This window comes from Microbacterium sp. MDV22-iso44 (assembly GCF_058629135.1).
On record NZ_JBZVWS010000003.1, the window covers coordinates 443,050 to 500,177 of the forward strand.

General features: G+C 68.5%; 49 protein-coding genes (2 of these 49 only partly in view). 26 read left to right on the top strand and 23 right to left on the bottom strand.

Translation table 11 applies throughout. The annotated features are described in order from the left end of the window. The 8 genes from map to rplQ form a co-directional block, all read left to right on the top strand. Window positions 1-550: the 3' portion of a type I methionyl aminopeptidase gene (map, locus tag AC4NN1_RS12365; protein WP_116227483.1), read on the top strand. Its footprint begins 284 nt before the window's first position; the window shows 550 of its 834 coding nt (coding positions 285-834); the start codon falls outside the window, past its left edge; the stop codon is at window positions 548-550. A gap of 12 nt (window positions 551-562) precedes the next feature. Beyond that, entirely contained in the window at window positions 563-1,240 is a 678-nt protein-coding gene (locus tag AC4NN1_RS12370) for a DsbA family protein (RefSeq protein WP_336124743.1), read from the top strand. 149 nt (window positions 1,241-1,389) lie between these two features. Then, complete coding sequence (gene infA / locus AC4NN1_RS12375) at window positions 1,390-1,611, top strand: translation initiation factor IF-1 (RefSeq protein WP_017201569.1); 222 nt, start codon at window positions 1,390-1,392, stop codon at window positions 1,609-1,611. Between the two features lie 63 nt (window positions 1,612-1,674). After that, window positions 1,675-1,791, top strand: a complete 117-nt coding sequence (rpmJ, locus tag AC4NN1_RS12380; RefSeq protein ID WP_005050492.1) for a 50S ribosomal protein L36 — start codon at window positions 1,675-1,677, stop codon at window positions 1,789-1,791. A gap of 146 nt (window positions 1,792-1,937) precedes the next feature. Continuing rightward, entirely contained in the window at window positions 1,938-2,312 is a 375-nt protein-coding gene (rpsM, locus tag AC4NN1_RS12385; RefSeq protein ID WP_018187329.1) for a 30S ribosomal protein S13, read from the top strand. Between the two features lie 34 nt (window positions 2,313-2,346). Next, complete coding sequence (rpsK, locus tag AC4NN1_RS12390) at window positions 2,347-2,745, top strand: 30S ribosomal protein S11 (protein ID WP_018171470.1); 399 nt, start codon at window positions 2,347-2,349, stop codon at window positions 2,743-2,745. A gap of 117 nt (window positions 2,746-2,862) precedes the next feature. Beyond that, complete coding sequence (locus AC4NN1_RS12395) at window positions 2,863-3,852, top strand: DNA-directed RNA polymerase subunit alpha (RefSeq protein WP_018187328.1); 990 nt, start codon at window positions 2,863-2,865, stop codon at window positions 3,850-3,852. A gap of 57 nt (window positions 3,853-3,909) precedes the next feature. Beyond that, complete coding sequence (rplQ, locus tag AC4NN1_RS12400) at window positions 3,910-4,479, top strand: 50S ribosomal protein L17 (RefSeq protein ID WP_020098650.1); 570 nt, start codon at window positions 3,910-3,912, stop codon at window positions 4,477-4,479. Window positions 4,480-4,609: 130 nt separating this feature from the next. Here the strand turns inward: rplQ and AC4NN1_RS12405 are convergent, their stop codons facing one another. Next, window positions 4,610-6,553: an acyltransferase family protein gene (locus tag AC4NN1_RS12405; RefSeq protein WP_491955474.1), complete on the bottom strand. Its 1,944-nt coding sequence runs from the start codon at window positions 6,551-6,553 to the stop codon at window positions 4,610-4,612. 201 nt (window positions 6,554-6,754) lie between these two features. Between AC4NN1_RS12405 and AC4NN1_RS12410 the strand changes: the two genes are divergently transcribed. Genes AC4NN1_RS12410 through truA form a run of 3 tightly spaced genes read left to right on the top strand, consistent with a single transcriptional unit; the run spans window position 6,755 to window position 9,402 of the window. Then, complete coding sequence (locus AC4NN1_RS12410; RefSeq protein ID WP_491955475.1) at window positions 6,755-7,597, top strand: universal stress protein; 843 nt, start codon at window positions 6,755-6,757, stop codon at window positions 7,595-7,597. 34 nt (window positions 7,598-7,631) lie between these two features. Further along, window positions 7,632-8,537, top strand: coding sequence for a PfkB family carbohydrate kinase (locus AC4NN1_RS12415; protein ID WP_491955476.1), 906 nt, complete (start codon window positions 7,632-7,634; stop codon window positions 8,535-8,537). A 22-nt stretch (window positions 8,538-8,559) separates the two neighbouring features. Further along, complete coding sequence (truA, locus tag AC4NN1_RS12420) at window positions 8,560-9,402, top strand: tRNA pseudouridine(38-40) synthase TruA (RefSeq protein WP_491955477.1); 843 nt, start codon at window positions 8,560-8,562, stop codon at window positions 9,400-9,402. Between the two features lie 80 nt (window positions 9,403-9,482). On the opposite strand, the gene AC4NN1_RS12425 is transcribed toward truA, so the two are convergent. Further along, complete coding sequence (locus AC4NN1_RS12425) at window positions 9,483-10,040, bottom strand: hypothetical protein (RefSeq protein WP_363454834.1); 558 nt, start codon at window positions 10,038-10,040, stop codon at window positions 9,483-9,485. A 230-nt stretch (window positions 10,041-10,270) separates the two neighbouring features. Here AC4NN1_RS12425 and AC4NN1_RS12430 point away from each other — a divergent pair, with 230 nt between their 5' ends. The 3 genes from AC4NN1_RS12430 to AC4NN1_RS12440 all read left to right on the top strand — a co-directional run bounded on the left by AC4NN1_RS12430 (window position 10,271) and on the right by AC4NN1_RS12440 (window position 13,691). Next, window positions 10,271-10,897: a hypothetical protein gene (locus AC4NN1_RS12430; protein WP_231370975.1), complete on the top strand. Its 627-nt coding sequence runs from the start codon at window positions 10,271-10,273 to the stop codon at window positions 10,895-10,897. A 194-nt stretch (window positions 10,898-11,091) separates the two neighbouring features. Further along, on the top strand, window positions 11,092-11,928 hold the full coding sequence (locus tag AC4NN1_RS12435; RefSeq protein ID WP_018187320.1) for a hypothetical protein: 837 nt from the start codon (window positions 11,092-11,094) through the stop codon (window positions 11,926-11,928). A 20-nt stretch (window positions 11,929-11,948) separates the two neighbouring features. Continuing rightward, window positions 11,949-13,691 (top strand): glycosyltransferase family 2 protein, encoded by a 1,743-nt coding sequence (locus AC4NN1_RS12440; RefSeq protein WP_491955478.1) that lies wholly within the window; start codon window positions 11,949-11,951, stop codon window positions 13,689-13,691. A gap of 448 nt (window positions 13,692-14,139) precedes the next feature. Here the strand turns inward: AC4NN1_RS12440 and AC4NN1_RS12445 are convergent, their stop codons facing one another. After that, a complete protein-coding gene (locus tag AC4NN1_RS12445) occupies window positions 14,140-15,171 on the bottom strand; it encodes a response regulator transcription factor (protein WP_018187318.1) in 1,032 nt (343 codons plus the stop codon). A 90-nt stretch (window positions 15,172-15,261) separates the two neighbouring features. Next, window positions 15,262-16,269: a glycoside hydrolase family 6 protein gene (locus AC4NN1_RS12450; RefSeq protein ID WP_491955479.1), complete on the bottom strand. Its 1,008-nt coding sequence runs from the start codon at window positions 16,267-16,269 to the stop codon at window positions 15,262-15,264. A gap of 30 nt (window positions 16,270-16,299) precedes the next feature. On the opposite strand from AC4NN1_RS12450, the gene AC4NN1_RS12455 reads away from it, so the two are divergent. After that, window positions 16,300-16,995 carry an endonuclease/exonuclease/phosphatase family protein gene (locus tag AC4NN1_RS12455; protein ID WP_491955480.1) on the top strand — a complete coding sequence of 232 codons (696 nt, stop codon included), beginning with the start codon at window positions 16,300-16,302 and terminating at the stop codon, window positions 16,993-16,995. 1 nt (window position 16,996) lies between these two features. Here the strand turns inward: AC4NN1_RS12455 and AC4NN1_RS12460 are convergent, their stop codons facing one another. The 6 genes from AC4NN1_RS12460 to AC4NN1_RS12485 form a co-directional block, all read right to left on the bottom strand. Then, window positions 16,997-17,554 carry a cell wall protein gene (locus AC4NN1_RS12460; protein WP_491955481.1) on the bottom strand — a complete coding sequence of 186 codons (558 nt, stop codon included), beginning with the start codon at window positions 17,552-17,554 and terminating at the stop codon, window positions 16,997-16,999. Between the two features lie 93 nt (window positions 17,555-17,647). After that, window positions 17,648-19,447 (bottom strand): DUF4012 domain-containing protein, encoded by a 1,800-nt coding sequence (locus AC4NN1_RS12465; RefSeq protein ID WP_491955482.1) that lies wholly within the window; start codon window positions 19,445-19,447, stop codon window positions 17,648-17,650. Between the two features lie 51 nt (window positions 19,448-19,498). Further along, the gene (locus AC4NN1_RS12470; RefSeq protein WP_491955483.1) at window positions 19,499-20,629 is read right to left on the bottom strand and encodes a hypothetical protein; all 1,131 of its coding nucleotides are present in this window, start codon (window positions 20,627-20,629) and stop codon (window positions 19,499-19,501) included. Then, entirely contained in the window at window positions 20,626-22,263 is a 1,638-nt protein-coding gene (locus AC4NN1_RS12475) for a sensor histidine kinase (RefSeq protein WP_491955484.1), read from the bottom strand. The genes AC4NN1_RS12470 and AC4NN1_RS12475 overlap by 4 nt, the downstream gene beginning before the upstream one ends. A 41-nt stretch (window positions 22,264-22,304) precedes the next feature. After that, window positions 22,305-23,816: a sugar transferase gene (locus AC4NN1_RS12480; RefSeq protein ID WP_491955485.1), complete on the bottom strand. Its 1,512-nt coding sequence runs from the start codon at window positions 23,814-23,816 to the stop codon at window positions 22,305-22,307. 82 nt (window positions 23,817-23,898) lie between these two features. After that, window positions 23,899-25,545: a sensor histidine kinase gene (locus AC4NN1_RS12485; RefSeq protein ID WP_491955486.1), complete on the bottom strand. Its 1,647-nt coding sequence runs from the start codon at window positions 25,543-25,545 to the stop codon at window positions 23,899-23,901. Window positions 25,546-25,652: 107 nt separating this feature from the next. Here AC4NN1_RS12485 and AC4NN1_RS12490 point away from each other — a divergent pair, with 107 nt between their 5' ends. Further along, entirely contained in the window at window positions 25,653-26,003 is a 351-nt protein-coding gene (locus AC4NN1_RS12490; protein ID WP_020665451.1) for a response regulator transcription factor, read from the top strand. Between the two features lies 1 nt (window position 26,004). Here the strand turns inward: AC4NN1_RS12490 and AC4NN1_RS12495 are convergent, their stop codons facing one another. From AC4NN1_RS12495 to AC4NN1_RS12530, 8 genes are all read right to left on the bottom strand, one after another. After that, the gene (locus AC4NN1_RS12495; RefSeq protein ID WP_491955487.1) at window positions 26,005-27,702 is read right to left on the bottom strand and encodes a hypothetical protein; all 1,698 of its coding nucleotides are present in this window, start codon (window positions 27,700-27,702) and stop codon (window positions 26,005-26,007) included. Continuing rightward, on the bottom strand, window positions 27,702-28,583 hold the full coding sequence (locus AC4NN1_RS12500) for a hypothetical protein (RefSeq protein WP_491955488.1): 882 nt from the start codon (window positions 28,581-28,583) through the stop codon (window positions 27,702-27,704). Before AC4NN1_RS12500 ends, AC4NN1_RS12495 begins: the two co-directional genes overlap by 1 nt. Before the next feature lie 3 nt (window positions 28,584-28,586). Beyond that, the gene (locus AC4NN1_RS12505) at window positions 28,587-30,095 is read right to left on the bottom strand and encodes a tyrosine-protein kinase domain-containing protein (protein ID WP_491955489.1); all 1,509 of its coding nucleotides are present in this window, start codon (window positions 30,093-30,095) and stop codon (window positions 28,587-28,589) included. A 122-nt stretch (window positions 30,096-30,217) separates the two neighbouring features. Continuing rightward, complete coding sequence (locus AC4NN1_RS12510) at window positions 30,218-31,432, bottom strand: hypothetical protein (RefSeq protein ID WP_491955490.1); 1,215 nt, start codon at window positions 31,430-31,432, stop codon at window positions 30,218-30,220. Between the two features lie 97 nt (window positions 31,433-31,529). Next, on the bottom strand, window positions 31,530-31,814 hold the full coding sequence (locus AC4NN1_RS12515) for a Dabb family protein (protein ID WP_311870802.1): 285 nt from the start codon (window positions 31,812-31,814) through the stop codon (window positions 31,530-31,532). Window positions 31,815-31,818: 4 nt separating this feature from the next. Further along, on the bottom strand, window positions 31,819-32,814 hold the full coding sequence (locus AC4NN1_RS12520) for a GDP-L-fucose synthase family protein (RefSeq protein ID WP_491955491.1): 996 nt from the start codon (window positions 32,812-32,814) through the stop codon (window positions 31,819-31,821). After that, window positions 32,799-33,827 carry a GDP-mannose 4,6-dehydratase gene (gene gmd / locus AC4NN1_RS12525; protein WP_336124687.1) on the bottom strand — a complete coding sequence of 343 codons (1,029 nt, stop codon included), beginning with the start codon at window positions 33,825-33,827 and terminating at the stop codon, window positions 32,799-32,801. The genes AC4NN1_RS12520 and gmd overlap by 16 nt, the downstream gene beginning before the upstream one ends. A 31-nt stretch (window positions 33,828-33,858) precedes the next feature. Next, window positions 33,859-35,130: a glycosyltransferase gene (locus AC4NN1_RS12530; RefSeq protein WP_491955492.1), complete on the bottom strand. Its 1,272-nt coding sequence runs from the start codon at window positions 35,128-35,130 to the stop codon at window positions 33,859-33,861. Window positions 35,131-35,182: 52 nt separating this feature from the next. On the opposite strand from AC4NN1_RS12530, the gene AC4NN1_RS12535 reads away from it, so the two are divergent. The 6 genes from AC4NN1_RS12535 to glmM all read left to right on the top strand — a co-directional run bounded on the left by AC4NN1_RS12535 (window position 35,183) and on the right by glmM (window position 42,787). Beyond that, window positions 35,183-35,755, top strand: coding sequence for an LbetaH domain-containing protein (locus AC4NN1_RS12535; RefSeq protein WP_491955493.1), 573 nt, complete (start codon window positions 35,183-35,185; stop codon window positions 35,753-35,755). Continuing rightward, complete coding sequence (locus AC4NN1_RS12540; protein WP_491955494.1) at window positions 35,752-37,659, top strand: glycosyltransferase; 1,908 nt, start codon at window positions 35,752-35,754, stop codon at window positions 37,657-37,659. Before AC4NN1_RS12535 ends, AC4NN1_RS12540 begins: the two co-directional genes overlap by 4 nt. Then, window positions 37,656-38,720, top strand: coding sequence for a glycosyltransferase (locus AC4NN1_RS12545; protein WP_491955495.1), 1,065 nt, complete (start codon window positions 37,656-37,658; stop codon window positions 38,718-38,720). The genes AC4NN1_RS12540 and AC4NN1_RS12545 overlap by 4 nt, the downstream gene beginning before the upstream one ends. A gap of 1,754 nt (window positions 38,721-40,474) precedes the next feature. Then, entirely contained in the window at window positions 40,475-40,921 is a 447-nt protein-coding gene (gene rplM, locus AC4NN1_RS12550) for a 50S ribosomal protein L13 (RefSeq protein ID WP_018187296.1), read from the top strand. A gap of 29 nt (window positions 40,922-40,950) precedes the next feature. After that, window positions 40,951-41,436 (top strand): 30S ribosomal protein S9, encoded by a 486-nt coding sequence (gene rpsI, locus AC4NN1_RS12555; RefSeq protein ID WP_491955496.1) that lies wholly within the window; start codon window positions 40,951-40,953, stop codon window positions 41,434-41,436. Window positions 41,437-41,443: 7 nt separating this feature from the next. After that, a complete protein-coding gene (glmM, locus tag AC4NN1_RS12560; protein ID WP_491955497.1) occupies window positions 41,444-42,787 on the top strand; it encodes a phosphoglucosamine mutase in 1,344 nt (447 codons plus the stop codon). Window positions 42,788-43,186: 399 nt separating this feature from the next. Here glmM and AC4NN1_RS12565 read toward each other — a convergent pair whose 3' ends face one another. Both AC4NN1_RS12565 and AC4NN1_RS12570 read right to left on the bottom strand, forming a co-directional pair. Continuing rightward, complete coding sequence (locus AC4NN1_RS12565; RefSeq protein WP_491955498.1) at window positions 43,187-44,413, bottom strand: hypothetical protein; 1,227 nt, start codon at window positions 44,411-44,413, stop codon at window positions 43,187-43,189. A gap of 422 nt (window positions 44,414-44,835) precedes the next feature. Next, window positions 44,836-46,299, bottom strand: a complete 1,464-nt coding sequence (locus AC4NN1_RS12570; protein ID WP_491955499.1) for a glutamate-cysteine ligase family protein — start codon at window positions 46,297-46,299, stop codon at window positions 44,836-44,838. Between the two features lie 190 nt (window positions 46,300-46,489). Here AC4NN1_RS12570 and AC4NN1_RS12575 point away from each other — a divergent pair, with 190 nt between their 5' ends. The 3 genes from AC4NN1_RS12575 (at window position 46,490) to AC4NN1_RS12585 (ending at window position 49,861) form a co-directional block, all read left to right on the top strand. After that, window positions 46,490-46,660, top strand: a complete 171-nt coding sequence (locus AC4NN1_RS12575) for a CsbD family protein (protein ID WP_018187284.1) — start codon at window positions 46,490-46,492, stop codon at window positions 46,658-46,660. A gap of 160 nt (window positions 46,661-46,820) precedes the next feature. Further along, the gene (locus AC4NN1_RS12580; RefSeq protein WP_491955500.1) at window positions 46,821-47,972 is read left to right on the top strand and encodes an acyltransferase family protein; all 1,152 of its coding nucleotides are present in this window, start codon (window positions 46,821-46,823) and stop codon (window positions 47,970-47,972) included. Between the two features lie 50 nt (window positions 47,973-48,022). Next, entirely contained in the window at window positions 48,023-49,861 is a 1,839-nt protein-coding gene (locus AC4NN1_RS12585) for a hypothetical protein (RefSeq protein WP_491955501.1), read from the top strand. A 21-nt stretch (window positions 49,862-49,882) separates the two neighbouring features. On the opposite strand, the gene AC4NN1_RS12590 is transcribed toward AC4NN1_RS12585, so the two are convergent. Then, the gene (locus tag AC4NN1_RS12590) at window positions 49,883-50,026 is read right to left on the bottom strand and encodes a hypothetical protein (RefSeq protein WP_020098677.1); all 144 of its coding nucleotides are present in this window, start codon (window positions 50,024-50,026) and stop codon (window positions 49,883-49,885) included. Between the two features lie 214 nt (window positions 50,027-50,240). Between AC4NN1_RS12590 and AC4NN1_RS12595 the strand changes: the two genes are divergently transcribed. Then, window positions 50,241-54,422: a carboxypeptidase regulatory-like domain-containing protein gene (locus AC4NN1_RS12595; RefSeq protein WP_491955502.1), complete on the top strand. Its 4,182-nt coding sequence runs from the start codon at window positions 50,241-50,243 to the stop codon at window positions 54,420-54,422. Between the two features lie 19 nt (window positions 54,423-54,441). Here AC4NN1_RS12595 and AC4NN1_RS12600 read toward each other — a convergent pair whose 3' ends face one another. Beyond that, window positions 54,442-55,992, bottom strand: coding sequence for a GMC family oxidoreductase (locus AC4NN1_RS12600; RefSeq protein WP_491955503.1), 1,551 nt, complete (start codon window positions 55,990-55,992; stop codon window positions 54,442-54,444). A 17-nt stretch (window positions 55,993-56,009) separates the two neighbouring features. Continuing rightward, a protein-coding gene (locus AC4NN1_RS12605) for an alpha/beta fold hydrolase (RefSeq protein WP_491955504.1) crosses the window boundary here: on the bottom strand, window positions 56,010-57,128 show its 3' portion. It continues 258 nt past the right edge of the window; the window shows 1,119 of its 1,377 coding nt (coding positions 259-1,377); its start codon lies beyond the right edge, outside the window — the gene reads right to left on this strand; the stop codon is at window positions 56,010-56,012.

The following is a 57,128-nucleotide window of genomic DNA, read 5'->3' on the forward strand; positions in this document are numbered from 1 at the left end:
CTCGATCGACTGCGGTGCGCAGTTCGAGGGGTGGAACGGCGACTCGGCCATCACGATCGTCGTCCCGGATCCGGAGCGGCCTGAGCTCGTCGCGCGTCGGCAGCGACTGTCCGATGTGACCGAGGGGTCGCTGTGGGCCGGCATCGCCGCGTTGGCCTCGGCGTCACGCGTCGGTGAGATCGGCGACGCCGTGCAGACCTACGTCGAGTCGTCAGGGGAGGGCTACGGCATCCTTCGCGACTACGTCGGACACGGGATCGGCCGCAAGATGCACGAGGGGCCGACCGTCTTCAACTACCGCGTCGAAGACCTCGGGCCCGAGGTGCGGCCCGGTCTGTGCGTCGCCATCGAGCCGATGATCGTCGGCGGAGACGAGGCGACCCTGGTCGAGGACGACGACTGGACCGTCAGCACCGTCGACGGTGAGGACGGCTCCCATTGGGAACATAGCGTCGCGGTGCACGATGGAGGCATCTGGGTGCTGACGGCACCCGACGGCGGTGCCGCGGGTCTCGCCGCTTTCGGTGTCACCCCGACCCCCATCTCCTGAGAGGACACGCTCATGGCCACCGCCACGCGCAAGACCAACTGGTTCGCGATCTGGATCAGCGTGGGGGTGGTGGTCGTCCTCGTGGGCCTCGTCGCCGTCGTCGCCGTGTTGAACTCCCGCGCGACCGACCCGGGTCCGGTGCCCGCGGCCAGCGGCATCAACCGGGAGACCGGTGCGATCACCTTCGGCAAGGGGCCCGACAAGGTGTCGACGTACGTCGACTTCATGTGCCCTTACTGCGGTCAGTTCGAAGAGGCAGAGGGTAAGACCATCTCGGGCCTGGTCGACGACGGCAGCATCACCCTCGAGGTCCACCCCGTCACGATCCTCGACCGTCTCTCGCAGGGCACCGAGTACTCGAGCCGTGCGGCATCCGCCATGTACGCCGTCGCCGAGGCCGACCCGGGCAACGCCTACGCGTTCTTCCGGGCTCTGTACGACAACCAGCCCAAGGAGCAGACCCCGGGCCTGACCGACGACGAGCTGATCTCGCTCGCCAAGGACTCCGGCGTGAAGATGACCGCGAAGCTCGAGAAGGCGATCAAGGACCACGAGTACAAGAGCTTCGCGCAGTCGCAGGAGCTCCCCGAAGGCGCCACCGGCACGCCGACGCTCCTGGTCAACGACCAGATCGTGCCGGTCACCTACGACGCTCAGAAGGACATCGTCGCCAACCTCACGTCGCGCTGACCGGTAGCCCCCGGCGCGTGACGCGCCCGAGTGGCGGGGTGGTCCGATATCACGTACACTAAATCTTTGGTGCGTTGCGCCTGTTTCGGCGTGTCACCACAATCCCCACTCACCGCAGACCGACCGGTCTGCCAACTGTAAGCGAGCGTATGGCCAAGAAAGACGGTGTCATCGAGATCGAGGGCGTGATCTCCGAGGCTTTGCCGAACGCGATGTTCCGCGTCGAGCTCAGCAACGGTCACAAGGTCCTGGCCACGATCTCCGGCAAGATGCGGCAGAACTACATCCGCATCATCCCCGAAGACCGCGTGGTCGTGGAGCTGTCGCCCTACGACCTGACCCGCGGCCGCATCGTCTACCGCTACCGCTAGACCGGTCGAGAAGTAACGCCGCGCTCGTCAGAGCGTCGGCGAAGACAGCGAATCAGGAACATCATGAAGGTCAACCCCTCCGTCAAGCCCATCTGCGACCACTGCAAGGTCATCCGCCGCCACGGCCGCGTCATGGTCATCTGCAAGTCGAACCCGCGTCACAAGCAGCGCCAGGGCTGATGGGATGCCGCGCCTCGCGCGGCCCGCAGGCTCACAACTGAATACATCTCGGCAGGATCAGAACCCGCTCAGCGGGGGACACCTCGGGTCGGAGGCCCGGGCACCGATCCTGCTCCACACCTCCACCGACTCCTAGGAGACATCGCATGGCACGTCTTGCCGGCGTTGACATCCCGCGCGACAAGCGCGTGGTGATCGCCCTCACCTACATCTACGGCATCGGCCGTACCCGCTCCGTCGAGATCCTCACCTCGACCGGTATCGACGAGTCGATCCGCGTCAAGGACCTCAGCGACGAGCAGCTGGTCGCTCTCCGCGACCACATCGAAGGCACCTACAAGGTGGAAGGTGACCTCCGCCGCGAGGTCGCCGCTGACATCCGCCGCAAGGTCGAGATCGGCTCGTACGAGGGCATCCGCCACCGTCGCGGCCTGCCTGTGCGCGGCCAGCGCACGAAGACCAACGCGCGTACCCGCAAGGGTCCCAAGCGCACCGTCGCCGGCAAGAAGAAGGCGCGCTAAAGCGCCGCCGCCACAGGTTTAGGAGAACACTCACATGGCACAGGCCAAGTCCGCAGCGCGCAAGCCGCGCCGCAAGGAGAAGAAGAACATCGCGTTGGGCCAGGCCCACATCAAGTCGACGTTCAACAACACGATCGTTTCGATCACCGACCCCTCGGGTGCGGTCATCAGCTGGGCCTCCTCGGGTGGCGTCGGCTTCAAGGGTTCGCGCAAGTCGACCCCGTACGCCGCCGGCATGGCCGCCGAGTCCGCTGCGCGTCAGGCGCAGGAGCACGGCGTCAAGAAGGTCGACGTCTTCGTCAAGGGTCCCGGCTCGGGCCGCGAGACCGCGATCCGTTCGCTGACCGCTGCCGGCCTCGAGGTCGGTTCGATCCAGGACGTCACGCCCCAGGCCCACAACGGCTGCCGTCCCCCGAAGCGCCGCCGCGTCTGATCCTCGACGGATGCCGGGGGTGGCGACGCGAGTCGCGCCCCGGCATCCCGGACACAACTCAACACTTCACCAATTGCACGTGTCATATAGCGGTCACGTGATTGAAAGGAACACATAGTGCTCATTGCACAGCGTCCCACTCTGACCGAGGAGAAGGTCGGCGACTTCCGTAGTCGATTCGTCATCGAGCCCCTGGAGCCCGGCTTCGGCTACACGATCGGCAACGCGCTGCGTCGCAGCCTGCTGTCGTCGATCCCCGGTGCCGCGGTCACCAGCATCCGCATCGACGGCGTGCTGCACGAGTTCAGCACGGTCCCGGGTGTGAAGGAAGATGTCACCGAGATCATCCTGAACATCAAGCAGCTCGTGGTGTCGAGCGAGCGCGACGAGCCCATCACGGCGTACCTGCGCAAGACGGGTGCCGGCGAGGTCACGGCCGCAGACATCTCCGCTCCGGCGGGTGTCGAGGTCCACAACCCCGACCTGGTCATCGCGACGCTCAACGACTCGGCGAAGTTCGAGCTCGAGCTGACGATCGAGCGTGGCCGCGGCTACGTCTCGGCCACGCAGAACCGCAACGAGTACGCCGAGGCCGGTCAGATCCCGATCGACTCGATCTACTCGCCCGTCCTCAAGGTCAGCTACCGCGTCGACGCCACCCGTGCCGGTGAGCGCACCGACTTCGACAAGCTCGTCCTGGACGTCGAGACCAAGTCGTCGATCAGCCCCCGCGACGCCGTCGCATCGGCCGGTCGCACGCTGGTCGAGCTGTTCGGTCTCGCCCGCGAGCTGAACGTCGAGGCCGAGGGCATCGAGATCGGCCCCGCGCCGGTCGCCGAGGTCCTGACCAACGAGCTCTCGATGCCGATCGAGGACCTCGACCTGTCGGTCCGGTCGTACAACTGCCTCAAGCGCGAAGGCATCAACACGGTGTCCGAGCTCGTCGCCCTCTCGGAGACGCAGCTCATGAACATCCGCAACTTCGGTCAGAAGTCGGTCGACGAGGTCAAGGACAAGCTTGTCTCGCTCGGTCTGTCGCTGAAGGACTCGGTCCCCGGGTTCGACGGCTCGCACTTCTACGGCGGCTACGACGACGAGACCGTCTGATCGGATCTCGGTTCGCCGGGTCCTTTTGACTGACTTTCATTCCCAGGAGTAATTGACATGCCCAAGCCCACGAAGGGTGCCCGCCTCGGAGGCGGCCCCGCACACGAGCGTCTGATGCTGGCGAACCTCGCCGCTTCGCTGTTCACGCACAAGTCGATCACGACGACCGAGACCAAGGCCAAGCGCCTGCGTCCGTTCGCCGAGCGTCTCGTGACGTTCGCCAAGCGCGGCGACCTGCACGCCCGCCGCCGCGTCCTCGCGGTCATCGGCGACAAGAGCGTCGTGCACGAGCTGTTCGCCGAGATCGCCCCGCTGGTGGCCGAGCGTGAGGGTGGCTACACCCGTATCACGAAGGTCGGCAACCGCAAGGGTGACAACGCCCCCATGGCCGTGATCGAGCTCGTCCTCGAGCCCGTCACCCCGAAGGCGAAGTCCACCAAGAAGGCTGCTCCGGCCGCTGCCGCTCCGGCTGCTGCCGAGGAGCCCGCGGTCGAGGAGACCGAGGTCGAGACGCCCGCTGAGGACGCCGCTGCCGGTGCCGAGTCGCCCGAGGAGGGCGCTGCTGCCGAAGCCACCGCCGAGGACGCCGTCGCGTCTGAGGACGAGAAGGCCGACGAGGCCAAGTAAGGCTCCCTCTTCGGAGGGAATCCGAGGGCCCGCCCCCGTTTCGGGGCGGGCCCTTTCTCGTACCCTGCGCCGTGCACGTGTCATGGCAGGGCGAGCGGATGCCGTGGCTGCGGCGCCAGCGCGGGTGCGGTCAGCGCGCGCGGTGGAAGGTGTCGCCGACGGCCCACTGGGCGAGCTCGAGCCGGTACTGCAGTTGTGCGCGGCCGTTCTCGACACCGTCGATGGTGGAGGCGACCGCGGCGGCGTAGCGCGCACCTCCGGTGGCGCCGGGGTGGATGCCGTCGCCCGCCAGCAGGTCTTCGTGGCCGCTGATCGCGCCCGACCAGTCGGCGACGGCGACGCCCGGCGTCCGGGCGGCGAAGTCCCGCAGCTCGTCGTTGACGCCGGGGATCCAGTCCCGCGGCGCATGCGCCGTGACGAGGACGAGCGTGCGGTCGGCGCCGACATCCTTCTTCAGCCGCGCCAGGTCATCGGGGTCGACCGGCCCGTTGGTGCCGAGTCCCACGACGACGAAGTCGCGCAACTCGCCACGGGCGGCGAGACGGTCGACGATGGCGACGCCGGCGCTCATCGACCGTGAGACCTTGGCGTCGATGGCGACACCCGGCATCTGCTCGATCAGTCCTCGGGCAGAGGCGAGCATGACGGAGTCGCCGACGGCGGTGACGCGGGTTCCGGCGACGCGGGCGGGCGCCGGGGGAGCGGGGCGGCCGTCGGGGGCGACGCAGAATCCGTCGTCGTCGGCGAGGTGCGCCGAGGGGCATTCGGGGCGGAGCATCGGATCGTCGGTCAGGATCGCGGCGCCGGGGAGGGTCGCGTGCTGCGGGCCCGCGGAGTCCGCGTCGAGCGCCGCCTGACCGTCTTGCACGACCACCTCGCTCGAGGCCATGGGCGGAGCGTCGGCGACGGCGGCGGTCGTCCCCGCCGCCACGAGCAGGCCTGCAGCGACCGCGGTGGTCGCGGCGAGGCGCCGGATCGGTCCGCCGCGGAACGCTCGGGTCAGCGACCGCAGCGCGGCTCGCAAGCCGAGGCGACGGACGGGCTGCTCGACGAAGCGGTACGACACCTCGGCCGCGAGCACCGTCAGGGCGAGGGTAAGGAGTGCGACCTCGACCGGCACCGCGACGTCGGGGGAGGTACGGGTCGTCGCGACGGTGAGGAGGACGACGAGCGGCCAGTGCCACAGATAGATCCCGAACGAGCGCTCCCCGATCCACCGCAGCGGCGGGGTGTCGAGCAGTCGCCCCAGCGTCGAGGCGGAACGCACCGCCGCCGCGATGGCCACTGCCGTCAGAACGGATGCCGCCACGAGAAGCCCGGGGAATGTCTCCACGCCCGTTCCGGGCGTCACGAAGGCGAGCCCGACGACCCCGACGACTGCCGCCCCGCCCACGACGCCGGGGACGCCGCGGGAGCGCTCGGAGGGGCGCAGGAACGCGAGGGCCACGCCGAGGAGCAGCCCGAAGGCGTGCGTGTCGGTGCCGTAGTAGACCCGCGTGGCGTCGCTGCTCGCAAGGGCGACGGCTGTCAGAGCGGATGCCGCGGCCAGAGCGATCGCGATCGCGACCCGGCCCCGCCGCAGCAGCAGGACGAACGGCAGGACGAGCGGCCAGAGCAGGTAGAACTGCTCCTCCACGGCGAGGGACCAGAGGTTCCGCAGCAGTTCGGGGGTGGAGGCATCGAATCCGCCGCCGAAGTAGGAGGACCCGGCAGCCACCGCGACCCAGTTGTAGGCGAAGGTCGCTGCACCCGCGAGCTGTCCGCCGAGCCCGACGAGGACGTCGCCGCCGACCATCCAGGCGAGGGAGGCGCAGACGAGGACCATGACCCCGATCGCGGGGAGCAGGCGCCGAGCCCGGCGGCGCCAGAAGTCCCACAGGCGGAGCCGGCCGTGCTCCTCGTGCTCGCGGACGAGGAGGGTGGTGATGAGGAATCCGGAGATCACGAAGAAGACGTCGACGCCGAGGAACCCCGCCGGGAGCGCGGGGAAGAGGTGGTAGACGACGACGAGCAGGACGGCGACGGCGCGGAGTCCGTCGAGTCCTGACAGGCGCGCGGAAGGGGTTCGGTTCATGTCGGGGGCAGACATCGGGGGAGGGCGATCACGGGCCGGGGGCGAAGGGCGGCATCCAGTCTAAAGAGCCACGCTGAGGACCGAGAGTCTCTTCCGGCGCGGCGCCTTCGCGGATAGGTTGGCAGCACCGAGACACGGACGAGCGCCGCAGACGTCACCGCGATCCGGCTGGCGCCTCGTTCCCAGGAAGGGACGGCCATCATGGCGGGGAACATCATCGTCGGAGTCACGGGCGCGGCGGTGTCGCGTCGGGCAGTGGACTGGGCGATCGAACGGGCGGCGCGGCGACGGCAGTCCATCGAGCTCCTCGCGGTCGTCGGGGGAGCCATTGGCGCCATCGGCGAGGCGGAGGTCCTCGGGGCGGCGCAGACCGCGACGCAGCAGCTGCTCGATGCAGAGGCGCGGCGGGTGACGGATGCCGGTGTCCCGGTGTCCACGCGGGTGGAGTCCGGCAACCCCGTCACGAAGCTCGTCGAGGCGTCGTCGGGAGCGGCGATGCTCGTGATCGGCAGCGACTACCGCGGCCCCGGCACCGGCCCGGCGCGCGGGGTCCATGGCATCCGGATCGCAGCCGGCGCGGCGTGCCCCGTCGTCGTGATCCCCGACCGGGACCTCGGCGAGGGGATGGGCGTGGTGGTCGGCGTCGACGGGTCGGACGTGTCGGAGCACGCGATCGAGTTCGCGGCATCCGAGGCCGACCGTCTCGGCGAGCCCCTCATCACGGTCAGCGTCTGGACTCCGGTGCACACACCGCGGAACGCGATGGAGGTCTACCCCGACCTCTACCTCGCGAACATGCAGTCCACGACCGAGGAGGTCCTGGCGTTGTCGCTCGCGGGGCTCTCGGCGCGCTACCCGGACCTGCGCATCATCCGCCGGGTGGAGCGGGGACACCCGTCCCACGTGCTCGCCGGTATCGCGGCGGATGCGCGCATGGTCGTCGTCGGCACTCACGGTCGGGGCGCTTTCGCTCGCTTCCTGCTCGGTTCGATCAGCCAGGAGCTGCTCTCGCACCTTCCGACGGTGACCGCCGTCGTCCGGTGACGCGCGGCGGCGGGGGACGTGCGAAAGTGAGGGCATGACCCACGCGACCTCCGTCCTCGTCATCGGCGAGGCCCTGATCGACATCGTCGAGCGCGACGGCGGCGACGTCGAGTTCGTCGGCGGCAGCCCCGCCAACGTCGCCGTCGGCATCGCGCGACAGGGGGTGGCCGCGAGCCTCCTGACGCGCCTCGGGCGCGACGACCGCGGCCGCCGCATCGCCGCGCAGGTGACGGCGTCGGGCGCGGCGATCGAAGAGGCGTCGTGGACGGATGCCCCGACCTCCACCGCGAAGGCGCGACTGCGCCCTGACGGGTCGGCGGAGTACGAGTTCGACATCGTCTGGGCCCTCGATGCCGAGGCGGCTGAGGCGGCGGCAGAGGCGGCATCCGTCGTACATGCGGGGTCGATCGCGCTGTTCCTCCAGCCCGGGGGAGAGGTCGCGCTCGCGACCCTCGAGGCCGCGCGACGTGACGGCAGGATCGTGACGGTCGACCCGAACGTCCGCCCCGCGCTCGTGGGCGACGACCCGCGGCCGATCGCCGAGCGCGCGTTCGCGGCCGCGAGCCTCGTGAAGCTCAGCGACGAGGATGCCGAGGCGCTCTACCCCGGCATGCCCGCCGACCGGGTGCTGCAGACGATCGCGGCTCTCGGCCCGGGCGTCGTCGTGATGACCCGCGGCGGGGCGGGGGCCCTCGCCCTCGGTCCGTCGGGGTCGTCGAAGGTCCCTCCGATGGCGGTCGAGGTGGCCGACACGATCGGGGCCGGGGACGCGTTCATGGCGAGCCTCATCACGAGCCTCGTCGACGACCCGGACCTGCTGGCCGGAGACCCCGCAGCACTCGACCTGGCGCTCCGCCGCGCCGCCCTCACGGCGGGCATCACGGTGTCGCGCGAGGGCGCGAACCCGCCCACGCGGGCCGAGGTCGACGCGGAGCTCTGACGGCCGCGGATAGGCTGGCAGCGTGCGCCTGCGGATCGACCTCGCCTACGACGGCACCGACTTCCGGGGTTGGGCGCGCCAGCCGAACCTCCGCACCGTGCAGGGCACCCTCGAGGCCGCGATCGCGCGCATCCTCGGCGGCGATCCCCGCCTGGTCGTCGCAGGACGAACGGATGCCGGGGTGCACGCGTCGGCGCAGGTCGCCCATCTCGACCTCACCGAGGGGCAGGAGCGACGGCTGCTGTCGGGACGGCGTCCCGAGCCGGCCGCCCTGGCGGGCCGCATCAACGGCGTGCTGGGGCCGTACCCCGACGTCGCGGTCCACCGCGTCGATGTCGCGCCCGAGGGGTTCGACGCGCGGTTCTCCGCCGTCTGGCGCCGATACGCCTACCGCGTCGCCGACCGCGTCACGGGCTACGATCCGCTCGAACGGGGCCGCACGACGTGGGTCGCGGCCGAGCTCGACGTCGACGCGATGGATGCCGCGGCCCGCAGCCTCCGCGGACTCCACGACTTCGCCGCCTACTGCAAGCCGCGCGAGGAGGCCACGACGATCCGGACGCTCCTCGAGTACGGGTGGCACCGCGACGCATCAGGCATCCTGATCGCCTCGGTGAAAGCCGACGCGTTCTGCCACAGCATGGTGCGCGCGCTCGTGGGGGCCTGCGTCGCCGTCGGCGAGGGGCGGATCGAGATCGGCCGGGTCGCGGAGATCCGCGACGAACTCGAGCGCACGAACGAGGTCAAGGTGCTCGCCGCGCGCGGGCTGACCCTGACGGAGGTCGGGTATCCGTCGCACGATCTGCTCGCTGCGCGGGCCGAGCAGACGCGGGCGCGTCGAGAGCTCGGATCGCCTGACGCGTGATCGTCGCCTCTTGGGCAAAAAGGAACTCCCCTCGGGCCGTGACCCGGGGGGAGTTCCTTTTGCGTTGGTTCGCGAGAGCCTTATGCCCGACGAGCGCGGCGCACCGACGTGGCGACCGCGATGCTCGCGCCGGCGAGGACGAGCACGCCGCCGCCGACCCAGAGGCCGAGGAGAGCGTCACCGTCGAAGCCGGTGTTCTGGAGGACACCGCCACCGCCTTCGCCACCTGCACCGCTACCGGTCGCCGCGACGGAGATGGTCGTCGACGCAACGGTTCCACTCTCCTGACCGGTTCCGGTCAGTTCGTAGGAGCCGCTTGCGTTGGAGGGGAGGGTGACCTCGACCGAGGCGTTGCCTTCCGCATCGGCCGCCTTCGTGACGGACGTCGAGTCCACGACGAAGGCGACGAAGGCGAGCGAGCCGCCGGAGGCGTTCTCGCCCCGGAGGGTGAACGTCACATCCTCGTTGGCGGCGAAGTCCGTGAACGACACCGTGCCAGGAGTGCCCGGAACCAGGGCGCCGGGCGCGGAGACGACCACGGGGTCGGAAGTGTAGGCGCTCGCGACGGCCGGTGCCGCGAAGACCGCCGCGACGGCGATGGCGAGAGCCGCCGATGCCTTGCTGATCTTGTTCTTCATGGTGACTGCTTTCGGTCGTCGAGAGTTCGAGGCTCGGACGGCAAGAAAAAATCCAACCGACCGCCCCTCGTTGGTTGGACATAGCCAGTATCCAGGAACCACTCAGAATCAGCAAGGTAATCGGGTTTCGGTCTGGTAAACAGTGCCTCACTTCGTCACATCCCCCGCGGCGGTGAATCCGGCGATGCGCGCATAGACTGACGGGACCGCGGGGAGGGGTCATGATGCGGATGAGAACCATGCGTCTGGCCGCAGCCACCGCGATCGTCGGTGCCGCCGTCGCCCTGTCCGGCTGCGGACCGTCGCCCTGGGCCCTGCAGAGCCCGACCCCGTCCGCGCCCGCGCCGTCGTCCTCGGCTCCCGTCGTCGTCGCCCCGCCCGTCGAGAACGACCTCTCGAGCGGCTCGACGCAACGCGACCTCACGGCCGGCGCCGTGAAGGCAGCCGTCAACTACTGGTCCGATCTGCGGATGGACCGGTGGACGCCGAACGCCGTCAAGCCGGTCAGTCTGTCTCTCGTGACGACCATCACGCCGAACGACGGCCAGAAGGTCTACCTGCAGAAGGCGACCATGCTCGCCGTCCCCGCCAACGCCACGGAGACGTTCCCGGCGCTCGACCCGCAGACCGACGAGGCGACCGTCAAGAACGGCTACCTGGTGCTCAAGCCCTACAGCTATTCGCAGACGTTCAACGTCGGTCAGGTCCCCGAGAGTGCGACCTACGTGACCCTGCAGTTCACGTTCGACTTCCTCGTGCAGACCAAGCCGAAGTCCGACGAGTACGCCAAGCAGACGGCCACCGACACGGTGACGGTCGCGATCGCAGCACAGGCGGCATCCGGAACCGACGGCTGAGCCGGCGGATGCCGGGGCCAGCCCGGCCCCGCAACCTCAAGAACCTCAAGATCAGGTAAAGGCCGCCGCGAGGCTTCGCGAAGTCCGCTGTCCGCGGGCTGCCGCGCCCGTACGGTGAAGACGTGGCACTGGCGGCGGTGACCCGAACCCCGCCGCCGGTGCCCTCCATCCCTTCACTCGAACGAGGTTCGCGCATGCCCATCCGTCCCCACGCCCGCCGCCGGCTGGCCGTCGTCGTGCTGGCTGCTGCGGTAGCGGCCTCGCTCTCGGGCTGCGCTCAGATCGTCGAGGCGTTCAACTCCGTCTCGGGTTCCAGCGGTGATGCGGCGGCCACGCCCGCACCGAACGCGACGCCCGCGGTCGGAACGACCGACATGCCGTTCGACTCGCAGTTCAGCTACGACGGCTCGGTGCAGATGACGTACGAGGTCGCGGACGGCCTGCAGATCGTCCTCGATTTCTGGGCCGTCGATTCCAAGCGCACCCAGGAGTGGCATCCCGACAACCCGAAGACGTTCGGCTTCGCCGTCAACGTCAAGGACACCCGGGTCGATGAGAAGGCCGTCCTCAAGCAGAAGCGTCGCGTCTTCCTGTCGAACGTCACGATCAGCTCGCAGACGGCGCAGACGTCCAATCAGGTGAGCTCGCCGTTCCAGTTCAGTGCGGACCCTCGCACGCTCGTGCCGACCGACACGCTCCGCTCCGCGCGCGGCCTGCTCATCAACAGCTACCAGGGCGGTCTGCTCGTCCCCCAGACGACGATCAACCAGCTGCCGCAGGACACCTACGGGATCACGCTGCAGTTCGCGCTCGACATCTGGGTCGAGGGCACCGCCAACGACGACAAGTCGTTCGCGCAGCAGACGGTCTACCCGGTCATCCCCATTGCGATCTATCCTCGTGAGACAGGAACCGACGGATCCACGGGGGGATCGTCCGACGGAACGTCGTCGAACGACACCACTCAGGGAACCACGGGTACCGACGGTTGGACTTCGACCGGCGGCACCGGCGGTCCCACCACTCCGTGAATCCAGTTCGAGGAACCGACGTGACCAGTCCGTACATCCCCGGCCCTCAGGGCTGGCAGCCCGCGCAGCCGCCTGTCGGCGCGTGGCCCGGTCAGAACGCTCCGGAGGGGTCCCCGTGGCAGCAGCAGGCGTGGCCCGCCGCACAGGGGCAGCAGCAGCCCGCAGCGCCGCAGCAGCCCGCCGCGCAGCAGCAGCCCGCCGTCCAGCAGTGGCAGCCGGCTCAGCAGTGGCCGCAGCCGGCTGAGCAGCAGTGGCAGCAGCCTGCGGGAGCGTGGCAGGATGCCGCGGCGCAGGGCTCGTGGCAGGCTGCTCCCGAGCACGCCGGCTTCGGGGGTGCTCCGAGCGGTCCGGGCGAGATCGTCCCCGTCGACGAGTTCGCCGACGACTTCTCCTCCGTGCTCGAGAACTCCTCGGTTCACCGCTCGACGATCGGATGCATCGTCCCGGCCTACAACGAGGCCGAGTCGATCGCCGACGTCATCCGCTCCCTCCTCGAGCAGAGCCGCGTGCCCGACGTCATCCACATCGTCGTCAACAACACCTCGGACGACACCGTGAAGATCGCGTCCGAGTTCTCGGGACCGCACGAGGTCGAGACCGAGCTCGGACTGCAGTTCACCGAGGTGTTCGTCCACGACATCGGCAAGAACCCCGACAAGAAGGTCGGCGCGCTCAACTACGGCTACGCGCTCGTCGAGGGCTACGACTACCTGCTCGGTGTCGACGGCGACACGACCGCCGACCGCCGCGCCGTCGAGTACCTCGAGAACGAGGCCGTGGCCGACTCCCGCATCGGCGGGATCTCCGCGATCTACACGATCGACGACCGGCCCATCAAGGGATTCATCGCCAAGTGGCTGATCGCCGGTCAGCGCACGCAGTTCGCCGCCTTCAACATGCAGAACCTGCTGCGCGGTCGCAACATGGCCGTGCTCGGCGGACAGTTCTCGATCTTCTCGACCACCGCGCTCCGCGACATCATGAAGGAGAACCACCAGAACTCCCCGTGGGTGAAGGACTCCGAGGTCGAGGACTCGCTGCTCTCGCTGCAGATCAAGTCGGCCGGCTACCTCACGAAGATCAGCCCGTTCGCCCGGGCGGATGTCGGCGGCATGACCACGCTCAAGGGCTACGACGCCCAGCAGGTCAAGTGGACCTACGGCGCGATCGAGCTCATGTGGCCCGGCCAGCGCGGTGACACGAAGGGTCAGCCCTTCCACCCGAACCTGCGCCTGCGCTGGTTCGAGCAGTTCTCGATGCTGACGAACTTCTTCGTGCGCGTCGCGTTCATCACGCTGCTCATCGCGTCGTTGTCGATCAACGCCTTCGTCTTCTCGCCGTGGTGGTTGCTCCCGCCCCTCGTGGCCGCAGGGCTGAACTTCCGCATGGCCCGGTCGATGCAGAAGGCCAACGGACGCGACATCGCGTTCGCGGTGCTGCTGTTCCCGGCCGAGATCTTCATGTGGATCCGCATCAGCCACTTCATCCGATCGTGGACCCGCTTCCTCTCGAAGAAGAAGGTCGACAACTGGGCCCTGCAGGCGCGAGCCGAGAAGGGCGGCGTGAGCTTCGGCCACTGGACGCCGTTCATCATCTTCGGCATCGTCGCGATCGCGATCGCCGTCATCTGGAACCTGCTCGACCCGGTGACGCAGTCAGCGATCCTGTGGGTCGGCTGGCCGATCGTCGGTGTCGTCACCGTCCTGCAGACCCTCACCATGGCGATCAAGCTGTTCCAGCGTCACCAGGGCTTCAAGGTCTGACCCCTCGCCTGCGGGTGTGCGCGGATGCAATGGTTTCGCCGCGGCACGCCGGTGACTGAGGCGGGGATGCCGGGTGTCGCCCGGCATCCATTGCATCCGCGAACAGCGCGCAGGGGCTTGAGTGGAGCCGTCGCGCTCGCGGCATCCGCCCGCCCGGCGGGTGGTGACCCGGCGCGTGGCCCAGAGGCTCGCGCCGGGGTGTTCACGGATGCAAGGGATCTGCGGCGACACGCCGGGGGTGGGCCCGCGGATGCGGGGTGTCGGGCGGGATCTCTTGCATCCGCGCACGCGCCGCGCGGTGCGCCGGCGGTGAGGTGCGCGGTCTCGCGCGCGCCGGGTGTTCGAGGATGCAAGGGATCGGCGGCGACACGCCGGGGATGGGCCTGAGGATGCCGGGTGTCGTGCCGGATCTATTGCATCCGCCTACGCGCACCCACGCGCGTCCGGGTCAGGCGCTGGCGACGGTTTCGGAGGTGAGGCGGTAGCCGACCCCGCGGACGGTCTCGATGTAGCGGGGGTTGTTCGGGTTGTCGCCGAGCTTGCGGCGCAGGTTGGTCATGTGCGCCTCGATCGCGCGCTTGTCGGCCTCGCCGACGAAGTAGCTCGTGACGTAGGACTCCCCGCGCAGCACGAGGGTCAGGTCGGCCTTGCTGCGGACGCGACGCTTGGATTCCATGAGGGTCGACAGCAGGTCGAACTCGGTGCGCGTGAGGGTGAGCTCCCGGCCGGCGACGAGGACCATGCGATGCTCGGCGTGGACGGCCAGGTCGCGGTGCACGGTCCATCCCGGCCCTCCCACAGGAGGGGTGGCGGATGCCGGGGCCACCGCGGTGCCCGGGTGACCGCCCTGCGGCGGCATGCCCTGCGGCGGCATCCCCTGCTGCGGGGCGCCGTACGGGGGCGCACCGTACTGGGGGCCGTTCGTCTGCGGGACGACGACGGCGGCACCCGGCTGGGGCTGCTGCGGGTCGGTGTAGACGGGCGTCATGATGCGCTCGTCGAAGACGGGCGAGGTCGGGGCGGCGTCGAACTGCGGCTGCGCGGCGGGGCGTGCTCCGGGGAAGGAGGGGCCGGCGGCATCCTGTCGGGGAGCGGCGGCAGCCGACGAGCCGGTCGCACGGGGGCGTCGCAGCAGCGACTCGACGCGGGCGCGCAGCTCGCGAGGACGGAAGGGCTTCACGACGTACTCGTCGGCGCCGGCGCCGAGACCGAGGACGACGTCGGCCTCTTCTTCGAGGCCGGTGATCATGATGATGTAGGTGTCGCTTTGCGCACGGATGCGGCGGGCCGCCTCGAACCCGTCGATGCCGGGCATGTTCACGTCGAGCGTCGTGATGAGCGGCTGATACGACAGCACGGCGCGCACGCCGTCGATGCCGTTGCCGACCGAGACGGTCGAGAAACCGGCGGCTTCGAGCACCTCCACGATGAGGTGTCGGATGTCGGGGTCGTCCTCGACGATGACCGCTGTCTTATGCATAGACATCGAATCGCTCATCGTTCTCTGCCCCCCGTCCCGGTGTGAAAGTCGGTCCTCATGCTACACAGGGCGCGGACCCGCGTTCGGGACTCACCGCACGGCGTCGGTCAGCTCGACGCCCGCCTGCGGCCAGTACACGCCGGCGGCGGGCCCGCCGTTGCACTCGCCGTCGCTCTCGCCGGCCGGCTTGATCCAGAGGTTCGTGTCGACCACGCCGTCATGGAACGTGCCGCCCGGTTCGCCGACCCGCTGGCCCGGCGGGTTGCACCATTCGCCGTCCGACGTCGCCTCGCCGTTGCGCGAGGTGTCGACGATCGCGTGCGCGCCGCCGAGGAGGGCCGACAGCGATCCGGCGTAGGCGAATTCGTCAGCGGATGCCTGATAGTTCGACACGTTCGTCGCGAACCCGCGCACCCGGTCGATCACGCCTGTCTGGCGGATCAGGTCGGCCATCTCCTGCGGCGGAAGCCAGTTGCTGTGCCCGCCGTCGATGTAGATCCAGGTGCCCGCCGAGGTGATCTCGTCGACAGCAATGCTCAGCTGGCGGGCGCGTTCGGCAATGTTGCCGCACTCCTCCGCAAGGGCGATGCTGTCAGGTTCGAGCACAACGATCTTCTGCACCTCGGGAGCCGTGTCGAGCGCCGCGCCGATCTCCCGCAGCCACACCGGGTAGTCCTGTTCCGACAGTCCGCCGGCGGAGTGGTTGCCGCAGTCACGGCCGGGCAGGCCGTAGACCACCAGGGCGACGGAGCGACCCTGGTCGCGTGCCTGCGAGATGAGGTCGAGCACGGTGCCGCCGGCGGTGCCGATCGGGTCCTGCTCGGGGGTCAGCCAGTAGGCGGTGGGCTGCGCGGCCAGGTAGTCGGCGGCATCCTTCTCGTCACCGGCGAGGTCGCGCGCGGCCGCGGCGGCTTTCGCCTGCGACGGCGCGATGACGGTCGTCCCCAGGTGGGGAGGTTGAGCGGTGAGGGCGTGGATGCCGCGGGTCACCGCGCCTCCGATCACTCCGATGAGCACCAGAACCAAGACGAGGACCACGATGATCGCCACGGGGACGAGTACGCGGGCCGGCGGCATCCGCAGCTTCCTGGGAGCCACTCTTGAACTCTAGTCATAGGCTGAACATCGATGATCACCGTCGTCTCTTACAACCTGCGCAAGCACGCCGCCGCGGGCGAACTCACCGAGCTGGTGGGCCGCTACGACGTCGACGTGCTGTGCCTGCAGGAGGTGGACACGACCGACATGCCCGAGCGCATCGGCGGTCTCGTCCTCGCCGACGCCACGAGGTCGAATCGACTGGGCTTGGCGATCTACTACCGCGAGAACGGCTTCCGCGCGGGTGCGAGCAAGACCTTCTCGCTGAAGAAGTCGCTGCACGACATCGTCTTGAAGCCGGCGGACGAGCGGATGCTGGGGCTCAACCTGCACGACATCGATTCCGGCACCGACTTCATCGTCTCGTCGTTCCACGCGGCTCCGCTGACGGCGCTGAACTCGCTGCGCCGGCATCAGATCCGCGCGGCGCTGAAGGAGCTGTCGACGCTCGGCAAGGGCGCGCCGATCCTCATGGTCGGGGATTTCAACTACCCCGTGTTCAAGGAGAACCTGAGCCAGGTGATCCGTGAGAGCGGCTACGAGTTGAGCCTCAGCGACGCGCGCACCTACACGCGCTACAAGTTCTTCAAGGGGTACTACGACTTCGCGACCTCGAGCGGTTTCGAGATCGAGCAGGTGCGGACGCTCCCGCAGGGCGCGAGCGACCACCTTCCGATCCTCGTGACGGCGAAGCCGATGCAGCCGAAGAAGCCGAACGCGGCCTGACTCAGTCGTCGGTGCGGCTGCGGTGACGGCGGACGGCCGCCGCGATGAGCACGACGGCTCCGGCGGCGATGAGCGCGCCGGCTCCGATCCACAGGCCCATGAGCTGGTTGCCGTCGAACCCGGCGCGCACGAGCGGGTCGCTGCTGTCGCTCGTGTCGATGACGGCGCTCGAGGTGCCGCCGGCGGAGGTCGCCGAGACGGCGGCGATGTTGTAGACGCCGCGCGCATCGGAGGGCAGGGTGATGCGGATCGCGGGCAGAGCCCCCGACGCGTCGGAGGTGAATTGCGCGCTCGCCGTCGAGACGGCGGTGCGGACGAGTGCGAAGGTCGCCGCGGCGCCGTTCTCACCGGTCACGGTGACGGTGACGGTCTCGTTGGCGCCGAAGGTGGTCGAGTCGCACTCGAAGGTGATGGTGTCGCCCGCGCCGGCACCGGCGGCATCCGACGAACAGGCGTCGACCGGCGGGTAGATGGTCGACGCATTCGCGACGGCGGGCGCGCCGAAAGCCATCGTGACGATGAAGAGGACGGTCAGAAGGGCGCGGGGGGAACGGCGCATGGGGTGCTGCTTTCGGGCCGGGTACTCACCCGAGTGTAACTGAGGCGTTCCGACCTGGGGTTTCTGCCCGATGACGTTTGCGCAACTCCCGGCTCAGCGGAGGGTGAGGTCCGACCCGGCCGGCTCGCACGACGCGTCGACGATCGGCGACCGCGACGCGTCAGCCGTCGGCGTGACCCACGCCTCAGCATCTCGGATGTCGGTGTCGGCGACGAGGTCGATGCTCACCGACTCGGTCTCACCCGGCTTCAGGTCGAACGAGTACGAGAGCACCTGGCGGCCGTCGATCATGCCCCCGCCGAAGCCGGCGCCCGTCGAGGTGGTGGAGGGTCCGATCGCGAATCCCGCGGGCAGGTAGACCTCGCCGACGACGCGGGCGATGCCCTCGGGAACTCCGTAGACGCCGCTGCCGGTGATGTACTCGGGCAGCGATGTCGCCGCGTCAGCGGGAACGGTGTTGGTCAGGGTGACCTGCAGCGAGAGCGTCCGCGGAGTCGCGCCGGTGCCGCAGCCCGACCAGCTCAGCTGCACGTCGGGTGTCACGTAGTAGTCCATCTTCGAGCCCGTGCCGTCGTTGAAGTAGACGCCCATGCGCGCCGTGTCGGCGGTGCTCTGCACCGGCTCGCCCGCCAGCGTCGTGCCGGCGAGGACCGTCTCGTCCGCTTTCTTCGCGCTCCACAGGTAGAGGCGGTGCTCGGAACCCGCGCGGCCGAGCGCGGTGATGAGGGCGCCGGGGTTCACATCGCCCTTCGTGAGGGCGGTGAAGACGGCGCCGGCGGCGGCCGAGAACACCAGGTCCTGCTGGTCGGCATCCGGGTAGCGGATGTACACCTCGTTGAGGAGGAAACCCGCGGCGTTCTCACTCGTGAGCACGTCGCCCGTCGGGAGGGTCACCGGTCCCGTGGCCTTCAGCAGGTACGACAGCGCCACGGGGTCGATGGACATGACGCCGTCGGCCGTCACCCCGTTGCGTTTCGCGAATTCCGTCGCGAGCTGGGACGTCAGGCGGAAGTCGGGCACCTGCGTGATGTTCTGCAGGAAGCGGCCGGGCTTGGCGTTGTAGATCGTGCGGTAGTCGCCGAGATCGAGCACGGAGTCCGGGTAGGACGGGATGCCGCGGGCCTGGATCTGCTCGCCCAGGGCGAGCGCTCCGTCCTTCGCGACAATGGGGGTCATCGACCCGACGATCCCGCCGAGCGTCCGCCATTCGGAGTTGTTCTGCACGAGCAGCAGGTGGGTGCGCGGGCCGTCCGCGCCGAGCATCGACGGCAGCAGGGCGCTGGCGCGCGCGAGGGCGTCGGTCCCCGAGGCGACCTCTGACAGCAGCCCGCCGAGCTTGTCGACGGCATCCGCGATGGGGGTGACGAGGGGAGTGCGGTCGATCGACGCGACGTCGTCGCGAGCGGATGCCGCCACCTTCGCCGCCTTCGCTGCGGGGTCGGCGAGCGCCGAGAAGACGGACGTGTCGATGCGTCCGTCGACGGGGACGAACGCTGTCATACCGAAGCCACCGGCCACCGAGGCGATCGGACGGGCCGTGCCGTCCACGACGTCGTCCACCGCCTCAGCGACATCGGCGACGGCGGCCAGCTGCGGCCCGATCCACGGCACTCCTTCGGCTCCCTGCCAGATGGGGTCGGACGTCAGCGACCGGGCGTTCGACGTGTCTTCGGCGAGGTCGTCGAGTGCGGCTTGCGCGGCGCTCAGGTTGTCGATGTCCTTGGCGATCGCGGGCGCCTTCTGCTGCGCGGCCGAGAGGTGCCAGTAGGCGAGGTAGCCGCGCACCCCGAGCCAGCCGATCGCGAAGACGAGTAGCAGGACCGCGAGCCCGAGGACCCAGACGACGACGCGGCCGGCGGTGCGGGCGGCGGGAGGGAGGAAAGTCTCGGGCATCGGCATGATCCTACGGTGACGCCGTGACGGACAGGTGTCGGGGATCGGAGATCAGGGCGCGAACACCGCGCGCTCCCACCTGTCGCCACCCGAGACCTGCGCGTGCGCGGCGGCGTCGGCCGCCGCGGCGCAGAGCTTGTCGAGGTCGTAGTCGGCGAGCGGTGCCGCTGCGACCCCGATGCTCGCAGAGAGGCGGATGGGGACGGACGACTGGTCGGTGAGCGTGCCGATCTGCTCGAGCAGTCGGGACAGGTAGCCCCGCACGGCCGTGTCGGGGCGCGGCAGGAGGACGAGGACCTGCGTCGGCGACACGACATGGACGTCGGCCTCGGGCGGCATGACGTCGCGGATGTCGCTCACGAAGCGCGCGGAGATGCGCTGGAAGGCCCGGCCGCTCGAGGCCTCGAGGAGCTCGGTCGGGTCGTCGAGGCGCACATCGATCAGCGACCACCAACGATCGTCGGCCTTCTTCGCGCGTGAGAGGCGGTCGCGCGCGATGCTGAAGAAGTCGACCGTCTGCTGGTGCTCGGGCTTCGGTGCGCCGCGGCGCACGAGGTAGAGCAGCGTGACGAGCGCGCAGACGAAGTAGAGCAGGGCGACGAGTTCGTTGATGTCGTAGAGGTCCCTCATATCGGACTCGGTCTGGCCGATCGCGCCCCGAGCGAGCCGCATCACGCCGTCGACCGCGACGACGACGGCCAGGCCCACGAAGCCGAACGAGACGACGAGCAGAGGCAGTGCCATCTCCCTCTCGGCCTTGCGAAGCCTCAGCAGCTCCCACGCGGTCAACCCTCCCGTCACGGCCGCCATGAAGAAGGCGAGGCGGAAGAGGGGACCGTAGGCAGGGGTCTCCGCGGCGAGTCCCAAGGCGATGGTGAAGGCGCTGAACACGACGATCGTCGGGATCAGCATGATCGGCTCACGCCCGCGTCGCGCCCGCAGGCCGACCCATGTGTAGGCGGCGGCGCACAGGATCGGCCCGTGTGCCGCTCCCCGCAACGGCTCGGAACCGATCTGGTCGGCCGCGACGAGCAGGTAGCAGCTGAGCATCGCCAGCGCGAAGCCCGCCGACCAGATGGATGCCGCGCGCCCGGGGAACGGCAGGAAGCCGAGGCCGATCATCATGATCGTGCAGGTGGTGGCGATCGCGACGAGGACGATCGTCACATCGATGTGCGTCATCGCTCGTCCCCCTCTTCGCGGCCTGCGGCGGGCAGACGGACCGTGACGGTCGTCCCGTGTCCGAGTGCGCTCTCCACCGTGATGCTACCCCCGTGGCTTTCGACGATCTCGCGCGCGATGCCCATGCCGAGCCCGGTGCCCGGCACGCCGCCTTCCTGCGCGGCCTGCGCACGGAAGTACGGGGTGAACACCCGTTCGACGTCGTCGGGCGACATGCCGATGCCTTCGTCGGCGACGGTCACGGCGCCCCAGCCGTCCTCGTCGACGGCGGCCACGACGCGGAGCGTTCCGCGGTCGCTGTACTTGATCGCATTGCTGATGATGTTGTCGATGACCTGCCGCAGGCGGAACTCGTCGCCGTCGACCTCGATCGGGCCCGCCACGACGGCATCGATCGTCAGGGCGGAGGCGGATGCCGCCGGCTCGAACGCCTCGATCGATGCGGTGACCAGCTGGGCGACGTCGAAGCGGGCGCGGGGGTCGTCGGCATCCGTCGACTGCGCCAGCAGGCCTTGGATGAGGGTGAGCATGCGCTCGCTCGCGGACTCGATGACGTCGACGTGGTCGCGCTGCGCGGGGGTCAGCGGGTCGCCTTCGAGAAGAAGGTCGGCGTGCCCGAGGATCGCGGTCAGCGGGTTGCGCAGCTCGTGGGCGACGACCCGGGTGACGTGGGGGCGCTCGCGCTGCGCGTCGGCGACCGCTGTGAGGTCTTCCAGCTCGACGACGAAGGTCTCCTCTCCCAGGGAGTTGGCGCCGGCGGGGCGGATCGAGAGCCCGAGGGCGCGCCAGGTGCCGGTGCGGTCGAAGAGCCACAGCCGCTCGCCCGAGACGGTCTCGCCGCGACCGGCGCGGGCGATCGCGGTCTCGGAGGGGGCCAGGGCGCGACCGCGGTAGCCGGTGTACTCGACGGCGCCGCCGACCGGGAAGCGCAGATCCTGGGTGTCGAGGGAGTACAGCGATCGGTAGGCGGCATTCGCCGAGACGATCTCTCCCCCGGGGGCGACCCGTGCGAGGGCGACGGAGATGGAGTCGAAGACCGCGTTCACGCGCTGTTCGGCGGACTGGACGCGGTGGACCGTGGTGGACAGACGGCGGGCCTGATTGCGCGCGAGGTCGCGGAACGCGCGGGTGCGCTGGGAGCCGACCGAGATGGTGATCGCGAGGAACGCCAGCGCCAGCAGGATGATCAGCAGGTCGACGAGCACAGCAGCCGAGAAGTCCCAGTGGGACGGGTCTGTGAGGTTCATGAGCGCGACGGCGCTCAGCGAGGTGACGATCTCGACGGTGCCGTAATACGTCGCGATCCACGCGATCGGGAACACCCACAGGTAGCCGAGGCTCGGCTGGCTGAGGCTCAGGAATCCGATGGCGACGATGTCGACGAGTGGCAGCACGAAGGCGGAGTGCTTCGAGGTGCGTGCCCATGGCGTGACGAGGGTCGTGATCGAGGCGATCACGATGACGAGGATGCCGACGAGGTATCCCGGCGTCGCGAGGAGGCTGACGTCGAGGACGCCCACGGCGACGCTGATGGCCACCACACTGAACGTGAAGATCAGCTGCCACTGCCACACCGAGCGCACACGGGTGCCGATCAGTTGACTGTCGGCCCAGCGGCTTTCGATCGTCGGCATAAGGGCTCCGCCGCCAGTGTGGCACGGATTGCGCACGGGCGTCAGAAAGCGGTGTCTCCCGGAGCGAGCGCGGCACGCGCCGTCTTGACGAGGATGACGAAATCGCCGACGAGGGTCCAGTTCTCGACGTACGAGAGGTCGAGGCGCACCGATTCCTCCCACGACAGCGACGACCTGCCGCTGACCTGCCACAGGCCCGTGATGCCGGGCTTCACGAGGAAACGCCGGTGGACGTGGTCGGCGTAGAGCTCCACCTCGCGGGGGAGGGGCGGGCGCGGCCCGACGAGCGACATCGACCCGCCGATCACGTTGAACAGCTGGGGAAGCTCATCGAGGCTGAGTCGCCGCATGATGCGCCCGATGGGGGTGACCCGCGGATCGTGCTTCATCTTGAAGAGGACCGCATTGCCGGCATCCCGGTCCTGCTCCATCAGTGCGGCGAGCCGGTCTTCGGCGTCGGTCACCATCGAGCGGAACTTCAGCATCGTGAACTCGCGGCCGCCGTGGCCGACGCGCGTCTGTCGGAACAGCACGGGGCCCGGGCTCGAGAGCCGGATCGAGATGGCGAGGAAGGCGAGGAGCGGGCTGATGACGGCGACGCCGATCGAGGCGGCGCTGACGTCCATGACGCGCTTCAGGACGCGCTGGCCGCCGCTGAAGCGCGGCGTCTCGACGTGGAGCAGGGGCAGGCCGGCGACGGGCCGGCTGCTGATGCGGGGGCCGGCGATGTCGGCGATGCCGGGCGCGATGACGAGGTGCTGACGCCCCGCTTCGAGGCCCCAGGAGATCTCCTTCACCTTGTCGGCGGGCAGCTCGTCGGTGCTCGTGATGACGACGGTGTCGGCAGAGGTCGCCGCCATCGCGTCGCCGAGCGCCGAGATCGATCCGATGATCGGGATGTCGGTGCCCTCGATCGTGTCGGCGACGGCGCCGCCGGGCACGCAGGCGCCGACGACGTAGTAGCCGGCGCTCGGCGTCCGCAGCAGCTCGTTGGCGATGTCGATGACAGAGCGCCGCGACCCCACGAGGAGCACGCGGGCCGAGAACGCGCCGCTGCGCCGCTGGGCGATGAGCCACTGGCGCCAGAGCCAGCGTTCGAACAGCAGGATGAGGATGCCGAGGGGCAGGCTGATCAGCAGGAAGCCCCGGGCGACCTCGGTCTGGGTGAGGAACGCGACGATCGCGATCACGCCGAAGAGCGTGACGCTGGAACGGGCGGTGCGGGCGTACTCGGCCGAGCCGGCACCGATGACCCGGTGGTCGCGGGTGTCGGCGAGGCTGAGGGTGAGCATCCACAGGAGGATGAGGGCTGTCGAGAAGCCCCAGTACGAGACCTCTCCGGCGACGCGCCCCGCTTGGATTGCGAGGTCGGCCGCGCCGAGGCCGAACCAGGCGAGCTGCGTGCCGTAGACGACCCAGATGAGGACGAGCAGGTCGCTGACCCACAGCCGCCGGGCGTAGGTGCGGCGCCAGCGTTTGACGGGTTCGTCGTGACGCGCGCCCGAGGCCTTCTCGTCACTGTCCGTAGATTTCGATGTCACCGTGATCGCCATCGTTTCGCCACTCCCCGCGAGACGTGAAACTCCCCTTTCGCGGAAACTACCAGCAGCGTGTGACGCTCGTGTGTCCAACCGGTCATACAGCGCCACCGTCTATCAGCGCAGGCAGGCGGAGCGCCGCCGAGACGCCGTGGCCCACGTCGGACGAGAGGGTGACGTCACCGCCGTTGCGGCGGGCGAGGTCGCGGGCGCTGCCGAGACCGAGGCCCAGTCCGCCCGCCCCGCGACCCTCGGCCTCGGGGCCGCGGTAGAACCGGTCGAAGGCGTGCTGCAGAGTCGTGGGCGACATCCCGGGGCCGTCGTCGGTGACCGTGATCCACATGTCGCCGTCGATGCGTGAGGCGGTGACGGCGATGGTGCCGTTCTCGGCGAAGGTGACGGCGTTCGAGACGAGGTAGGTCAGCGCGCGTTCGACGTCGATGGGGGCCGCGCGGGCGACGAGGCCGCTGGCCACCGTGACGATGGACGCGTGGCGGGCGGCGGCATCCGTCGCGAAGGCGGCCCTCACCCGCTCCATGAGGGGGTCGACGGCGACCGCGTCGGAGGTGCTCGCCTCCCGCGACTCGATGAGGCCGTCGACGAGCGTCGTCAGGCGGTCTGCACCGCGGCGGACCTTTGCGATCCACCCGCGCTGCTGGTCGTCGATGTCGGTGTCGAGCAGCAGGTCGGTGTAGCCGACGATGTTCGTGAGCGGCGTCCGCAGCTCGTGGCTGGTGGTGGTCGCGAAGTCCTCGCGCTGGCGCTGCAGTTCGAGCTGTGCGGCGAGGGCGGCGACGCGGGCGCGCTCGGCTTGGGCCACGTCTTCGGCAGCCTGCAGGGCGAGGGCCGCGTTCGCGCGGCTCTCGTAGCGCGCGACGGAGACGAGCAGCGTGAACACGCCCACCGTGCTCATGAAGATGACGAGGTCGACCGGCCCGATTCGGGACGCGGCGAGGTCGAAGCCGAACGAGCCGCCGGCGGTGAGGGCGAGCAGCAGCGCGGCGATGGAGATGATGAGCGATTGCAGGATCGCGGTGCGCAGGGGGAAGCGCAGGCACCCCGCAGCGAGCACAGCAAAGACGAGGAAGCTCAGGTTCGTCGCTCCGCCGGGTCCGAACGTCAAGAGGAGCGTGGGCACTGTGACGGCGGCGTGTGCGGCGAGCTCGCCGGCCTGTGGCGGGCGGCCTTCGCGGGGCGGGAGGACCGCGAGTGCGCCGATCAGCATGGTCGCGGAGCTGTGCGAAGCGAAGGCCACGAGGGCGACGGGGCCGAACGACGACCCGACGAGCAGCGACCCGGCCGTCGCGATCGTCAGGCCCAACGCCGCCGCTCCGGCGAGGGATGCCGCGACGAACCGCACGGCACGCGTGAGGGTCGTGAGGCGGAAGCCGTCGTCGTGGCGTCCGAGCACCGAGAGGAGGACGGCGATCTCGATCGTGTTGCAGAACCCGTACAGCAACGCCACCGACCAAGGCCTGCCGACCAGGGCGTTGCTCGCCGAAGTGGCGACGAAGGTGGCGAGCAGGGCCCACCGCCGCTCGCCGGGCTTGGCTCGGAGCGCGAACCACGCGGAGGCGCCCGCGGCGGGCCACCACCAGGCGATCGGGAGGCCCGGCGCCTGCAGGGTCAGGCCGACCATGCCCAGCGCGATGATGACGACGGGGGTGGCGATCCAGAACCACCAGCGCCGCGACCGGGACGACGCCGGGGAAGGCGCCTTCCCCGCTGCGGTCGGAGTCGTCACGCGTACACCGTACAGCGCGTGTGTGTCGCGTATAGTCTCACGGAACAGTCGGTGTCTCGATCGACTAGCGAAAACAAGGTGGGTGCTCGGTGTCACGAGTCCTTGTGGTGGAAGACGACGTGGACGTCGCCTCGCTCCTGACCCACGTCCTCGCCTCCGTCGGGCACGACGTCGAGGTGGCCCACGACGGCGGCGCCGGCCTCGAGTTGGCCTACGAGAAGCATCCCGACATGGTGATCCTCGACTGGATGATGCCCATCAAGACGGGCATCGAAGTGTGCTCGACGCTGCGGTCCGACCCGGAGTTCTCGTCGACGCGCATCATGATGCTGACGGCGCGTTCCTCGCCGCAGGATGTCGCCCAGGCGCAGGCTGCCGGTGTCGACGACTACGTCGTGAAGCCGTTCACGCCGCGTCAGCTGCGCGAGCGCGTGGCCACGCTGCTCCAGGCCGGCTGACTCAGCCGGCCTGCGCGACCGGGACGGCGAACTCGCCTTCGAGGACGACCCGGTCACCTCTCTGCCGCAGGGTGGTCCGCGCCCCTCGCGTGCCGATGCCCGTCACGTGCTCTCCGCCGGGCGCGCCGGTGAGGCGAAGGATGCCGGGGCTGCCGACGCGCACGCTGAGCTGATCGTCGACGCGCTCGATCGCGACCTCGGCCCACCGGGCGCCGGAGTGCTTGACCGCGTTCACGAGTCCCTCGTTGACGAGGCTGGTGACCGCCTCGCCGACGATCGCGTCGTCGAGGCTCGCGCGGGCGTCGTCGTGGATCGCGAGCGAGACGTCCATGACGACCGACCACGCGCGTACCAGGTCGTGGATGTCCTCGGCGTCGACTGCGGCCGGGGCATCCGCGGTGCTCACCTGGTCGAAGATCTCGTCGGTCTGCGCCCGGAAGGTGGCGAGCATTTGCTCGTCGGCGGGGTTCTCGTCGACGTGCGCGGCGAGGATCACGCACCGCCCCTGCAAGCGGCCGTGCAGCAGGTCGGTGGCGCGGCGCAGGGGGAGCTGCGCGGCATCCACCTCAGCGGCGAGGGTGCGCGCCGAGTCGAGCAGCACGGTCGTGGCGCGCTCCTCCTCGGCGCGGGCGCGGCGGTACGCGTCGACGGACACGCTGATGATGACGGCGACGAGGGGGACCGCGACGAGAGGCACGAGCCCGAGTGAACCGACGCTCGGGATGAGGGCGAACGAGAGCGCCATCACGCCGACGCCCACGGCCAGCCAGGTGGCGACGAAGACGGCGCCGCGCAGGCGTGGACGCAGCCGGCGGGTGGATCGGATGATCGCCGAGGCGACGAGGTCGAGCGCCGCGCACACGAGGATCGCGGTGAGGGCGACCGACGGTCCGCCGTGGGCGAGGCCGAACGGGAGCGTCGCGCCGACGTACGTGAGGCCCACTGTCAGCAGGGGGGTCCTGCCGAGTCGTCCGACGAGCGGGACGCGCTGGGCCTCGCCGACGCTGACGTCAGCGGGCGAGCGGGGCGTGGGGGCGGTGCGCACGGCGTCGAGCGCGTGCGACGCGGCCCGCACCCGGTCGGAGTACTCCCGGACCGCGTCGTAGGTCACCGGACGGCCCAGCAGATCGTCGCGCGATGCGCGCAGCTCGGCGACGAGACGGTCGCGCTCGGCGTCGCCGTCGGTACGCAGCCGATTCACCTCGGCGATGGCGGCGCGCATCTGGGCGCCGGCGAGCTGTAGGCGGGTCGTCGTCGCCCGCAGCCGACGCTGGTAGGTGATGGCCACCGCGCACGCCGTGAACAGGGCGACGCACGTGACGAGGTTGGTGGTGATGCGGTTCGGCCAATTGCCGCCGGTGGAGGTGCCGAAGACGAGGGTGCTGATGCCGTCGTTGACGAAGGGCCGGATGCCGGAGATCAGGACGATCGCTCCGATGATCGCCCATGCCCTCGCCGCCGGCCGCTCGAGGCGCCGCTCGGCCCAGGTCGACGCGAAGCCGATCGCGATGAGCGGAGGCGAGCCGAGCGCCGCCACGGCGACGCCGCGGAGATAGCCGAGGAACGAGGGGTCGCCGACGCTGGGCACGCTCAGGAGGACTCCGACGGCGAGGGCGAGGATCAGCGACCAGCGGCTGAAGTACTCACCGCTGACGAACGTCGCGCCCAGCGTCCGCCAGACGCGTCGTACTCTTCCCATCAGCGTGTCGTGCTGAGGAGCTGATCTCCCACCCACACCCGCACGGTATCGCTCGTGAGGGCCAGGGCGACAGGTCCGGTGGCGTCGGTGGTGAGGCAGTCGATGGGTGCGCTCTCGGGGGCGAGTGTCGCGACCTGGATGCCGTCGCAGTCGGGGCTCGTAGCGACGCCGACGATGTCGCCGTCGAGCACATCGAGGGCGATCACCCCGGTGCCGATCTCGGTGGTCTCGCCATCGGACACGCCGTACGCCGTGCCGTCGCAGATGAACGCCGCGGTGCCGCTCGATGTGCGAAGACCCCACGGCTGCGCGCACGGGGCGTCGACGGTGGTGCTGTCGATGACCACGCTGTCGCCGGTGATGTAGGCGGATGCCGGCAGCAGGTCGTCGTACGGCGACCAGAACGTGCCTTCGGTGAACGTGCGCAGAGCCTGGGTCTCGCAGCCGTCGTCGAGGTCGGCGACGAGGTCGGCCTGGGCCTCGGCGAACGGCGTCAGGGCGCGGATTTGCCTGATGTCGCGGTAGGTGGGGGTGACGTCGACCCACGTGTCACCGTCGTCATCCGATCGTTCGACGACGGGTGCCGGGCCGTCGCACCGGCCCGCGGTGGCGCGCCACATCATGTCGGCGTTGACGGCGAGGAACCGTTCGTCGGCGTCGGGCGGTGCGATCGCGGCGGCGCTCGCCGAGGGTGACGGTGAGGACGCCGGGGGAGTGAGGCCGACGGTGGGTGCCGGACGCGTCGCCGGGTCGACGCCGTCGCCCTGGCTGCGCTGCAGGGCCAGCACGACGAGGGCGCCGACGGCGACCGTCAACGCGACGACGAGCAGCGCGACGACGATCGAGGGCAGCCCGCGTCGGACGGGCGAGCGGCGTGCCATGACTCAGCGGGCGGCGGCGTCGCCGGCATCCCGCGCGCCGCGACGCGAGTCGATGCCGATCTCGCCGAAGGCGGGCGCCGTGTCGGGGACGACGGCGACGGGCGTCTTGCGCTTGCGGCCGCGGGCGGCCTTCGGCTGCTCCTGCGTGTAGCCGTAGGCACCGTACCCGTACCCATAGCCGTACCCGCTGTAGTACGAGTCGGGTCCGCGGGTGGGCACCATCGACATGACGAAGCCGGCGACCTTCGCGCCCACCGTGTGCAGCGCCTCGACGGCGCCTTCGAGCTGGTGGCGGGTGACCTTGCCGGCCGAGGCGACGAGGATGGCGCCGCTCGTGCCGCGCGCGAGGATCGCCGCGTCGGTGACGGGCAGCAGGGGCGGGGCGTCGCAGAGGACGACGTCGAAGTCGCGTTCGAGCACGTCGAGCAGAGTCGACATCTGCTTCGATCCGAGCAGTTCACTCGGGTTGGGTGGGATCTTGCCGGCGGGCAAGACGAACAGGCTGCGCCCGCCCCACGGCAGCATGACGTCGCCGACGCGGGTGCGGCCGATGAGCACGTCGGTGAGGCCGACGCCGCCCTCGATGCCGAGGTATTCGGCGACCTTGGGCTTGCGAAGGTCGGTGTCGAGCAGTGCGACCTTCTTGCCTGCGTCGGCGAGGGCGATCGCGAGGTTGATGGTCGTGGTCGACTTGCCCTCGCTCGGCACCGAGCTCGTGATGACGAAGCTCGCGCGGCCGCCCATATCGAGGAACTGCAGGTTCGTGCGGAGGGCGCGGAACGACTCGGCGCGCGGGCTGAGCGGGTCGGCGTGCACGATCAGCGGACGTTCCTTTGCCTTCGAGTCGAACGCGATCGCGCCGAGCGAGGGAGCGGACGTGATCGCCTCGGCATCCCGCGGGGTACGGACCTTGTTGTCGAGCACGGTGCGCAGGACCGCGATGCCGATGCCGAGGGCCAGGCCGACGAGCAGACCCAGCGCCAGGTTGAGCGGCACGTTGGGGCTCGCCGGCGAGAGGGCGGGCTGCGCGTCGCTGACGCGGGTGAGCCGGATCGGGCTGCCGCCTTCTTCGATCTGCGGCTCGATCTCGGGGACGACGGTCGACAGGCTCGCCGCGACCTGATTGGCGAGGTTCGCCGCGACCACCGGATCGGGATCGGATGCCGTGATCGTGATGATCGTGGTGTTGAGCGCCGACGACGCGGTGACCTGCTGAGCGAGGCTCTGCGCGGTGACGCCCAGGTCGAGCTCGGCGATCACCGGGTTGAGCACGATCGGGGTTGTCACGAGCCCGACATACGTGTTGATGCGCGTCTGAGCGAAGTTCGCACCCTGCTGGATGTCGGATGCCGTGCCGCCGGTCTGCGTCGAGACGGCGACGCTGCTCGACGACTCGTACACCGGAGTGCGCGTCAACGAGTAGGCGGCTGCAGCGCCCAGACCGACCAGCGTCAGCACCACGATGACGAGCCAGTTCTTGCGGAGGACGCGGATGTAGTCGCTGAGCTCCATGGTGCCTCTCGTGCCTACGCCCGGCGGACGTGCGAACAATGCGGCTCAGTCTGCCACAGGGCTGTGTCGGGCAGATGACACGCGGGCTACCTCGGCTCGCGGTGGGCGAGTCGGTCTCAGCTTCAGCGGACGCTCCAGGATCCGTCTGCTGTCACGACGATGATGCTCGGTCCGGCGGCAATACGTTTGCGGCCCGAGTAGTTGCCGATCTCGTTCACGACGAGGTCCCAGTCGGACCCTTTGTAGGCCTCCACGATGAAGTTCGACTCGCCCCGGTGCGTGATGGTCATCGTGGTCGCCGCGGAGGCGAGGTATTGGAAGACGCCGTCACCCCGACCCGTCGAGGGCAGAGTCGGAGCTTTGGACACTGGACGGAACGTGATCTCCCAGGGGCCGTCTGCGGTGATCTCGAGGTACTTGGGGATGCCGTCCGCCCAGGGGTCGATCCCGAAGGCGGACGTTCCAGAGTAGGTTCCAATCTCGTTCACGAGCAGGCCCACGTACTCGCCGCTATTCGTCGTCGACTCGATGATGAAGTTTGAATCCCCGGAGTGGGTAGCGATGACGATGCCGGCCTTCGCGCCCGTCGGCAGCATGACCACATCGTCTCCGCTGCCGGTGACGCGACGCTCCTCAAACGCTCCGTACTTCGTCGTTGCCCACGTGGGTCCCTGGACGGCGCTTGTCGACGTCGATTGCCTCGTTGCAGTGGAGTAACCCACCTTCTTGCCGGTCACCTTCACACTCAGCTTGGCGCCACGATAATTCGAGCTGACGAAGTACGAGGCCTTCGTCGCCGACGCGATCGCCTTCGTACCTGAGAACCATTGGTAGCTGAGCGAGGTCCCGGGGCTCCACGTGCCTGGCTTCGCGAGGAGTGTGTCTCCCACGCGTGCCGATGCCGCATGCGTAGGGGCTGCCGTGACGAGTGTTCCCGGTGCGACTGCACTGGTGGGCTTGGAAGTCCGGGAAACCGTCGTGTAGCCCTTTTGTCGGCCAGTCACGGTGACAGTGAGCTTCTTGCCGAGATGTCCTGCGTTCACGCTGATGGACTTCTTGGTACCGCCGGTGATGACTTTCCCATCGGCGCGCCACAAATAGGTCAGCACAGTGCCCTTCGTCCAGGTGCCAGGGGCTGCGTTGAGCGTGACACCCACCTTCGGGGTCCCCGTGACGACCGGCGTGCTGGCCTGCAGTGAAGCCGCTGTGGCGGTAGCGGTGGAGCGGATCTCGCCTGAAGACGAGATCGCCGCCGCATGCGCGGGTGTGCTGACACCAAAAGTGAGCAGTAGTGCGGTAACGATGCTCGGACCGCTGAGATGCCGTGAATAGGCCATCGAACTTCCCCCATGTAATTGAAGCGCACACCCCCGGCGCGTGATCAGACTAGCGGGATCGAAGGAATAGCCGAGCGAGATAACGAAGAACCGCTGCTCAGGCGTCGTAGTCGCCGATCCACCAGTCCGAGATCGCCGCCATCTCGGCGGCGACGGCCTGATGGCGCGGGTGCGCGCGAAACGCGGTGAAGGCGTCGACGTCGTCGAACGTGGCTTCTTCGACGATGACGCGGCCCTTGCGCTCGTCGGCCGACCGGGCGATCCGCCAGTCGACGATGCCGGGCAGGTCGGCGAGCGTGCGCAGCCGGTCGATCGCACCGGCGACGTCGTGCTCTTCGACGTGGTCGTAGATGCGGAAGAGTACGACGTGGCGGTACGCCATCGGGTTACTCGCGGATCGTGTCGACGTGGTCGCGGTACCAGGCGACGGTGCGCTCGAGGCCCTCTTGCAGGCTGATCTTCGCGGTCCAGCCGGCGTCGGCGAGCTTCGAGACGTCGAGGAGCTTCTGCGGGGTGCCGTCGGGCTTGGTGGTGTCCCATTCGGTGTCGCCGGTGAAGCCCGTGACGTCGGCGATGGTCTCGGCGATCTCGCGGATGGTGACGTCGCTGCCGGTGCCGACGTTGACCTGGTCGGGGCCGTCGTAGTGCTCCATCAGGTGCAGGACGGCGTCGGCCATGTCGTCGGAGTGCAGGAACTCGCGGCGGGGCGTGCCGGTGCCCCAGTTGGTCACGGCGTCGGCGCCGGTCTTGGCGGCATCGTCGTAGCGGCGGATGAGGGCGGGCAGGACGTGCGAGCCCTTCGGTGAGAAGTTGTCGTTCGGCCCGTAGAGGTTGGTCGGCATGGCGCTGATCCACGGAAGCCCGTACTGGCGGCGCACGGCCTGGGTGTGGAGGATGCCGGCGATCTTGGCGATCGCGTACGCGTCGTTCGTGGGCTCGAGGTGCCCGGTGAGCAGCGAGTCCTCGCGGATGGGCTGCTCGGCGAACTTCGGGTAGATGCAGGACGATCCGAGGAACGCGACGCGCTCGACATCCTGGGCGAGCGCCGCGTCGAGCACGTTGGTCTGGATCCGCATGTTGTCGGAGAGGAAGTCGACCGGGTAGGTGCTGTTGGCGAGGATGCCGCCGACCTTGGCCGCCGCGAGGACGATGTAGCGGGGCTTGATCTCGGCCATGTAGGCGAACACGTCGTCGCGGTTCTTGAGGTCGAGCTCGGCGGAGGTCTTGCCGACGACGTGGGTGAATCCTTCGGCTTCGAGCTTGCGGACGATCGCGGAGCCGACGAGGCCCCGGTGGCCGGCGACGTAGAACGTCGCGTCCCGGTCGAGCGCGCCGGGTGTGTAGGTGACGCCGTCGACCGCGCCGGTCACGCGGTGCCCCACGAGGCGAGCTTGACGGTGTCGATCCATTCCGGACCCTTTTCGAGTGCTTCCACGTCGGCGTCAACCATGAGGGTCGCGAGTTCCTTCCCGTGGATGGTGGGAACCCAGCCGAGCTTGTCGGCGGCCTTCGACGGGTCGCCGATGAGCGCGTCGACCTCGGTGGGTCGCAGGTAGCGCTCGTCGAACTTCACGAACTCCTGCCAGTCGAGCCCGACGTGACCGAACGATGTCTCGAGGAAGTCCTTGATCGTGTAGCCGACCCCGGTGCCGAGGACGAAGTCCTCGGGCTCGTCGGCCTGCAGCATCCGCCACATGCCTTCGACGTACTCGGCGGCGTAGCCCCAGTCGCGGATGGATTCGAGGTTGCCGAGGTAGAGGTCCTTCTGCACGCCGGCCTTGATGCGGGCGACGGCGCGGGTGATCTTGCGGGTGACGAACGTCTCGCCGCGGCGGGGCGACTCGTGATTGAAGAGGATGCCGTTGACGGCGAACATGTCGTACGCCTCGCGGTAGTTCTTCACGATCCAGTACGAGTAGAGCTTCGCGACGCCGTAGGGCGACCGCGGGTAGAAGGGGGTGTCCTCGCCCTGGGGCGGGGGAGTGGCACCGAAGAGCTCCGACGTGGATGCCTGGTAGAACCGCGTCTTGATGCCCGAGAGGCGGACGGCTTCGAGCAACCGGATCGTTCCGGTGCCGGTCGTATCGGCGGTGTGCTCGGGTTCGTCGAACGAGACGCGCACATGCGACTGGGCGGCGAGGTTGTAGACCTCGTCGGGGTTGATCTCGCTCATGAGGGTGACCATGCGGGCACCGTCGCTGAGGTCGCCGTAGTGCAGGAAGAGCTTGGCGCTCGGGTCGTGCGGGTCGACGTACAGGTGGTTGATGCGGTGCGTGTTGAAGGTCGATGCGCGACGGATGAGTCCGTGCACCTCGTAGCCCTTCCGCAGCAGCAGTTCGGCGAGATACGAGCCGTCCTGTCCGGTGATGCCGGTGATGAGAGCGCGCTTGGTCACGATGTGGTTCCCCCTGGGCTGAACGAGGCCGTCAGCTCGTCGATACGGCCGAACGCGGAGGCCGCGCACGGTCTCCATCGATGAGCGTTTGGAGAAGAGTAGCGAACGAGTCGATCGCAAATGTTTCGTCGAGGACCGTCTCGCGGTAACGCTTGCCGCTCTGACCGAGTTGCTCGGCGCGCTCGTGGTCGCGGCCGAGCTCGAGGCTCGCGTCGAGGAGAGATTGCGGGCTGGCCGCCGGGACGACGACGCCGGCTCCTGCCGCGCGGATCTCGTCGGCGGTGATGCCGTTCTTGTCGGTCGCGGCGATGACGGGGCGGCCACTGGAGAAGTACGACGTCAGCTTGCTGGGGACGGCCATCTCGCTGACGCCCGGGTACTCGTTGACGAGCAGGATGTCGGCCGCGGCGAGGGCGGCCGAGAACTCGTCATCCGGCAGCGGGTCGAGGAACTGCACGGTCGACACGCCTTCGGCGAGGGCCTTGAGGCGGTCGCGCTCGCCGCCGCCGCCCATGAGCACGAAGCGGATGGGGGCGCCCTGCGCCTCTGCGAGCCGGGCGGCGTCGACGACGTTGCCGAGGCCCTGTTTGATGCCCATGTTGCCGGCGTGGAGCACGACGACCTCGTTGCCCCAGCCGCGCGCGGCGCGCGCGACGCTGCGGTCGACGGGGGCGGTGGGGGCGAGGTGGGTCCAGTTGCGGACCACGTCGATGCGTTCAGGCGGAATGCCGTAGTCGTCGGTGACGCGGGCAGCGAAACGGTCGTGGATGACGACGACCCGGTCGGCGGTGGAGAGCAGCCACTTCTCGGTCACCTTGATGACCTTGCTGCTGAGGCCGCCGTCCTGGCCGGTCTCGCGCAGGCCGAGCCAATAGAGGTCCTGCACCCAGACGACGACAGGTGTCTTCTTGCGGAAGAGCCGCAGCCGGAACGCGGCGAGGGCCGAAGAGAAGAGGGCGGGCGAGACGAGCACGGCGGCGTCGCGACCACCCAGAGGTGCGAAGAGCAGACGCAGTCCGAAGCTGAGCTCAGAGAGCAACCGACGGATGCCGCTCGGCTTCGACGGCACGTAGTGGCGAACCCGCAGGGCGTCGACGCCGTCGAGATGTTCCCTCCGTGACCACTGCCCGTAACCTGCCGACACACGCCACTCCGGATAATGAGGATGCGTCGTGACCACGTGCGTCCGGTATCCCCGCCTCGACAAACCACGTGCCATGGCTCCGGTGTAGGGGGAGATGCCGGTCGGCTCGGGAGGGTAGTTCACTCCCAGTACAGTGACTGCGGGGGTGGGACGCGACATGTTCTCGACCCTAGCCGCGCGTCGGTTTCGGCCTGGTTTCGGAAGGTGGACGATGTCTGACATCCCGGTAATCGATCTCTCGAAGGCCCCTGGTGAGCGTGCGGCGTGGGATCGGCCGGCGTGGGTCGTCTACCTCTGGGCCGTGTGCGAGCTGTTGTTCGTCACGAACCCCTGGCAGATCAGCTCAGGGCTGCGTGTGCGGGTTCTTCGGGCCTTTGGAGCACAGATCGGGGCTGGCGTCGTCTTCCGGCCGCGGACCCGCGTGAAGTTCCCGTGGAAGCTGAGCATCGGCGATCGCTCGTGGATCGGCGAGGGGGTGTGGTTCCACAATCAGGATCAGGTCGACGTCGGGTCAGATGCCGTCATATCGCAGGATGCATTCGTCACAACTGGCAGCCACAGGCACCGGTCGGACATGGCCCTCGTGACTAAGCCCGTGGCGATTGGTGACGGTGCGTGGGTAACGAGTCGATGTGTGGTCCTGGGCGGGTCGAGGATCGGACGATCGGCTTTGATCCGGCCTCTCACGCTGGTGGACGGTGTCTCTGTGCCGCCAGGGGAGATCTGGGGCGGGAGCCCCATCGAGAAGTGCGGGACGCGCTTCGGGAACGGCGGCAACGTATGAAGAAGATCGACTTCCTCTCGGTGATCGTGCTGACGAAAAACGAGGAGGCTGGAATCGGCAACACTCTCGACAGGCTCCGAGCCTTCGACGAGGTGGTGATCGTCGATTCCGATAGCGAAGACCGAACCGTAGACATCGCAGAGTCCGCCGGTGCACGGGTCGTCCAGTTCCGCTGGGACGGGACATACCCGAAAAAGAAGCAGTGGGCGCTCGAGAACGCTGGCGTGCGAAATGATTGGGTCTTGCTCCTCGATGCCGATGAGTACCCGTCCGATGCGTTGATCGAAGAACTATCTGGCATGCAGGCTGTCCTCAGCAGCACTGTTTACTCAGCGTTCGATATTCACCTTTCATATCGCTTCGCGGGCAGGATTCTTCGCCACGGTCACGTCGTCACCAAGCGTTCACTGCTGCATAAAGACTTTGCGCGTTTCCCCGTGATTGATGACTTGAATGCTCCCGGCATTCGCGAGGTGGAAGGGCACTATCAGCCAGTCGCCGACCGCCGCATCGGTCAGCTGAAGGCTCGCCTGGTCCACGACGACCGTGATCCGGTGTCGAGTTGGTTCGCCAGGCACAATCGATATTCAGATTGGGAGGCGCACCTTTCACAGAACCGAAAGCTCCGCACAGAGATCGCAAGCAAGCGAACAGCAAAGGGGCGCTTATTTGACGCGGTGCCATTCAAGCCCGCGCTTTTCTTTATTTACGCGTACGTGGTCCGGATGGGCTTCCGCGACGGGCGGGCGGGATTCGATTATGCGGTGGCGCTGTCGATGTACTACTGGCAGATCGGAGTGAAGAGTCGGGAACTTGCTGCGGCGCAGAGTCAGCGAATCCGCGTAACACAGTTGGCTAACACTCTGGATCGAGGCGACGGCGGCCCTGCGCATCACGCATTGGAAGTGAACATTGCACTCAATGCCGACGGGGTTGCGACGCAGTTGTTGGTGCGTCGGGCGTCGGGCGGCCTTTCTACGTTTGACGATGCGGTGGCGGCGAACCGCGCGCCAAAATATAAGCCCCTCGGGATCCTTTCGATCGCTGGCATTCGAACGGCTATCGCCTCGGATGTTTGGATCATCCACGGTTACTACCTTCCGTGGGTTCCGATCGTGGTTTTGACCGGTCGCTTCCTTCGTAAGGGCATCCTGCTCATGCCTCACGGATCACTAACCAGCTATCAAGAGCAGCAGTCGCGTTTCCAAAAGAAGCTCTTCAATAAGCTGTTTGGGCGGCTGATCAATCGATCGGTCAAGTTTGTTGTCGCCACCCCTTCAGAGATGGCGGAAGCGGAGGGCCCCTCGCGAGAGATCGCTGTGGTGGGTGCTGGCGTGGAAGTGCCCGACCGTCTAGGGGACCGGGATGAAAGCGCATGGAGGTTGCTCACTCTGTCTCGAATCGCGTCAAAAAAGCGGATCGATCGTGCCATCGACGTTCATGCCGAGCTCGTTCGAAGGGGGCGTCCGGTGCGTCTGACCATCGCGGGAGATGGTGGCTCCGACATCGTCCACGCGTTGCGAGAGAGGGTGAAGTCCTTGGGGGTCGCCTCCAGCGTGCAATTCGCAGGTCCCGTGTATGGCGCGGCCAAGACTGATCTTCTCCTCAACACGCATGTTCTCCTCGCTCCCAGCGAGGACGAAAACTTCGGGTTCGGCCCGGTCGAAGCCCTCGCCCACGGTGTCCCGATCGTCGTGACTGACCAGGTCGCCTCAGTCGCATCCATTTCCTTGCCAGCTGGCTACGCCGCGTCTTTTGACGTGCAAGCGGCGGCCGACGCTGTTGAGAAACTCATGCAGGACCACGACGTAAGCTCGGCTGCGGCCCGGTCATTTGTTCGCGAGCGATTCTCGTGGAATTCGGTTGCGCGGAAGTGGACTGAACAGATCGACCTGGTTTCATGAGGATCGGCCTGGTCGTATCGACCTTCTCCGACAATTCGGTTGGGAGAGCATTCGCGCTGTGGCTTATCGCGGAGCGGCTCGGCTGGGACAGCCAAGTGATCTCCACCCGTGGTGGAGATATCTGGCGTCCGTTGCGGCACTCCCCATTCGCGGAGGCGTGTGTTCTCGCGGACGGTCTCGAAGGCAGGCCGACGTTGGCGGATGTAGCTGAGTCGCGTGATCTGTTGGTGGCGGTGAAGCCTCTGCCTGCCTCTTTCGGCGAAGTCCTCAAGTTGCACAAGCGAACGAACGCCCGGGTTCTGCTCGATATTGACGATCCGGATCTAGAGGCATGGATGTCCGTGCACAGCCGCTCGAGGCAGTTGGCGAAGGCTACTTTCAGGCCGCGTAATTACTGGCGGGCCTGGAAGTTGCGCCGTGCGTCGCGATCGTTCCCGAAGATCGTCAGTAATCCTGAGTTGCAGCGCCTACACGGTGGCACGATAGTTCCGCACGCGCGACTCGATTTCGGGGTGGGCGGCGCCCAGCGCGAAGCGCCTGTCCGTGTCGTCTTTGTCGGCACAGTTCGTGCTCATAAAGGGCTACCGCTGTTGCGAGCGGCCCTCTCTCGCGTGCAGGGTGAGGGGTTCGAACTGGTCATCACGGATGAGCCGCCGGAAGACGCCCAGCCGTGGGAGTCGTTCGTCGGAACGACAGATCTCGAAGCGGGACTTCGGCTAGTTCAAGGGGCCGACGTCGTTGTCATTCCAAGCACCGGTTCTGGAGGCATCTCGCGGCTACAACTTCCCGCGAAGCTCATGGACGCAATGGTCGCGGGTAGGGCAGTAGTGGCTGCGGACCTCCCACCCATTCGATGGGCGCTAGGTGGTTCAGGAGAACTTTTCCTGCCCGATGACGAAGACGCTCTGGTTGCAAGTCTCAGGTCGGTGCGGGAGAAAAGTCGTCGCAGTTCCATGGGTGAGATGGCTCGACAACGCGCACTCGCTGTCTTTGAAGTGTCTTCGGTGATGGATGACTTTAGACGAGCTTGCGAGGACGCTGTGGTGCGGGGGGCTAAGTAACTCTCGCGTGCACGGCACGAAAATACAGGCGCGTGGTTCGCTGTTTCTAGTCCGCAAGACCCGTACACCGGGGTGGGACTGGTCGAATCAATTTCCTGTGCGGCGCGTGTGTGTTCGGAGAGTGATGAACTGAGTCAAAAGGACCGCCGATTCGGAAGTCAGTACCCCGATGAATGCACCATCTGTTCCGAACCACAATGTGAGTAGTGGGATGGTCAAGATGCCCGAAGCAGCGCCAACCAGAGCGCTTGTCAGCAGTGCTCGGTCTCCCGAGATTACGACCAGGCCGAGACCACCGGTCGCTCGGCTTGTGCATACGACCAGAATGATCGCCCCGATCAGCAGAGCCTGAACAGCTGTGACGCCGACAACCCCCGAAAATATGATGCTCAACAGGAGTGGTGAGCACAGAGCGAATACGAGGCCAACGAGGCCGCCAACGGCCGCGTTTGCTCCGATAGCCAGCTTTGCGCGTCGCCAGCGTTCTGCTGTCTCGGGCGGAGAGTTGACCCACCTCTGACTAATGCTGGGCACCGGCGCGAGACCGGTAAGCGTCATCCGCATCAGTCGATCTCCTGCTGCGTACGCGGCTGCCGTGCCGACAGACGCGACCGCTGTCACGATCACGACGGGTGATTGGGTGTAGACGCTACTCGCTATGCGCGCCAGAGCGATTTTCCGTTGTCGCCGGATGGCGTGCAGGACCCTCCGATGGGTTACGCCTCGGAAGGAAGCTCGGCCCGCGCGAATCTGCGCCAACGTTAGGCATTGAGTAATGAGGGCGGGGGCGACGACGGCGATCAGAGGGTAAAAGATCAGTGGCTGAGAGGCGTAGATCATGACTGCGGCGGTGGCTGCGCCAAGAGCTCGCGGAACCATCTCGATCGTTATGAGGCTCCATGGTCGGCCGAGGCCTATATATAGCCAGCTCGGACTTAGGCCGATGAGGCTGGTGCCGATGGCCGTCAGCAGGGCCGTGACTTGGTGCCCAGGCGCCAGGTAGTAAGCAAGCAATGCTGCGGGCGGTGTCGCAACCAGCGCCGCAGCCGATCTTGTCATTAGAGCGGTTGCCCACACCCGCGGGAGCGCGCTCGGCGACGCGCGGGCGGCTCGGGCGGGCCCATTCCAGCCCCAGCCGAGTTCGATCACGGTTGATGCAATGGCGCCGATGGCCAGACCGACCGCGACAGCGGACCAGCCGGTAGCTCCGTACCTAGAAGTGATTGCGGGAATCGCTAGGAGAGGCGTGACCACGGAGAATGCGGGCACGAGGAAGAAGCCCATCACTGCTGAGACACGCGACATCAACAGGCGCTTCCTCGATCCGACCTTCGCGGCCACCGCGATGTCGGCTGCCTTCCTAAACGTAGCGACGTCGTGAGCGGGATGCTGTTTGCGTCTCGAGCTGGCGGCGTCTTCGTCGGGATCACGTCTAGCTCGACTTTCGCTGCGGCGCCGGGGGATACGAAATCTGGCATCGCTACCCGACTGCGACGACTCGAGGACTCCCTCACCCGCGGATCATATCCAGCGCGGAAGTCGGCCACGTAAACTGCCGGACGCCGCCGCAACTTGATCTCACAATTCTGTGCGAGTCCGGTCGTGGTAGAGTCATTCTTTGGTGCCTGCGCCCTGCTGGCCTCGCACCGCGAACGTGAGCCCTCCACTGGCGTGTTCGACCGGCATCCCGAGCGAACCACCCCGGAGTGGGATTCACGAACTCCTCCGTTCGAATCTATGAAAGCAGCACTACTGTGACGCGCACTTACACGCCCAAGGCTGGTGAGATCACCCGCGAGTGGGTGGTCATCGACGCATCCGACGTCGTCCTCGGCCGCCTCGCCTCGCACGCTGCCACGCTCCTGCGCGGCAAGCACAAGCCCACGTTCGCGAACCACGTCGACACCGGCGACTTCGTGATCATCATCAACGCCGACAAGGTGGCCCTCACCGGCCAGAAGCTCGAGCAGAAGAAGGCCTACCGCCACTCGGGGTACCCGGGCGGCCTCAAGTCGGTCACCTACGCCGAGCTCCTCGAGAAGAACTCGGTTCGCGCTGTGGAGAAGGCCGTCCGCGGCATGCTCCCCAAGAACAGCCTGGGTCGTCAGCAGCTGACGAAGCTGAAGGTCTACCGCGGTGCTGAGCACCCCCACGCTGCCCAGCAGCCCACCACGTACACCTTCGACCAGGTCGCCCAGTAAGCGCCGCCGAGAAGAACAAGGATTATCTGATGGCGAAGATCGCTGACTCCCTCGACCAGACCCCCGAGAACTACTCGACCGAGACCCCTGCCGCTTCTGAGGCTGCCCCGGTCCGTCCCGTCCTCTCCGTCCCCGGTGCCGCTGTCGGCCGCCGCAAGCAGGCCATCGCCCGCGTGCGTCTGGTCCCCGGCTCGGGCACCATCACGGTGAACGGCCGCACGATCGAGGACTACTTCCCCAACAAGCTGCACCAGCAGCTGATCAACGACCCGTTCACGGTCCTCGGCCTCGCCGGCGGCTACGACGTGATCGCCCGCATCTCGGGTGGTGGCCCCTCGGGCCAGGCCGGCGCCCTGCGCCTCGGCATCGCGCGGTCGCTGAACCAGATCGACGAAGAGAACAACCGCCCGACCCTCAAGAAGGCCGGCTTCCTCTCCCGTGACGCTCGCGTCAAGGAGCGCAAGAAGGCTGGTCTCAAGAAGGCGCGTAAGGCTCCTCAGTACTCGAAGCGTTAATCCTTCGATGGCACTGTTCGGGACGGACGGTGTGCGGGGCCTCGCAAACGGCCCCCTCACCGCCGATCTCGCGCTCACCCTGGCCCAGGCGACTGCTGTCGTCCTGGGCCAGGGTCGTATCGCGAACGCACGCAAAGCCGCCGGCAAGCGCCTCACCGCTGTCGTCGCACGCGACCCCCGGGTCTCGGGCCACTTCCTTAGCGCGGCCGTCGCCGCAGGTCTCGCATCGTCCGGCGTTGACGTCCTCGACGCCGGCGTTCTGCCGACCCCGGCCGCCGCCTTCCTCGTCGGCGACATCGACGCCGACTTCGGCGTCATGATCTCGGCCTCGCATAACCCTGCGCCCGACAACGGCATCAAGATCTTCGCGCGCGGCGGCGTGAAGCTGCCTGACGTTGTCGAGCAGCGCATCGAAGAAGCGATGACCGGCCCCAAGCTCGCCCCCACCGGGGGAGCGGTCGGCCGCATCAGCCGTTTCGCCGACGCCGAAGACCGCTACGTCGTGCACTTGCTCGCGTCGCTGCGCACCAGCCTTCGCGGCCTGCACGTCGTCCTCGACTGCGCGCACGGCGCCGCATCCGGTGTCTCGCCCGAGACCTTCCGCGATGCGGGAGCCAAGGTCACCGTCATCGGCGCAGACCCCAGCGGCCTCAACATCAACGAAGGCCTCGGCTCCACCCACCTCGATGTCCTCGTCGCCGAAGTGCTCCGCACCGGCGCTGACCTCGGCATCGCGCACGACGGCGACGCCGACCGCTGCCTCGCCGTCGACGCCGACGGCCGCATCATCGACGGCGACCAGATCATGGCCATCCTCGCCGTATCGATGAAAGAACGCGGTCTGCTGCACAACGACACCCTCGTCGCGACTGTGATGAGCAACCTCGGGTTGCACCGCGCGATGGCGGCCAACGGCATCCACCTCGAAACCACCGCCGTCGGTGACCGTTACGTCCTCGAGCGCATGAACGAGGGCGGATTCTCGCTCGGCGGTGAGCAGAGCGGCCACGTCATCATGAGCGAGTACGCCACCACGGGTGACGGAGTGCTCACCGGCCTGCACCTCGCCGCGGAGGTCGCTCGTCAGCGCAAGCCGCTGTCAGAGCTCGCGAAGGTCATGACGGTCTTCCCTCAGGTGCTCATCAACGTGAAGGGCGTCGAGCGTTCGCGCTCGACCGACCCTGATGTGCTCGAAGCCGTTGCTGCCGCTGAGGCGGAGCTCGGGGATTCGGGTCGGGTGCTGCTGCGCCCGTCGGGGACCGAGCCGCTCGTGCGCGTTATGGTCGAAGCCGCATCCGAAGAGGACGCGCAGCGGGTCGGGGAACGGCTGGCGGCGGTCGTTAGTGGGTAGGTTCAGCCTGAACTCTCCGCCAAGATCGGCGGAGCCCGCGCGCTCCTGATGGGCTTCCTAAGCCGTGACCTGTCGAGTGCGTTCCTCCCGGTCGCGACAACCGGTCCCGCGATGTCCCAAAGCGCGAACAACGGTCTGTCGACCATCTCGAGCCCCGTCGAGAAGAACATCGGTGGGGGGGGGGGGGGGGGGGGGGGCATGGGCCATTGCATGACGCTGCAGAATTCCGTGGCATCTCCCCATGCCTGACTACCGCGACCCAGTGACAGACCGCGACTACTGGGCCACCAGGCTCCGCCCACCGAGATGGCTGTCAAGAAGGATGCAGCACGGTCCACGGTCACCGACCCGACACCCGCGGACGTCATGACGGCGACCGCGTCGTGGGACACCGGCGGGTCACGCCCAGGATCGTTCGACTGAACCGCGGCTCAGCTTGCCGCGGCTCTCTGGCCCGTCGAAAACCCTGGGGAAGCGCAACTCGGTTCGAGGGGTGCGTGTGGTGATCGCGAGCAGGATGACCAACCCGACGTACGGACTATTCAGCCCGCTGACGGAGAAGCTGTTGGCGATCATCACCCCCGCGATGGTCAGAGTCATCCATCGGCCCGCACCGCTCTTCCTGAGCGTGTACAACGTCACGGCCACGGCGAGGAGCAGGCCGAAGATCCCGGCGTCGAAGACTACTCGAAGGATGAAGGCGTGGAGGATGACGGAGTAGCACGAGCCGTCTTCGGTCGACGCGAATAGGTTCACATAGAACGCGAGCGAGTTGCATCCGTTAGCGCTCAAAGCGGTGAGCGGCGGGGTCCCGAACAGCCATGTGAGTATGTCCCAGTTCCGGGTCTCCGCCACGAACACAGTCAGGAAGTTCAGTCGGTCGATCCCCGCTACGAGAGCGCGGCTCTCGAAGACCTGAGTGACGAAATAGATGATGACGGGCACGCTCAAGCCGATCAAGTATCGGCGCAGCAGGCCGGCGCCCTTCGCCTGGCTAACGGCGTAGACGACTGCGATCGCGAAGACGATGGCCCCGCTACGTGAACCGGAGACGACGACGACAGCGGCGAGAAGCGCGAGCGTCCAGAACCGCGCGCGTGGTGACAGCTCGCCGTAGACGATGACCAGCAGCCCGGAGAAGAGAGCCAGCTCGAAGTTGTTCTCGATGAGTAACCCCGAGCGGGCTGTGGGCCCAAGGGCTGCAATCGTGAGCAGCGACTTCGCGAGCGACAGGGCCAGCAGCAGCCACGTCACGCGCCTGAGCCCGACCAGGGACCCCCAACGCCGCCCAACGGCGAAGACGAACGCGACCAGGTAGAGAATCCAGCGGTAAGCCTGCAAGAAGTCGACCAGGGGTGCTTCGGTTATCAGAGCGGGAACGATCCTTGTCAGCAAGTAGCCGACCAGGAAAAACAGCAGGGGGATTAGATAGGTCCTGCCCCGCCCGATCGACACGAGTATGAAGAGGATGATCCACGCATCCAGCAAAGTGCCGACCGGGATCGGCGAGTAGCCGCCGATGACAGGGATGCTGGTGATTGCGCCGAGCAACAAGATTGCATAGAGAGCTACCCGCAGGAACCGCGGGACGGCTTGCGGATCAGTTTTCAGCGGCGCCCGCGTCACTACGCGCGCTTTCGCGCGTAGTCCTGGGCATGCTCGTCGGCGCAGGCGACCCCGTTCTCGACAGCAGCTACGCCTGGGCGCGGCTCGATCTTGTTTCGGGACACTGGGCGTGCCTCGAAACCCTGCCGCTGACGCATAAAGCGCCGAGCCAGTCGCGAGATCGGGTCCATGCGCGCGAGCATACCGGACGTCCGCTCCCGGCCCTGTCGCCTCCGCCTGAGCGAACGCGAAAGTAGTGAAGACTCGAGAGCGATGAAGCCGAGCGGCGGACAGCATAACTCAGCCCGACTGACCCCGCCTGCACTGCCCGCATCGCGGATTCCTCTCAGATATGCGAGCCACGGCCCTTCTCAACTCGCGCCACGTCGGCCCTAACGAGGGGCGCTAGGAATTGAGGTCAGTCCCGCGGCTGACCGGCATCCCTAGTTCCAGGTGTGCACCGGTTCGTTCGTGTGCATCGCCTGCTGGTACTCGAGCAGGGTCGCCCGAAGCGCATCGAAGCGTTCCATGCCCTCGCGGGCGCGCATCTTGCGGGCGAACCATTCCGCGCCGTTCGTCTTCGTCACGCACCGCTGTTCGATGATGCCGAGGTAGCGCTCGCGTTCCTCGTCCGAGACGCCCCACGCGGCGAGACCCTCGTGCGCGAGCGGCAGCAGGGTGTCCCGCACCAGCTCGGTCGCCGGCACCCGGCCGACGCCCGGCCACGACAGTCGAGCGTCGATGCCGAGGCGCGCGGCCGACTGGAAGTTCTCCCGCGCGGTGCCGAACGACATCTGCGACCACACCGGGCGCTCGCTCTCGGCCAGCGCACGCACGAGACCGAAGTAGAAGGCGGCGTTCGCCACGGTGTCGACGACCGTCGGGCCCGCGGCCAAGATGCGGTTCTCCACCCGCAGATGCGGCACCCCGTCGGCCACGTCGTACACGGGACGGTTCCAGCGGTACACCGTGCCGTTGTGCAGCTTCAGCTCGGCCAGCGACGGCACCCCGCCCGACTCGAGCACCTCGAGCGGATCCTCGTCGTCGATGATCGGCAGAAGGGCCGGAAAGTAGCGAACGTTCTCTTCGAAGAGGTCGAACACCGACGTGATCCACCTCTCGCCGAACCACACCCGCGGACGCACGCCCTGCGCCTTCAGCTCCTCGCTGCGGGTGTCGGTCGCCTGCTCGAACAGAGCGATGCGCGTCTCGCGCCACAACTCGCGCCCCAACAGGTACGGCGAGTTCGCCGCCAGCGCGAGCTGCGCGCCGGCGATCGCCTGCGACGCATTCCAATACGCCGCGAACTCCGCGGGCGCCGTCTGCACGTGGAACTGCGTGCTCGTGCACGCCGCCTCGGGGACGATCGAATCCGCCGTCGTGTCCAGCTGCTCCTGACCCGCGATCGAGATGACGATGTCCTCACCGCGCGCGTCGAGCACCTGCTCGTTCAGCATGCTGTACCGGGGGTCGGCGCTCAGCGCACTGCGACTCAGGTGCCGATCGGCCAGGGTCGGCAGGATGCCGATCATCATCAGATGTGCGCCCTGCTCCGACGCGCGCTCCTCGGCGTCGTTCAGCTGTTGCCGCATCCCGCTCTCGAACGTGCTCAGGCCGCCGCTGCGCAACCGCGCCGGCGGGACGTTGATCTCCACGTTGAACCGGCCGAGCTCGCTCACGAACGCCGGATCCGGGATCGCACGCAGCACCTGCTCGTTGCGCATCGCCGGGTCGCCGACCTCGTCGACGAGGTTCAGCTCGAGCTCGAGACCCGTCATCGGGTCATCCGCCTCGAACCTCGACTCACTCAGCATCCGTTCGAAGACGTCGAGATTCTGACGGATCTTCTCGCGATGACGGGTGCGATCGGCCCCGGTGATCTCTTGCGACTCGACTGTTTCTCCCACCCCGCCACCCTAGGTGGGCACCGGGCGCGCACCCCGGGCGGTTGACAAGCCAGGCATCGTGCCGAAACTCCACGCGACTAACCCATCGCATGCGAAAGCACCACCCCCTCACCTGTCGACCCCACCGGACGTAGCCTCGGGGAACCCGGGACGCACCGATCCCGGCAACGATCGACGGAAGGACCAGATCATGGGACTCGACGACAAGATCAAGAACGCCGCCCAGGACCTCACCGGCAAGGGCAAGGAGGGCGCCGGCAAGGCGACCGACAACGAGAACCTCGAAGCCGAAGGCCACAAGGACCAGGCTTCTGCCAACCTCAAGCAGGCAGGCGAGAACGTCAAGGACGCGTTCAAGTAAGCCATCTCACCGAACGCCCGGGCCCCTCGTGGACCCGGGCGTTCGTCGTGTCCCCAGGGGGTACGAAGGGCGCTCACGTACACTTCACTCGACGTTCCCCCGACGTCGACGCCTGCCCTTCTCGTCGTGCACGGCCGTCGACGGACGCCCCAGGAGACCCATGAAACGGCTGACATCGCTCGACGGTCTGCGCGGTCTGGCCGCGCTCATCGTGCTGGTGCACCACATCATGCTGACGTTCCCCCTGTTCGCCGAGCCCTACCTCGAGGGACGCGCCGCGAAGGGGGTGCCCGAACTTCTGGCGTACACGCCCCTGCACGCACTGTGGGACGGCCGGGGTGCCGTCGTCATCTTCTTCGTCCTCAGCGGCGTCGTGCTCACCCTGCCCGTGCTCAAGCAGGGCCGCGACTTCTCGTGGGTCGGGTACTACCCGCAGCGCCTGCTGCGCCTCTACCTGCCGGTGTGGGGCGCGATCATCCTCTACCTCGGCTGGGTGCTGATCATCCCGCGCACCACCGCGATGGAGAGCGCCTGGCTGGGCATCACCGACAAAGCCGTCAGCCCCGAAGCCCTGTGGGGCGACGCGACGCTCCTGTTCGGCACAGGCGACCTCGTCACCCCGCTGTGGTCGCTGCAGTGGGAGATCGCCTTCTCGTTCCTGCTGCCCGTCTTCGTCTTCCTCGGGGTGCGGTTCGCCCGCTACAACTGGATCCTCGCCGTCGCGGCCGTCATCGGCATCGCCGTCTCGAGCAGCCTCGGCAACCGTGCCCTCGTCTACCTGCCGATGTTCCTCATCGGCGTCGTCATCGCCACATGGCTGCCCACCATCCGGGCGTGGCAGCCCAGCCGCGGCACCCAGGCGCTCCTGCTGCTCAGCGCACCGATCCTGCTCATCTTCCCGTGGCTCATCCGCCCGTTCGAGACCCTGCGCCCCCTCGTGGAGCCGTCCGACGCCGTGACGACCATCGGCGCCATCATCGCCGTCATCGCCGCGATCGTCGTCCCGATCTTCCGCCGCTTCCTCGAAAGCCGCGTCATGCAGTGGTTCGGGCTCATCTCCTTCAGCCTCTACCTCGTCCACGAGCCCGTCGTCATTTCGATGGCCCACCTGTTCGGCGACCAGAACCTGCGCATCGCCGGCCTCGTCAGCGTCGTCATATCGATCCCGCTCTCGTGGGTCTTCTTCAAGGTCGTCGAGATCCCCAGTCACAAGCTCTCGCGCCGAGTCGGCGACTTTGTCCGCTCCCGCACCAAGAAGCGCCCGCAGCCGCACGCCCCGATCGCCCCCGACATCCACGCGCACCAGGCCTGACCCGCCGCTAGACTGTCGCCGGGCCGACAGGCCCCTCTGGGGAGAGAAGCATGAAGGCTGGGCGGGTACCCGAACTCGCTGCGCATCGACGAGTCGGCCTCGGCGTCCACGTGTGGTGGGATGCCGTCACCAGTCGCGCCTTCTTCACGCGCCCCGCGCTCTGGATCAGCCTCGTCGTCTGCCTCACCGTGATGGCGCCGTTCCAGTACATCTCCGCTCCCTCGGGGTACGTCGGGGTCGAGATCGTAGCCGCGATCGCCTGGGCGCTGCTCGTCGCCGTGCTCATCCCGGTGGCCCTCGTCGAGCGCCGCCTGCCGCGCGCGGCGCACCGCGGCATCCTCGTCCTCACCGCAGTCGTCCTCATCGCGGCCGCCCGGCCCTTCGTCCACGAAAGCGCGTACGTCCTCGTGTACGGCGGCGTCTTCGACCTGACCGGCATGACGGCGCGGATCGTCTCGAACGTCGCCGTCTGGCTCGCCGGCCTGTCGATCATCGCGATGACCTCCCGCTCGATCGAGCTGACCCGCGGCAGTCGCCGGCGTCTCACCGCCGCCATCGCCGCGCTCACCGCCGGCCGCCGCCGGCTCGCGCGGTTCGAATCCGAGAATCGCGAACTGCTCGGCCCCGTCATCTCCGACCTCCGCCATCGTCGCGACGAGATGCTCGCCGGCGACATCGACTTCACGGCCGTCCGCGACTACGCCGACGAGGTCCGTACGGCCAGCCACCGGTTCGAGGAGCGCGCCGGGCTCGACCTGCGCGTCATCCCGACCGACGATGACCACGAGACCGTCCAGCCCCCGCGGTCGGCCCTCACGATGCTGCGACCCGCGCCGTACTTCGTCACCGGCTTCGTGTTCCTGCTCGGTGCGATCCCGTACACGCACCTCGTCGCGGGACCCTGGGTCGCGTTGGCGGCGATCCTCGTCGGCATCCCCGTGACCCTGGGCGCCGACCTCGCCGTCCGGGTGCTCGCCCGGGGGAGGACGAGCGCCCGACGCGGGTGGATCCTCGTCGCGGTCTGGTTCGTGACCGGGATCGTCATGACGGTCGTCGCGCACCTGCTCATCGGCACCAACGAGCCCACCCTGCTCGTCCCTGTCGCGTCGCTGCCCCTCGTTGCGTTGGCGCTCGCCGCGTGCACCGACGCGATCGCGCGAGCCGCCGACACCGCGCACCGCCTCGAAGCGGTGCTCGCGATGGTCGCCCGCACCCTCACCGCCAAGACCGCGTCGGCTCGCCGGCCCCTGCGGAACGCCGCGCACGTCCTCCACGGCCGCATCCAGGGCCGCTGCGTCCTGCTGGCCGCCGCCGCCGACGAAGACGAGGCGACGCCCGAGGTCGTCCTGTCGTTCCGCAGAGAGACGGATGCCGCCTTCGACTCCGTCCTCGCCTTCATCGCCGAAGTCGACTCCGCCGCCCTCGAAGGTTCGGTCCAGAGCGCGCACGAAGACCTGTTCGAGCTCGTCGCCACCTGGCGGTCGGTCCTCGACGTCTCGAGCGAGATCTCACGCGCCGCCGCGGATACCCTCGACGACCCGGCGCTCTCGCGTCGCGTCGCGACCATCGTCAACGAAGGCTTCGTCAACGCGATCAAGCACTCCATCGCGAAGAAAGTGTGGGTCGAGATCGACGTCGACGGCGACACGCTCATCGTCCGGACCTGGTCGACCGGGGTGCTCGACCGCGCGCCCGCCGTCGGACCCGAGCTGCGCGGCATCAGCGTGCTCGGCGTCGGCGCGCGCATCTACCAGCGGGGCGATGCCGTCGTGCTCGAAGTGCCCGTGCCGCTCCGCCCCGAGCGCGAGGCCAGCCCCGCGCCGATCATCGCGCTGCCCCGCCGCGCGTGGTGGGCGCGACGCGCCCCACGAGCGTCGCGCGTCGGCTGATGTGCCGCGCGCCGGCTGGCGTCAGTACTCGAGCAGCGCGGCGACGACGAGGATGATCGCCCCCAGGGCGACCACGATGAGAGCGGCATACGCCCACCACCGCAGCCCGGGAGGTTTCGGGGCGGAGCGCTGACGTGAACGGCGGTGCGACGAACGACCCGACATCGGTTTCCTCCCCAGGGCGGCAGCGCGAGAGCGCTCAGGCCTTCCGTTCGGCGCCGTTGACGAGGACCTGCGGCCCACCGTAGTGGATGCGTGTATCGGCAAGATGACGCGGTGTTGGCGGGTGGCTGCCGCTTCTGCCATGCTGAGCGCGAGGAGCCCGACGGCGGGGTCCCGGGGAAGTCGGGCGCTGGGGTGCTCGAGGGGGAGTACACGCATGCGCAGTCGGCGCCGTCTTTTCGCGCGCGGATCGGCCGTCCTGGCCGTCTGGGCGATCCTGGTGGGTGGGCTCGCGTCCGCTCCCGCTGCCATCGCGGCCGAGCCCGCGGCATCCGCCACCGCCGAGCGCACCGTCGTGGTCGACCCGTCCGGCACGGTCGTTGCCTCCGCTGATGACGCCGCGCCGACGACGGATGCCGGTGCCCCCGCCGACCCGAGGCGCGACGACCGCGCCCGTCCCGGCGACGCGAAGAAGAGCGCGGCGAGCCTCCGCGCCGAGAACAAGCTGGCGACCTCGGGCACGGCATCCATCTCGGGAACGGTCACCGACACAGCGAAGGCCCCCCTCAAGGGGATCACCGTCACGCTGTACCAGGACTTCGGGGACGACGGATCGAGCCCCGCGGGCGACACCACGACGAATGCCGCCGGTGCCTTCACGTTCGCGAAGCTGCCCGCCGGGCGGTTCACGCTGCGCTTCACCGATGAGGCCGGCAAGCACGTCGGTCAGTGGTTCGGTGGCGCCGAGAGCCTGTGGGGAGAGCCGGTCTGGTTCGCCGTCGCGCCCGGTGCGAAAGTCACCGGAAAGAACGCGCGGCTCGCGCTCGGCAGCAGCATCGCCGGATCGGTGCGCGGTCCCGACAACGTCGCCGTCGCGGATGCGTTCGTCCAGCTCTTCATGTGGAACGCGGAGTGGGCGGATTGGGAGGATGCCGGTGGGACGTCCACCGACTCCCACGGCGCCTATCGGCTCACCGGCCTCCGCGCGGGGAAGTACACCCTGTACGTGCAGAGCGCATTCGGCTCCGACCTGCAATCGGAATGGTGGAACGACGCGACCTCGCAGAAGGCGGCGACCCGGATCGCCGTCAGCGCCGGAAAGTCCATCACCGGGCTGCGCACCACCCTGGCCCTCGGTGCCTCGCTGGCAGGACGCGTCACGACCAGCACGGGCGCTGCGGTCTCGGCGTCCATCACGATCTACCAGCGCGTCAACGGACAGTGGGAGTACGTCGACTCGCCGTGGGTCGCCGACGACGGTACCTTCCGCGCCAGCGGGCTCAGCGCCGGCGACTACACGTTCTCGGTCGAGCCCGACCCGTCATCCGGTCTGACCGTCACGTGGTGGGGAGGAGGGCACCGCGAGAAGGACGCCAAAGTCATCACGCTGGCCGACGGCGCTGCCAAGAAGGGCCTGAACCTCGTCCTCACCTCGGGAGCAACGCTCTCGGGCACGGTGACCGGCGGTGGCAAAGCCCTCGCCGGCGCCACTGTGGCGCTCTACTCGGCGTCGAAGACCAGCGCCGACGACTCCGAATGGGTGGCCGAGACGACCACCGGGGCCGACGGTCGGTACCGGCTCGTCGGCATCCGAGCCGGCACGTACACGCTCCACTACGAGCCGCCCACCGGAACCAACCTGATGGGCGAGTGGTGGAAGGATGCCGCCAGCGCCGAGACGGCGACCCGCGTCGACATCGCGAAGAGCGGCGCGCGGACCGGGTTCGACGCCACGCTCAGCCTCGGCTCGAAGATCGAGGGCGTCGTCCGCGGCGACGGCGGCAAGGCTGTGGCAGCGAACGTCGCGCTCTACAGCGTGGAACGATCCGCTGAAGAGGGCACCGTCCGCCAGGAGATCGCCTCGTTCGCGACCCGGGCCAACGGAACGTTCTCGTTCGGAGGGCTCGCGGCAGGCACGTACACGCTCCGGACCTCGGTCGAGACGGGCACCTACGCGACCGAATGGTGGGACGACCGCGGCTCCGAATACACGGCGAAGACGATCACGCTCGGGACGAAGAAGAGCGTCACCGGACTCGTCGTCACCCTGGCGCGCGCTGCCGTGCTGGGCGGTGTGGTGACCGATGAGAGCGGGGACCCCGTGGCATCCGCCACCGTGGACGTCTTCGTCGGAACGGACCGCGAATTCCTCACTCAGGCGACGACAGACGGCGACGGACGTTGGCGGGTGGGCGGGTTGCGCGCAGGCAGCTACACCCTGCACACGCAGGCTCCCGAGGGCAGCGGAATGGTGCCGCAGTACTGGCGAGGCGCGCTGGAGTGGGAGGACGCGAGCGGGGTGAAGCTCTCGAGCGGTCAGTCCCGAACCGACCTCGACGTCGAGCTGCGTCGCGGCGGGACGATCTCGGGCGCCGTCACCGGTCCCGGCGGTCGCGCGGTCGCAGGGGTGACGGTGCGCGCGCTCCAGTGGGTCGACGGCGGGTGGTCGTCGGCCACCGAAACCACGACCGACCGTGCCGGCCGGTACGTCCTCGCGGGACTGCCCGGAGGGCGGTACACGGTCGAGTTCGCCACGGACAACGACAGTGAACTCGGCGCCCAGTGGTGGAAGGGCGCCTCGCGTCACGCCGAGGCGGCCACCTTCGAGGTCGCCTACGGAGCGAAGATCGCCGGAATCGACGCGCGTCTGATCACCGGCGCGACCATCGGCGGTACGGTCACGAACGCGCAGGGCGCCCCCGTCGCCGGCGTCAGCGTCAGCGTGGGAGTCGGCAACAGTCGGCGGTGGGCGCAGACCGACAAGAAGGGTGTCTGGCGGATCACCCAGCTCGACGCCGGCAGGTACACGCTCTTCTTCGAACGTCCCGAGGGCAAGAACCTCGTATCGGAGTGGTGGAAGAACGCGGCGACCGAGGCAGCCTCGACGCCGATCCAGGTGAAGGCAGCCTCCCGCACCCTCACCTTCAACGCCTCACTGGATGCCGGCAGCACGATCATCGGCAAGGTCACGGACACCAAGGGTGCAGGAGTCAGCTCGGTGCGCGTCGTCTACACCCCGCGCCCCTCGAGCCAGCCGGCGAACGAGAACGAGGTCGAGACCAGGCCCGACGGGACCTATCGGATCGACGGTCTGCGCGCCGGCTCGTACAACGTCGAGTTCCGCCCGTCGGATGACGTGAACCTCGTCGGCGAGTGGTGGCGCGACGCGGTCGATCGCAGCGCGGCGACCGCGGTCGTGGTCGGGACGAAATCCACCGTGAAGGGGATCGATGCATCCCTCGCCGCAGGCGGTGCACTCTCGGGTCGGGTCACCGATGCCGACGGCAAGCCGCTCGCAGAGGCCGTCGTCTTCGTCGTCAACCTCGACACGCGCCGCTGGTCGGATGCCTCGACATCGCGGAACGGGACGTGGACCATCGGCTCGCTGCCCGCGGGTACCTACCGGGTGCAGTACCTCGCACCCTACGGTGTCAACGCGGTCGGCCAGTGGTGGAAGGGCGCGACGACGATCGACGCCGCGGCCACCGTGACTGTGGCGGACGGCAAGACGGTGCGTGGACTCGACGCCCGGCTCGCCCGCGGCGGCACGATCAGGGGCGTCGTGACGGGACCCGGCGGTGCACCGGTTGCCGATGCCGAGATCGCCGTGTCCCGCGGCGGGGAGATCATCGCTTGGGCCCAGACGAATGCCGGCGGCTCGTACGCGGTCACGGGACTCGAAGACGCGACCTATACGCTTCGCGTCCGCCCCGCCCTCGGATCCGACTTGGCCGAGCGCTGGTGGAAGGCGAAAGCTCCCGGCGCGAAGCCCACCACGCTGAAGATCGCGAAAGCGAACGAGATCCGTGACATCGACGTCGCCCTGGTGCCGGGCGCGAAGATCACGGGCACGCTCCGCGCCGCGTCGGGCACACCGCTCGCCGGCGCGTACGTCGAGGCCTATCGACAGGGTGACGGCGACGGGGAGCGGGTGGCCGAGGCGAGCACCGACACGGCCGGCTCCTACACGCTGCCGGGGTTGGCCGCCGGCACGTACGCGGTGAAGTTCACGTACGAGGACGGCACCGACTCGCGGGTCGTCTGGTGGGGCCGAAAGCCGACCGCCGAGACCGCCCGGACGATCACGGTGACGAAGGCCGTCGCGATGCCCGGCCACAACGCCACGCTGCCGCGCGGGCTCGACTCCGGGACGCTCGTCCTCTCGGGCGCACCGCGCGTGGGGTCAACCTTGACGGCGGCGACGGCGTCGTGGCCGAAGGGGACGCACTTCCTGTACCGGTGGTGGGTCGGCGGCGATCGCGTCGACACCGCGACCGGGCGGACCCTGAAGCTCACCGCCGCGCACCGCGGATCGTCGGTCACCCTCGAGGTCGTCGCATGGGGGACGGGCACCAGTGCGGTCGAGCGGATGGTGTGGATGGACGAACCGATCCGCTGACCGCCCGCCGACCCGGACGTCAGCGCGCGGCGAGCATGAGGTCGGCGGTCCGCAGCGCGAGCGCCATCTGGGTCAACGCCGGGTTCGCCGTGAGCGCGCTCGGGAACGTCGAGTTGTCGCAGATCCAGAGGTTGTCGACCTCGTGGGACCGACCGGATGCGTCCACGACGCTGTCCTCGGGATCCGCGCCCATTCGCGCTGTGCCGAGCGTGTGGCACGAGCGCTGCAGCACTCGCGTGCTCCGCGCGCCCGCAGCGCGCAGGATCCGCTCCATCACCGCGACGCCGTGCCGGTCGATGGCCCGCTCGTTGTCGCCCTGCGAGAACGTGACCTCGGCCCGCGGCATTCCGTCCTCGGCGAGCTCATCGCTGAGGGTCAGGGCGTTGCGGTCGTCGGGCAGGCACTCGCCATTCATGCCGACGCCCGCGCTGAAGGGGTACTCGCTCATGGCCGACATGAGGTCGTCGCCCCACAGACCCGCCCCGCGGACGAGCTGCGTGCCGAAGTTGAGCGGCATGACGCCGAGGCTCTGCAGCAGGTAGCCACCCGCGAAATCGGCGTCTTCGGGACGCACGAAGTCCTCGCTGATGATCGACGACGGGTACCCGCGGTAGCCGCGGATCGGCTCGTCGAACCTGCCCCACACCTGTACGCCGCCGTGCGCCATGAACCCGCGACCCACGACGCCGTTCGCGTTGCCGACGCCCGTGTGCAGCAGCAGGCGAGGCGTCTCGACGCCGCCCGCCGCGAGCACGAGGGCCGCACACCGCTGCCGGTGGTCGGTGCCGCCGGAGCGGTAGACGACCGCGGTGACCTTGCCTGAGGCATCCCGTTCGATCCCGTGGACGAACGCGCCGGCGCGCACCTCGGCTCCGGCGGCCACGGCGGCCGGCAGGTAGGTGTTCGCCGTCGTCGCCTTCGCGCCGAAGCGATCGCCCTGGTGGATGTCACCGTTGTCGAGCGTCGCCGAGCGGAGGCCGTGGTGCTGCTGGTCGCGGTCGCGGGTGAGGATCGCCGCCGGGCCGTCGGTCGCTGTGATGCCGAGGGCCTCGCAGCCGCGGATCATCACGTCGGACGAGCCGTTGCGCCGCACGGGCGGGTACGCGTACGAGCGGGACGGGTCCCACGGGTAGTGCGCGGGACCGCTCACGCCGATGTCGGATTCGACCCGCTCGATGTAGCGGATCAGCTCGGGATGATCGATCGGCCAGTCGCGGCCCTGACCCGTGTCGGTGCGTAGGCGCAGGTCGCGGGCGTCGGGACGCGGCGTGAACGCTCCCCAGTGCAGCGTGCTGCCGCCGACGCCGAACCCGCTGTTGTTGGGTCCGAACGCCGTCGGGTCGTCGCCGCCGCTCAAGCGCTCGGACATCCAGTTGATCTTCGTGGACTCGAGCTCGTCCGGCGTGAACTCGCTCGGCGAGAAGTCCGGACCGGCCTCGAGGGCCACGACCCGCATCCCCGCCTCGGCGAGACGCGCGAGCAGGGGAGCGCCACCGGCACCCGTCCCCACCACGACGACGTCGACGACCTCGTCCAGATCGAACCTCTGCATGCCCGGGTGATCTGTCACCCGGCGATGATCGCCGGTCACGCGGCATCCTCCACTACTGTCTTGCCGAGCTCGCTCGGCTCCCATGTCTCTCGTTCGCCCGTCGCGATGGTCGCCCACCCCGCCGGACGCGGGCCGGTCCCGCCGACCGCGAAGCCGTCGAACCCGATGCGCGCCAGCGACGCGGGGTGCGCCAGCCACATGCGCAGCAGGTCGTTGCGTGCATCCTCGAACCACGACCGGATGCCGTCGGTACCGAGGCCCGCCGCGTCGATTCCGTCGGTGATCAGCCGCACGATCAGGCTCCGCTGCTCAGCCACCTCGCCCGGCCACACGGCGGCGATCGCGTCGAGCCCCAGGCCGTAGGCGACCGGGTCGGCGGGCGACCCCACCGGGCGCCAGCCGTCGGTCCCGCCCTCGGCGAGCATGTCGTCGATGCGGACGGCGAGGTCGATCGTCCCGCCCTCGCCCTGCGGCACGAGGAGCGCCGCGAGCGCACGCAACGTCTCGACCTGCGCACGGTTCAGCGTGCGGGGGGCGCGGTCGCGGTCGTCCACGAGAGCCCGCTGCGCGAGCGTCCGTCGCACCGCGACGTCGACGCGCGACGACGCGATGACGCGTCCCCACTCCGCCGGCACCACGGGAGCCGCGGCGCGGATCGCCTGCCACGTCTCGGCGAGCACCGCCGCGACCCGCTCCGGAGCCTCGTAAGGCTGCAGATGGCCGACACCCGGCATCCGCTCGACCCGGGCACGCGGGTACACATCGGCCACGAGATCGGGCTGCGCGTCGGCGCCGAGCGCCTCGTCGCCGTCACCCGCGAGCACCACGACGGGCAGGTCGAGCACGCCCACGAGGCGCGTCGCGTCCTCGAGGCTGCCCGCGGTCAGCCAGTCACGCCAGGCGGATGCCGGCTGGCGCACGACGGCATCGATCGCCGCGTCGTGCAGATCGGCGGCGAGCGGGGCGGCGATGTTCGCGGCGACGAAAGCCTCGGCATCCGCTCGCGACAGGTGCTCGCCCTGCGCGGTCGCGAGCATCTCGGCGCGCTTGTCGTCGGGCATCGGTTCGGGAGTCGGGGGAGAGGGGGCCAGCAGGACCGCGCCCACCAGCCCGAAGACCGGCTCGGTGCCGGCGAGAACGCGCGTCATGACACG

Bases quoted from the DNA above. Each gene is read 5' to 3' on its own strand.
- AC4NN1_RS12585 (WP_491955501.1), top strand. From the start codon at position 48,023: ATGAAGGCTGGGCGGGTACCCGAACTCGCTGCGCATCGACGAGTCGGC.
- AC4NN1_RS12505 (WP_491955489.1), bottom strand. From the start codon at position 30,095: ATGGAGCTCAGCGACTACATCCGCGTCCTCCGCAAGAACTGGCTCGTC.
- AC4NN1_RS12500 (WP_491955488.1), bottom strand. From the start codon at position 28,583: ATGGCACGCCGCTCGCCCGTCCGACGCGGGCTGCCCTCGATCGTCGTC.
- AC4NN1_RS12595 (WP_491955502.1), top strand. From the start codon at position 50,241: ATGCGCAGTCGGCGCCGTCTTTTCGCGCGCGGATCGGCCGTCCTGGCC.
- rpsI (WP_491955496.1), top strand. From the start codon at position 40,951: ATGGCGAAGATCGCTGACTCCCTCGACCAGACCCCCGAGAACTACTCG.
- AC4NN1_RS12455 (WP_491955480.1), top strand. From the start codon at position 16,300: ATGATCACCGTCGTCTCTTACAACCTGCGCAAGCACGCCGCCGCGGGC.
- AC4NN1_RS12435 (WP_018187320.1), top strand. From the start codon at position 11,092: ATGCCCATCCGTCCCCACGCCCGCCGCCGGCTGGCCGTCGTCGTGCTG.
- rpsM (WP_018187329.1), top strand. From the start codon at position 1,938: ATGGCACGTCTTGCCGGCGTTGACATCCCGCGCGACAAGCGCGTGGTG.
- AC4NN1_RS12410 (WP_491955475.1), top strand. From the start codon at position 6,755: ATGGCGGGGAACATCATCGTCGGAGTCACGGGCGCGGCGGTGTCGCGT.
- AC4NN1_RS12480 (WP_491955485.1), bottom strand. From the start codon at position 23,816: ATGGCGATCACGGTGACATCGAAATCTACGGACAGTGACGAGAAGGCC.
- AC4NN1_RS12530 (WP_491955492.1), bottom strand. From the start codon at position 35,130: ATGTCGCGTCCCACCCCCGCAGTCACTGTACTGGGAGTGAACTACCCT.
- AC4NN1_RS12425 (WP_363454834.1), bottom strand. From the start codon at position 10,040: ATGAAGAACAAGATCAGCAAGGCATCGGCGGCTCTCGCCATCGCCGTC.
- AC4NN1_RS12580 (WP_491955500.1), top strand. From the start codon at position 46,821: ATGAAACGGCTGACATCGCTCGACGGTCTGCGCGGTCTGGCCGCGCTC.
- AC4NN1_RS12415 (WP_491955476.1), top strand. From the start codon at position 7,632: ATGACCCACGCGACCTCCGTCCTCGTCATCGGCGAGGCCCTGATCGAC.
- rpmJ (WP_005050492.1), top strand. From the start codon at position 1,675: ATGAAGGTCAACCCCTCCGTCAAGCCCATCTGCGACCACTGCAAGGTC.
- glmM (WP_491955497.1), top strand. From the start codon at position 41,444: ATGGCACTGTTCGGGACGGACGGTGTGCGGGGCCTCGCAAACGGCCCC.
- rpsK (WP_018171470.1), top strand. From the start codon at position 2,347: ATGGCACAGGCCAAGTCCGCAGCGCGCAAGCCGCGCCGCAAGGAGAAG.
- AC4NN1_RS12405 (WP_491955474.1), bottom strand. From the start codon at position 6,553: ATGAACCGAACCCCTTCCGCGCGCCTGTCAGGACTCGACGGACTCCGC.
- AC4NN1_RS12590 (WP_020098677.1), bottom strand. From the start codon at position 50,026: ATGTCGGGTCGTTCGTCGCACCGCCGTTCACGTCAGCGCTCCGCCCCG.
- AC4NN1_RS12495 (WP_491955487.1), bottom strand. From the start codon at position 27,702: ATGGGAAGAGTACGACGCGTCTGGCGGACGCTGGGCGCGACGTTCGTC.
- AC4NN1_RS12445 (WP_018187318.1), bottom strand. From the start codon at position 15,171: ATGCATAAGACAGCGGTCATCGTCGAGGACGACCCCGACATCCGACAC.
- rplQ (WP_020098650.1), top strand. From the start codon at position 3,910: ATGCCCAAGCCCACGAAGGGTGCCCGCCTCGGAGGCGGCCCCGCACAC.
- AC4NN1_RS12465 (WP_491955482.1), bottom strand. From the start codon at position 19,447: ATGCCCGAGACTTTCCTCCCTCCCGCCGCCCGCACCGCCGGCCGCGTC.
- AC4NN1_RS12370 (WP_336124743.1), top strand. From the start codon at position 563: ATGGCCACCGCCACGCGCAAGACCAACTGGTTCGCGATCTGGATCAGC.
- AC4NN1_RS12510 (WP_491955490.1), bottom strand. From the start codon at position 31,432: ATGGCCTATTCACGGCATCTCAGCGGTCCGAGCATCGTTACCGCACTA.
- AC4NN1_RS12460 (WP_491955481.1), bottom strand. From the start codon at position 17,554: ATGCGCCGTTCCCCCCGCGCCCTTCTGACCGTCCTCTTCATCGTCACG.
- AC4NN1_RS12545 (WP_491955495.1), top strand. From the start codon at position 37,656: ATGAGGATCGGCCTGGTCGTATCGACCTTCTCCGACAATTCGGTTGGG.
- infA (WP_017201569.1), top strand. From the start codon at position 1,390: ATGGCCAAGAAAGACGGTGTCATCGAGATCGAGGGCGTGATCTCCGAG.
- AC4NN1_RS12575 (WP_018187284.1), top strand. From the start codon at position 46,490: ATGGGACTCGACGACAAGATCAAGAACGCCGCCCAGGACCTCACCGGC.
- AC4NN1_RS12540 (WP_491955494.1), top strand. From the start codon at position 35,752: ATGAAGAAGATCGACTTCCTCTCGGTGATCGTGCTGACGAAAAACGAG.
- AC4NN1_RS12475 (WP_491955484.1), bottom strand. From the start codon at position 22,263: ATGCCGACGATCGAAAGCCGCTGGGCCGACAGTCAACTGATCGGCACC.
- AC4NN1_RS12470 (WP_491955483.1), bottom strand. From the start codon at position 20,629: ATGACGCACATCGATGTGACGATCGTCCTCGTCGCGATCGCCACCACC.
- AC4NN1_RS12535 (WP_491955493.1), top strand. From the start codon at position 35,183: ATGTCTGACATCCCGGTAATCGATCTCTCGAAGGCCCCTGGTGAGCGT.
- AC4NN1_RS12430 (WP_231370975.1), top strand. From the start codon at position 10,271: ATGAGAACCATGCGTCTGGCCGCAGCCACCGCGATCGTCGGTGCCGCC.
- AC4NN1_RS12515 (WP_311870802.1), bottom strand. From the start codon at position 31,814: ATGGCGTACCGCCACGTCGTACTCTTCCGCATCTACGACCACGTCGAA.